This window comes from Infirmifilum sp. NZ, from assembly GCF_022693705.1.
Classification (GTDB): Archaea; Thermoproteota; Thermoprotei; order Thermofilales; family Thermofilaceae; genus Thermofilum.
The window spans coordinates 1,309,766-1,350,353 of the sequence record NZ_CP094288.1 but is presented as its reverse complement, the minus strand read 5'-3'; the positions used below and the strand labels follow the sequence as shown (position 1 = coordinate 1,350,353).

The following is a 40,588-nucleotide window of genomic DNA, read 5'->3' as shown; positions in this document are numbered from 1 at the left end:
CCGTTGCCTCGATGCTCGCAGGCGCCAGCGCTGCAAGGAAGGTCTCCAGAGCGGTTGCCCTTGAGTTCGCCGGGGCAGCCGCCCTGCGGGTTGCCGTGATGACAGCCATGAACTGGGTCTACTTCACCCTGCTTTACCCGAACTTCCTCGACTACGCTGTGAAGATGGCCGGGGGGCTGCTCCTGCTGTACGCTTTCACAGGCCTGTTCAACCTCCTTCACGCCGCGCTCAGCTTCGCAACAGCGTGGGCTGTCTACGTTGAGGTCAAAAGAAGAGTGGGGCAGCTCTAGTCCGCTTGGAGAAGCCAGCTCATCACTGGTCAGTGAGGGGCTCACTCTTCACTAGCTGCAGTGGTACGGGAGACGCTTATTATCCTTATCGCTCCTCCTTCTGCTCACTCTGACCTCCTTAACTCCTCGTCGCCTTTCTACGGCCTCACGGCCGCCACACGAGTGACGTGTCGCCCTAGCGAAACTACTCATTGAGAGGTGCCAGTAGAGGGTTATAAAACTCATACATGCTGCGATCGCCAAAACAGAGGGGTGTGTAGGATTACCCTAACACCCTCCCACAACTTCCCGACGTGCAAGATTATGGGAAAACTGTAGGTCAAGTGCTGGAAGAAGCATGGGAAAAGCTAAAAAGTAGCATTGCCCCGTTTGCTTCTGGCGTTCACTTTGGCTGAGAGGACGATAGACGGGAAGGTTGTATTAGGTAGCATTGCTCTCGTCGTGATAGCATCGGCTCTTTCAGCTTTTTTCGGTGCTAAGCTCTCAGCGACTGAAATCGCCGCCCTGGGGTTTCCCTTTGCCAGGGAAAACACCGCGGAGTCGGCTTTCTTGAATAGCTTGGTTTTCCTGGGTTTGGTGCTAGTTGGCACTCTTTTCATGCTCTTAATCGTGCGAGCAAGAAGGGCTTTCTTCCTCCCGTTCGTCATGGCTTTTGCCGTTTTCTTTTCCTTCTGGGGTATCTTGGAGGTGTTCGCATACGCTGTTGAAATCCCGGGGTGGCTCTATCCTCTCTACGAGCCACTAAGCCTTGCCGTTGCCGCAACAACGGCCGCGCTCATTATTAAGCCTGTAAGCGTGCTTCTTCTAGATGCGCTGCTGCTAATATACGGCACTATGGCTGGTGCTCTGTTCTACTCGGTTCTCCCGCCCTGGAGCGTTGCCACTATAGCTGCCGTGCTTGCGGTCTACGACCTTTACTCGGTGTTTCGAGGCCCGCTGCGCCGCATACTTGAGGGTACCGTCGGGGGAGGGGGCGGGCAACCTAAGGCAACGAGCCATTTGAGAGGAGCGGTTGTCTACGTGGGCGATCTAGCCCTTGGGATGGGTGATATCCTGATATACTCGATGCTGTCTCCTCTTTATTACCTCTACCCGAGCCCGTCGATAGTCAGGTGGGCTCTGTGCGCAGTAGCGCTTGCTGCTGGCTTCTTGCTTACTCTCAGAATGCTTAAAAAGAAAAGATTCATGCCCGCTCTACCTTTGCCTGTCTTCCTCTCGATCGCGACGTACGTCGCATACCTGGCGCTAGTTAACCCTTAGAGAAAAAGAAGGGTCAGGACGCCCATCTTCACTCATCCGTCTTCGTGCACCAACGCGCTCCTCATCCCCAGAATGTTTACCTTGAGGAGGTAATTAAGGTTGAAGTCTTCGTAACGCCGTCCATTTTCCTGATGCTGGTCACCGTCTGGTCGAGGAGCTCGAGGGCTGGAAGATTGAGCTTCACGATGATATCGTATTCACCATAGACTATGTGCGCCTCCTCTACAAAGCTCATGTTGCGAATTGCTTTCAAAACCTCGTCTTCCCTGCCGACGTGGGTGTTTACCAGTATGTAGACGGTTATCTTCTCACTCATCCCGCGAAACCAGTAGTGAGTATTCCTCAGGAGTTATAAAAAATTTGCCTTGAAGCGTTGAATCAAATTCACGGGGTAAGCTCGATCGAGCTGAAAACGAGGGCAACGACGACACTACCATAGTAGCCCTCGGGTACCTCGAGCTCCTCGGTCAGGTACCTGGGAGGCTCTATCTGAAGGTTTTTCTCGCGCCGGATCTCATCCCACATTGCCTCAAGCTGAGAGTGCGTGTGGGACTCCGAGTCGCCGTCGTGGAACTCTACGACGTATCCGTGAGGCCTGCCTCTCGCCCACGAGATCCCTGTGCTGATCTTAGCCGGACCCTTAACTCTCTTCTCGCTCATCACAACGAACACGACAGCCCCTGGGGGGAGCGGGTGGATGGGCTCCTCCTCAACTCCAGGCGGGAGTATCGAGGAAACTGGGACGAGGTTCACGTTGTGTATGCCAGCCTCTCTGAGAGCGTTGTTAAACGCCATTAGAGGCGATACCTTGCTGAGCCCTTTCCCCTTGGTTACGAAGTACTTTCTCGGTATTATCATATCCTTTGGACTGCCTACACCTCGCACTCTAGGATAAAAAGTTTTTCAAATAGGGACACGCCCTTTTCCTGAACAACGTAAACATTTGAGTATAGGTTCTTTAGCTGGAGCACCAGCGCGTTCACGTCCGAGAGAGAGGACGCTACGAGCACAAGCTTTCCCCCTCCCCTCAAAAGACTCCTTGCCGTACGAGCTAGGCTTAGTGTGAACTCTATCCCCCGTGGCCCCCCGCACCAGAGGGGTTCTTCCTCGTACTCACACGGCAGGTAGGGCGGGTTCGATACAACGATCTGGAAGGACGACTCTCTAAAGGGATCCGCTTGATTGGCTACCACCAGGTCCACGTTCTCAACCCCTCCGCTGCGCAGGTAATCCTTTGCCGAGTAGACGGCCTCAACCGAGACGTCTGTCCCGACAACGTACTCCGACCTCGACGCTAGAACTCTCGTGATGTAGCCGGAGCCGACGCCCACTTCCAGTGCAGAGGAGCAGTTGATAGTCTCCTCAACGTAGTCAGCCAAGAAGAAGGTGTCCTCGGCGGGTGTGTAGACTTGCACTACAGCCCTAGAAGCCTCCTTACTTCGGGGTTCATCCTGTCGGGTGTCCATGGCGGGTCGAACACCAGCTCAACCTCTACGTCTTCCACACCCTTCACCTTCTCCTTCACAACGTCCTTAACCATTTCGAGCAGGAAGTAGGACATTGGGCAACCTACAGCCGTCAGCGTCATTTTTATCTTCACTTTTCCGCCATCCACTTGCACATCGTAGATTAGTCCTAGATCCACTACGTTGAAGGGAATTTCCGGGTCGTAAACTTCCTTAAGCGCTTCAAGGACTGCCTCCTTCGTCACCTCGCTCATTATATCCCCCTGTCATATCCCCGTTCGGCCTAAATACTTTTCCATCTGCTGAGAGCTTTTTAGCCGACACGTATATGGTATCCAGTACGTCGAGAATCCTCTGGATCTTCTTAGGCCCCAGGCCCGGGATTCTACGGAGCTCGGCAGCGGATGCAGTGAAGAATCTCCTCGGCGTTTTAAACTCTGAGAGGATTCTCTCGGCTAGCTCGTAGCTGATTCCCGGTAAGGTTGCTATCAGGTTTAGCTGGACTACGGGGATACTCGTGTTCACTTTCAGTACTTTCTTCTTAACGGGTGGTGCGTAGCGGCTATCCTTCTTTTCAGCCCTCTTAGCGGCGATGTATATGAACAGGGCCGTTTCCCGGGGGCTTCCTGTGTGCACGACGGAAACCCCGTTCTCGACGAGGGCGAGCATCGCGCCGTACGCCTGGTTTAGCGAGACCTCTCTGAACCTCGTTTCGGCAGATAGATCTCCCTCTATCAGGATGATTGGAACCTCATATGCCTGCTTTAGGTACCGAGACTGCTCGAAAAGCCGCTTGTCGAGAATGGAGTTAAGGAAGTCGCTAGGGGCCTTCCTCTCTATGCCGTAAACGCCGGCAACATCGTAGTCTGCCACGTCTAGTCTCCTGAACTCAAACCTTGCTCCGAGCCTGGCAAGCTCAGGTATGACCGGTGACCTGCGTTCACGGTCATCGACAACTATGATCATACACTCCTTGCTCTTCTACTTAGCCCTAGATTTATTTCTTGATTTTCTAGACAATCCCTTATGGTAAGTTTTCTTGTTCCCTTCAGGGCCATAAACCTCGGCTACGACTGCTGCTAGCTTTTGGGAGACCGCTTCGATCCTCGATGCGAGGTTCTCATAGTACTCTAGAAAAGTCTCCTTGATCTCAGCCACCACCTCCTCCGCTTCACGGTCCCCCGTGGCTATCTTAGCCAGCTGGGACTCCATCCGACCCCTGACTTCCGGGAGGACGAGACGGGGCTCAACCTCGAGTAGTGAGAGAATAAGCGTCTTACCGAGGGGGGTCGGAATGCACCTTTTCTCGCGGACTACGAAGTACCTCCTCTCTATATTGGTGTGTATGTGGTCCTGCATCGTAGCGTCTGTGCCTATACCGTACCTCTTCATGAGGGCCAGCAGCTCGCTTTCGCTGAGGTAAGGTGGGGGCTGAGTTGACCTTTCCTCCAGCTTCAGGCTCCTCACCTTGAGAATGTCTCCTTCAACCAGGTAGGGCAGAGGTTTCTCCTGGGGGCGAGCGTAGTAGTAGACGTAGTAGAAGCCGGGGTAAACGATCCTTCTACCCTCAGCAGTCAGCTCTAGCTCCCCTAACTTGACCACGACTTTCTGCCTCTCGACCTGAGCTTTCTCGCTCAGCGTGGCGAGGAAGTGGCGGACTACGAGCTCGTACACCCTCCAGGCCTTCTCGCCGAGGGCTTTTACGATGGCGGCCTTTGAGGCCTGCCTCGTTGGGTGTATCGGAGGGTGGGCCTTATCGTCGTCTCGCCCCCTCGTCGGCGTGAAGCCCTTCGTTAGGAGCTTTTCGACGTACCAACCAACGTCCTCCCATGACGTGAACATGGAGGCCAGCTGCGGTAAGTTGAGGGTTGGCGGGTAGATCGTTGTCTCTGTCCTCGGGTACGAGATGTAGCCGTACTGGTAGAGCTTCTCTGCTATCGCTAGAGCCTCCTTCGGCCTAATGTTGAGGAATGTCGACGCACGGCTCTCGAAGTCCACGGTGGCGAGGGGTATCGGGGGATTCACTTCAACGATGCTTGCCTCGGAAAGCACCACAGTCGCGTGGTCCAAGCCTTTAAGGCTGCTGAAAACAGCCTGCGCCTTCTCCTTGTCTTCTCCAAGGCTGGTGGATGCCAAGAACGTACCGCCGTCGGACTCAAGCTCAGCGACGAGAACGTAGTACTTCTTCTTCTTGAACTGCTCCCTCTCGAGCTCGCGCTTAACCACGAGGTAAAGGACTGGCGTCTGGCAGGGGCCGTAGCTGAGGAACCTTCCCAGAGGGAGATGGGATTTCTGCTTTTGAACAGCGAGAGTCAGCAGCCTCGTGAAGGAGGCGCCCACCGTCAAGTCTACAACCATCCTCGCGAAAACCTTCTTCGCCCACAGCTCCTTCGGCTCGCGGAGGTTGTTCATCGCGTCGAGGATGTCCCACTTCGTCACGGCTGAGAACCAGGCGCGTTTAAACTCGAGGCTCGGGTTTACCTGGCTCATCACCTTCATAACTTCGAACGCTATACCCTCTCCTTCGACGTCGGCGTCGAGGGCCAGGATAACATTCGAGGTTTGGAGGGCGAGCTTCCTGAGCGCTCTAACGTACTTGTAGGCTCCTTCCCTTACGACCTGGATGGGAGTTACGAAGAAAAGCTGCTTAGGGTCAATTGAGTTCCACTTGTTGTACTCTTTCGGGAAGTCGAAGTCCAGTATGTGTCCGATGAGCCCTATGGACAGGTAGTTCTCACGCCTGTACTGGAAAACGTAGGCGGGTACGCCTTCCACCAAAACTTTCCTGTACCCCCCTTCTCCCAGAAACTTGGCGAAAGCCAGCGCCACGGCGGGCTTCTCGGCAACAATCACCGCGTCGTAGGGCATCACTTTCTCCTTTTCTCCTCAACCTTCGGTATCTCGGCGTGCCTTCCCCTCACGCCTATTCCAAGCATTCTCCGCATAGCCTCATCCAAGAAGCGGATGTAGGATCCCCCTTTCCCCACGAAGGCGCCGTACTCGTCAGCGTTGACGTGAACCTCTAGCTCAGCCCCCACGAGCTCAGCCTTCACGATGTGCTTCCTAATCCAGCCAACCGGGTGTATCGCCTTCACGACCTCCGAAAGGTCGCTTGTGAGTTCGATGGCCCTAATCTGCACCCCTGCCTCCTCCTGCGCTTTGTTGATCCTCTCGCCTTTCTTGCCTATTAACCTGCTCAGAGCCCTTTCCTTAGACACAACCAGCACGTCGGGTGCGTTCTTGGCACCGTACTTCTCTTTCAGGTCTTTCAGCCACACGACACTGACTATCTCTGCATCGGGCGCATGGGTGAGTATCACGCTCTTGACGCGCTGCTCGTCCTCGGTCAGAGGCCTCCTCCGCAACCGGGTCTCTAAGGCGAGCTTGAAGCCCCTCTTCGAACCCGGCCTCACGATGTCCTCCACGCCCATGTCCACGACCAGAGCTTTCTCCTCGCCGAGGAGGAGCTCTCTCGCGATCACTGCCGTGTTGGTCTGGTTGCCGGCGAGCACCTGAAGCACGGGATCACCTGCCATGACAAGCTTCGAATTCGATCCCACGCGTATTATGACCTCAGGGAGAATTGAGGGCTCCAGGAACTGAATGTCGTCGAGAAAAACCAGGGAGTCGTCGAATGTCCTGCCGGTTAGGAAGCTCGGGTCGATGAACACCAGCTTGCCGCTTGCGATGTACTCCTTTATCGTTCCCTCGTCCACGTAACCTGAAGCTATGTCCATGAGGTAGGAAGAGGCTAATTCGAAGTAGAGGTTCCCCAGCTCAACGGAGTTGTAGATCCTGGACTGGAGTAGGCTCACCAGCGGCCTCGCAATGACGAGCCTGCTGAACTTACCCTCCTTTAGCGCCTTCAAGCCATACAGCAGTACGACGAAGCTTTTCCCGGTGCCGCTCGGCCCAAACACCCCGATTAGCTCCACCTCTTTGTTGTCGAGCGCATTGTAGAGTAGCTTCTGCTTCTGCGTGGCAGGCTGGAACTCCTTCACCGCCTTCACCCCTTCAACGAAATCATTAAGGAAATATAAACCCTGTGAGTTCGTTAACTCGGGTGGTATCGACGGCTCTCTGGCGTCCGCAGGGAGTCTACTTCGGTCCAGCAGGTGTGCCGACGACGGTGAAGAAAGGGGGCGTTGTGGAGGGCATACTGGAGGTGAAGAGGCTTGGCCTCGACGCTATGGAGATAGAGTTCGTCAGGAAGATCTTCCTTGACGCGGAGGGCGCTAGGGAGGTCAAGAGCGTGGCAAGCCAGCTGGGTATCGTGCTCACAGTACACGCCCCCTACTACATAAACCTCAACAGCAGCGAGGGGGACAAGGTCAAGGCTAGCGTCGAGAGGATACTCGAGTCCGCTCGCGTCGGCTACAGCGCTGGAGCGTGGAGCGTGTGCTTCCACGCCGGCTACTACGGGAGCGAAGACCCCCGCAAGGTCCACAGCACCATCAAGTCCAGGGTCAGGGAAATCGTGAGAACGCTGGAGAACGAGGGCATCGAGATTTGGATCAGGCCTGAAACAACAGGTAAACCGTCCCAGTACGGTGCTCTCGAGGAGATCCTCGAACTCAGCTCCGAAATCGACATGGTGTTGCCCGTGGTGGACTTCGCTCACCTCCACGCTAGGGGGGCAGGGGCCCTTAAAAGGTACGATGATTTTGCCAGGGTCCTCAGCTTGATAGAGGAGAAGGTCGGTAGGTATGGCCTTGACAATATGCACATCCACGTGTCGGGTATAGAGTACAGCGAGAAGGGAGAGATTAGACACCTCAACCTCGCCGAGGCTGACTTGGACTACCAGCTCCTCGTGAAAGCCCTTAGAGAGTTCGACATCAAAGGTGTCGTCATCTCGGAGAGCCCCAACCTGGAGGGCGACGCGATGCTGCTGAAGGAGCTCTTCTACGGGCCATCGAGGAGGCGTAGGTCGAAAACAAGGGCATCGCGAAGCGAGTAGCCTTCAACGCTACCGCTTAGCACGTATTTCAACTCTCCGGGGTTCAGGACCGGACCGGGGAAAACCCCTTCATCGTCCAGGGCCAGGCGGGGGCAGGCCGTGTTCACAAAGGCTTCGAACCCTTGGATGTTTTCTAAAAGCTCTCGCGTCACCTCGTTGAACACAGCTATCAGGACTCTTCGACCTCTCTCCTCCAGTGTCCGCTTCACTCTGGTAGCTAGGCTCACCCTGTTTTGGCCTGGCTTTGATGAAACGACTATGAGGAAGCTCCGGGCGTCTATCGCCTTCGAGATGGCGTAAAGTCTCCGGGCAACCACGTTTCTCACCTCGACGCGCGAAACTTTCTCCTGGTACGGGTCGGCGCTCCACGTGGGGCGCTCAGACCACACGGCTGCTCCGAGCGCGTGAAAAAGGCCTCCGGCAACCACCACAACGGCGTCAGCCCGCCGAATAGATGCGTAGTTGCAACCTACTATCAGCCCCTCCACACCTGAGAGAGAGCCTGTTACGGGCTTGAGACCTTCACTTGCTACAGCTTCCTTCAGCATGGGAAGCCACTTAGCGTGCTGGATTGTCGTCACGATAGCCAGCGAGCTCGCTCCAGCGTCTTTGGCTTCGCGTGCGGCTTCGGCGACGAGGCGGGTCGGGTTGAGAGTGGAGAAAGCCGGCACGAACAGAACCATCGGTCTGCTAGGGGGCTTGAACCACACTGGTCCGTGGTGCCCTATGTGAATGATCGCGTCGACTCCGATGCTTCTCGCCTCGTCGTAAGCCACATCGCATCCACCCCAGGCATGGCCCGCCGAAAGGAAAGCGCGCACACCCCTCTCCTCCAGGAGCTCTGAGATAGCGAGCGCGATTTTCTTTAGGCCGTCAGGTGCCTGGATTAGGACCTCCCTCGCGTCGTTGCTCTTCACCCAGGTAAAGATGTCCTCCTCGTTGACCTCGTAGCTATCTATGATCACAAAGCGGTAGTGCCGCTGGTGGGTTATTACGCTTTCCCGAGCGATGGGCGCGGCCTCGGGATGCTAGCTGACTGGCCTCCAGCAAATCCCTAGCTTGTCGGCGTATTCGTATGCCTCCTCCATTTCCTCCCGGGTGGGTCTCCTGGCAATGTCGGGCCACCTATCCGGGTACTTCGCAACTAGGTGCTCGGGCCTGTACTGATCCATGATGTTCACAAGGGCTCTTGGGCAGTTCTCTGAAATCCACTTAAGGACTGGCTTCGTGCAGCACTCAACGTGGTTGGGTAGGACGAGGTGCCTTATTATCACGTCTGCTCCTCTATCGCACACGTACTTGTGGTTCCTCGCCACCACCTCAAAGTAGCGGGGTACTCCAGAGAGCCTCCTCGCGCAGGCGTCATTCCCGTATTTGAAGTCCGGGAGCCATATGTCCACTACGTCGAAAAGCACCTCAAGGAGCTCGCTGCTCATGTACATATTGGTGTTCCACAGCAGCGGAACGTCGACATCCATGTACTTCAGCGACTCCACCACAACGTGGGACTGCTGGTCCGGGTTGCCTCCCACGTAGTTGATGTTCCTAGCGCCTTTGACGTACAGCTCCGTAGCTATCCCCGCGAGGTCCTGTGGTGAAACCTCGACGCCGTTAAGGGGTTTAGTTGATATGTCCCAGTTCTGGCAGAAGACGCACTTGAAGCTACAGCCCGTGAAGAAGATCGTGCCAGAAGGGACGAGCGGCGCCTCCTCACCCATGTGAAGAAAGGCTGAAGCAACCCTCACCCTTGAGTCAAGGCCGCAGACTCCTCTACCCCCTCGGGTTCTGTCGACTCCGCAGCGCCACTCGCAGAGGCTACACTTCGTCAGGATTCTCTTCACGATCTCTATCTTCAAGTCGAGGTAAGATCTCTCAGGAATCCTCATCTTCGCAAGATCAACCCCGCCGCTAACGACGTCGCGGTAGAGGCCCTCGAAAGCCTTTGAGGCTTCACGGTGTGCTTGGAGCAACTCTCCTAGGGACGCATTAGGGTTAAACTCTACCTCGAGGCGTTTCACAACTCGGTACTTCGGTGGCCTGGCCCCCCTGAGGATGAAGTAGTAATGGCTCAGTCTGCTCTTTACCTCCTCGCTCTTCCAGACGCTGATGGCGTCGGGCCTCAAGAGCTCCAGCCAGTTCATCCCTAGGGTACCGTACGTTGAGGGCGTTAATAACGTTTCTTGATACAAATGAGCTTTAGCTATGGCCCACGTGGAAAATTTGTGCGTATCGAGTACCCTATTATTTTGATAAACTTCAAAGCGTACCGAGAAGCGAGCGGAAAGCGGGGCCTTGAGCTGGCTAAAGTCGCCGAGAAGGTCAGCAAGGAGACGGGCGTTACCATCGCTGTGGCCCCCCAGCTTACGGACCTGCACTTCGTAGCAGCTAACGTCGAAATCCCCGTATTCTCGCAACACGTCGACGACGTTGAGCCGGGTAGCCACACAGGCCATGTGACGCTCGAAGCCGTGAAGGACACGGGCGCCGTCGGCACGATGCTTAACCACTCGGAGAAAAGGGTGCGCGCAGACCAGGTAGACGTTATCGTGAAGAAGGCCAGGAGCCTGGGCTTAGTTACAGTTGTGTGCACCAACACCCCCGAGGTCACCGCGGCCATGGCCGCTCTGGGTCCAGACATGGTGGCTATTGAGCCACCCGAGCTCATAGGTACGGGCATTCCGGTCTCCAAGGCCAAACCAGAGGTCGTAACCTCGTCTGTGGACCTAGTCAGGAGGGTAAACCCCTCCGTCAGGGTTCTCTGCGGAGCCGGAATAACGACGGGAGAAGACGTCGCCGCGGCACTACGCCTCGGAACAGTAGGAGTCCTCCTGGCATCCGGCGTCGTGAAGGCAAAAGACTGGGAAAAGGCTATAAGAGATCTAATAGAGCCTATCACAAAATCGCGGTGAGAACACAACACTACTCTTGATTTTTCTCTCTACTGCTCCACTTGGAGGATGACGGCTCTCCACCTAGCCCTGCTCCTCATCCTTCAGAACCCGAGTTTTCGATCATAGCCAGATGTAATGCTCCTCTCCAATATTTAAGGTTACAGCCCTTAAAGGCTTAAGCAACGCTACGGCCGTATGGAGAATAAGAGTAAGGTTACTTCCGCTTTCGCCCAGGCAGCCTGAACTCTATTCGCTCATAGCCAAAGACTTTTTCGCCTTCATCTAGGCGAGCTACTAGAACGTTGGGGGCAATCATCGCAACGTCCCCAGACATCTGGGCACTAAGGACCCGTGACCCAGGAGGGAAGTACCAGTAAGCAGTAATCGGGTACTCTGCCACCTCGTCCTCGTAAAGGTTCTCGTAGTAGTTCACGCCGTCCCGCGGAGACCCCTTAAAGAATATGAAGTACGTGACGAAAACCTCCTCAGGGCTGTCCTTGAACCCTATATCCACGGCCTTGACCGCCGGCTTAACCTTTCTCCCGTTTAGTATGACCTCTTCGGCATCAAGGTACATCTGCATAGCAGAGGCAAGCCTTTCTAGCTCTCTTTCAAGCTCCTCCTCGTTGTCCGCGATCCTCGCATACTCTCCTTCACTGTCAAAGTACTCGAAAACCACCGTCTGGTAGACCTCAAGGTTTCTCGTTACCACGAAGAAGCCTAAGGCGCTGAGAGGCTCAACCCTCGACATTCAGATGACTCATTTTCGCTTGACCTTTAACTTTTTCGGGCGCGAAAAGCAAATAACTCTACTTTCGGAAAACAGAATCGTTGATTGATGATTAAAACCGCCGTGGTTCTTGCTGGTGGCAAGGGGGTTCGCCTTAGGCCTCTGACCCTTACGACCCCGAAGCCCCTGCTGCCAGTGGGCAACAAGCCAATCCTGGACCATATTCTGGGGTTGCTTGTCTCCAAGGGTTTCGAGAAGATCATCGTTGCGGTCAACTACCTGGGCCATAAGATTCTCTCACACCTGTTTGAAAAGTACCTGGACTCGGGGATCGAGATCCTCGCTCCAAGAATATCCCCCGAGGACACAGCTGACGCTGTGAGAAAGCTTTCTCCGTTTATAGACGAAGACTTCATCGTCACAATGGGGGACGTCATCACCAACATGGATCTCCGCGTCTTCGCCGACTTTCACGAGAGAAAGAACGCTCTGGCAAGCATCGCTCTGATCGAGGTTTCCTCGGTCAGGGACTTCGGAGCCGTGATTTTGGACAGCAACGGAAGAGCTATACACTTCGTCGAGAAGCCCCTCCCCTACGAATGGTATACTGCTACAGTAGCTTACGCAACCAGCCGACGCAGGTTCATGCAACCGTACGCGAACTTAGCGAATAGCGGTTTTTACGCCTTCAAGCTCGAAATACTCGATATCCTTCGGGATAACCCCCACCTGATGGACTTCGGCCGCCACGTGTTCCCATGGCTGCTCGAAAACGGCTTAGAGGTTCTGGGTTGGAGTGCCGAGGGGGCCTACTGGATCGACGTGGGTCGACCGGATACGTATCTAACGGCAAACGCGGATCTGCTCGAGGGCTTAGCATACCCCCTCGCTCCATATGGCCGAAACGAGGGCGGTATCTGGCTGGGAGAGAACACAGTTATAAGCGAGAGCAGTGTAGTCAACCCTCCTGTGGCGATCGGAGACGGGGTTAGAGTGCAGGAGAATGCGGTTATAGGTCCATATGCAGTTATAGGTAACTCTGTCGATGTTGGTAAATATTCACGGGTGTATAAGAGCGTAGTAATGGACGCGTGCACCTTGGAGGATCAAACGATAATTATGAATAGCGTTTTGGCGAAAAACATTTTAGTCAGAAAAGGGGCTAGCGTCAAGGACTCGGTTGTCGGTGAAAGCAGTGTGATTGAGGAGGGGTTTGCCGTGGGACCTGGCAGCGTGTTGGCTCCAAAATCGCTATTTGCAGGTAAGGTGGGTGCGAAATGAGGAGGAGCCCTCTTCCCTACTACAATAACAAGATCTATGGCGTTGCGAACTCGCAGTTTACACCTGAGAATGCAGCTGAGCTCGGCGCGGTTTTAGGCACCCTAGTTGGTGAGGGAGCATTAGTCACCGCTGCTCGAGACTACTACCCTCCCTCAAGGATGCTTAAAAGAGCGTTCACCGCTGGCCTCATGTCCACCGGTGCCTCAGTCATAGACTTTCACTCAGCAACCCTACCAGAGGTCTCATTCGCGGTTAAGAGGTTTGGGGCCAAGGCTGGAGTACATTTCTCCGTGACGCCGTTCGGCGATAATGGTATCCAGCTCAGGGTCCTCGACGCAGCAGGAGTAGAGATCTCTTCCGAGAGACTCGAAGACATCCTCTCAATGCTCGAGTCACACCACGCTGTCAGAGCAATTCCCACGAGGATAGGCTGGGTGACCTATGCGGAGTACATACACGACGTGTACGTCTCCTCGGCAAGCGGCTTTGTGGACAGCTCACCGATCTCTGCGAAGGAGCCTCTAGTGCTCGTCGACATGAACTTCGGCCCAGCCAACGAGGTGCTTCCAAACCTGCTGAGCGCTATAGGAGCGAAGTTCATAGCTGTCAACTCTAGCAGGCCTCCACACAACGTTATCCCGCGGCAACTCCCATCCTTGAGGTCTCTGAGGACTCTCGGTGAGCTCTGCCGCGCTACCGGTGCCACATTCGCCGTCGCGCTATCAAGCGATGCATCCCACGCGTACTTCGTCGACGATAAAGGCAGGTTTATCGACCCAGACCGGTTTTTGGCGCTACTAGCTCTAATGCTACCGCAAGGCTCGAGATTAGCTATTACTGACTCAGCCTCACACATAGTCGACTCGATTGCCGAGAAAAACAAGCTCACGCTCATCAGGGTTAAGGGTATTGCGGGAGACATAGCGAGAGGAGTTAGGCGTCTCCGCGTGAACCTCGGCGCAACAGACTCCGGTGAAGTGGTATTCCCCCAGTTCTCCCTAGCACCCGACGGAGTTCTTCTCACTGCGAAGCTACTCGAGATGCTGTCCACCGAGGAGATCCGGCTGTCGACGGCAGTAGACGCGATCCCCGAGCCCCCGTACTACACGCTGGAGCTGGACGCTGAGGCATCGGTCGGCTTAAAGGTACTTGATGCTCTTTTCCTTGAGCAAACCGAGGTCGCGGTGGCCCCCGGGGCGATAAAGTACAGGGTGGGTGACACCTGGGTTAAAGTCTCCCTAGACGCGGACAAGTCGAAGATCTACGTGGGCGCGGAGACCGTTAGCAGGTCGTCAACGGAGATCGTGAAGAGGGAGTTCGATAGGATTCGGGAGCTCGCCGAGAGCTTGGGGTAGAAGTCTCGGAATGCTGTACCCCAACGAGCAACGGGCACGTGAGGTTGGAATCTCTCTCGGTGACCGCTATTTAGTTGAAACCTTTGTAAAAGTTGACCCGCAGTTTAACAGCGTTAAGTCTATTCTGGGGAAGATGGGGTTCCACGAGGGCGCCCTCTACGTGGTTGGTGTCTCCCTAGTCAGCTACATGCTCAGCTTGAGGGGGGAGGTGCACTGGTCTCTCGCCGCCGAGCTCTCTTCCAAACCATACCACCAATCCTTGAAGAGGTTTGTTCAGGAGAGCCCCTCCCTGGTGAGGCTGAGAGAACAGAGGCTGAGGCGTCTTGAGATCTACCTCACGCGCGTTGCTCCGGTTCTGAGGAGGGAGCTCGACGAGGATGTTGTAGATCTCACGAAGGTTTTAAAGGTGCTTGAAAGCCAGCTAAGCACTTCCCCTGGAAGCAAGACTGTAGCCTTCGCCACTAAGATGCTCATGTACGCACTGATAGCTGAGGGGAAGAAGTTCTCTGGGGGCGAGGGAGTTCCCATACCAGTGGACTACCGTGTGTCGCTGGTCACTTTAACTTCGGGAATGCTGGAGGGATGGGTGTGCGGCGATGACGTCAGGAAACTTGCCCATGATGTCCGTGCAAGGTGGAGAAGCACTGTAGTTAGGCTTTGGGAAGCTGCTTCGCGTGCTGCAGGAACACCGCCTATCTTACTAGACAGCGTTGTGTGGGTCTGCGGGCTATGCATTGATGAGAATGTCGAAAAACCCTCCGGAATAGGCGAATGCATAACCAGCAGTTTCAGGCTTGACCTGCCGCTTGTGGGAAAGCTCGAGGTTCTCTGGAGCAGCTTGATCAGATGCAGTCATGCAAGCCCATAGTCTTCCGGCTCAAGGTAGAAAGTGTTACGTCCCGTTTGCCAGTCCCGTATGACCACCTTCGCGGCCTCCTCGACAAGAGGCGTGCCACCCTTCCCTAGGAAACCCCTACGCCTGGCCAGCTTCTCTAAGAAAGTCAGCGGGTCACCCTCCCACTCTACTTCGTACAGTTCCTTGAGTAGGCCGGGATTCTTCTTCGCCACGAGCTCGAGAAAGCGTGTAGCGATCGGAACGGGGTCGTCAAGTGCTTCCGGTCGGAGAGCACTGATCAGGGCTAGCTCGCCGGGTTGCCTGGGTATAACCCCTGGAGTGTCAAGAACCCTAAGCCACTTTGCAGCTCTAACTCTAGTCACGTGCCTGGTGAAACCAGGTATAGGGGATGTGCCAACGCTGTGAGAGCCCTTCAAGTAGTTGATGATTGTCGACTTGCCAACGTTCGGTATTCCGACTACGGCTACGATGACAGGTCTCTTGTTTGTGGATTCCTTTAGGGCTCTCCAAAGGTAGCGTGTCCCGAGCCTCTTTGCCGCACTTATGAATATGGTCTTCCTCTCGCGGCGAAGGATTCTAGCCCACTTCTCGAGAACAGCCTTCGGGACAAGGTCGGCCTTGTTCACTACTATTACGAGTGGTTTCCCAAGCCTATCGGTGAGCCTTTCCACCTCTGAGCTCCTCGTACCCCAAGGATCCCTAGCATCCACAACCTCGACAACAACGTCGGCTCGCCTAATGACTCCCCTGACTTTCCGCCACTCACTCATAAAAGTAAGAAAAAGGGTGTAAGAAATTTAAATCATTTTTACTTTCTCGAGAGGTCTCACGTGGATGACGTCTTTGTTTACGAGTGCAGGCGGCATCTCACCCTTAAGCACGGAGATCAGGTTTCTAGCGGCAAGCTCCGCCATTCTCTGACGAGCCTCGATTGTTGCACTAGCTATGTGCGGGGCTAAGACAACGTTATCAAACTTCGTCAGCGGATGGTCAGGAGGCAGTGGCTCTTGCTCAAATACATCGAGCGCGGCACCTGCTATCCAGCCTTCTCTAAGGGCTTTGACCAACGCGTTTGTGTCGACCACCGGCCCTCTAGCGGTGTTGATTAAGTAGGCGGTCTTCTTCATCCTGCGCAACCTTTCCTCATTGATCAAGTGATATGTATCCTTGGTCAGAGGCACGTGTATAGAGACGATGTCCGAGACGCTGAGCAGCGTGTCCAAGTCCACGTACTCCATGTTCAAAACGCTTTCCACGTCCCACCGTCTCTCCACGTCGTAGTAGACGAGCTTCACGTCGAAGCTCGATAGCCTCTTCGCTGTAGCAACACCTATCCTGCCTAGCCCAACGAGACCCACGGTCTTCCCTTTGAGCTCAGGCCCTGTGAGGAAGTATGGGTTCCATGGCTTGTCCCACTGGCCTGAGCGGATCACCTTGTCAGCCTCCACTATACGCCTCGTAACTGCCAGGATAAGCCCCACGGTGAACTCCGCTACAGCATCTGTTAGGACTCCGGGGGTGTGAGTGACGTATATTCCCCTTTTAGTCGCCTCGGCTATGTCTATGTGGTCGAAGCCGACGCTGTAAGTACTTATCACTTTGAGGTTCGGCGCAGCGTCCATTACCTCGGCGTCGATCTTGTCTGTCAGAAGACATAGCAGGGCATCCTTGTCGCGAACCTTCTCGATGAGCTCCTGCCTTGAGGGAGGCCACTCCTTCGAGTTGTGAACTTCGACGTCGCAGCATTCTTTGAGCATCGAGAGTCCGGGCTCGGGTATTATCCGAGTCACGTAAACTTTAGGCTTTGCCATCAGTTAAATCAAAAAACGTAAATATATAAATTTTACCCCAAAAATACAGTTAGTACTTGAAGTCGCCTGGGTTCGGCCAAACCTGGGGGACCACGCCCGGCGGGTAGGTCTTATGTAGCCACTCGACGAACTCCACTATACGCTGGATCGCCGTTTCCACGACGACTTCTCCCTTCTCGCGGCTCGCCTTGCTCGGGTACCCCACGCTACCCTTCGGGTAGTGGTGTATCTCCATGTACGCGCTGATGTCGTACCACCCGAAGGGCCTGCCGTACACATTGCCGGCTTTGTCAGCCCACTTATCTGGGATAACACCGACCATCTTCTCGGCATCCGACTCTTTGAGCTTACTCGGATCTATCAGCTTGGGGGCAACATACCAGAGCACGCTGGCTTCGAGCTCGTCTGCGTGGATGAACGGTGTTTCCAGGATTACGCCTGGTTTTAACTCTGTCCCCTGCTTTAGGATATCCCTAACCCAGGCCCACCAGCTTGTTACGAGAATGAGCGCCTTAACTCCTTCCTCGATAATGGCCTTGTCCTTGACTATGGGGAGCACGTACTCCTGGCCGTGGCTGTTGAACAGAATGATCTTCTTGAAGCCTGCATTGCTCAGCCACTTGACCACGCTTGTAACGTAGTCGATGTACGCTTCCTTTTTAATCGGGATCGTCCCGGGCATCCCGTAGTGGTGGCTTGGGTGGCTACCATAGAAGATCGGTGGGGCGACAGTTACACCTGTCTCAAACGCCACCCTCTCCGCGATGTACGTCCCTATTAGGGTGTCTTCACCCGTTGCTTGTGCTAGTCCGTGCGACTCGACCGATCCGCAGGGCACGAACACTATGTCGTTCTTCTTCACCCTCTCTAGTAGTTCAGCCATCGTCATCTGATCGAGGTAAATTTTCTCACCAAACTTGTTGTACACGGGGCGCGCGAAACGAGACTCGTATTCGACCATTTCAACCACCATTATATGACCGTGTCATATTAAACCTTTATGGCTTTAACGTAATTTTTCCGTCTATCCTCTGGTGCGCCCGCTCGAAGGCCTTGTGAACCTCGTCGAGCTTGAACCTCGAAGTTATGATCTGCGTCATATCAATCCTGCCTGCGGCCATCAGTCGGATTACGTTTCCGAAGTTTCTGAAACCTGAGTGGCCCTGGCTTCCGAATAGCTGGCCTCTCCTGACCTGGAAAACCTCGATGTATATTGGAACCTCCTTAGGCGCCCTCCCGATCCACGTTATCTTCCCATCTATGGCTATGCTCCTCTGAATTTGCGGAAGGGTGTGCTGAGGAGAGCCTGCCGCCTCCACGTGGAAGTCGGCTCCCTGGCCGTCTGTAATTTCGAGTATTTTCTCCCAAGGCTGCACACCGTTCTTTTCCAAGTCAACTGGGTTAAACACGTAGTCGGCTCCCACTTTTTTGGCTAGTTCCCGCCTGACAGGACTGACCTCGAAGGAGATTATCTTGCCGGCACCCGCAGCCTTCGCGAGGGCAATGGCTGCGAGGCCTATTGGTCCAGCCCCCCAGACGACGACATAGCTCCCAGGCTTAAAGCCCCCAGCTCTAGTAAACATAGCGTGGTAGGCGACCGAGGTGGGCTCGACCAGGCTCCCGGCCTCGAAGGCCTTGTCTTCGCTGCCGTATCTCTCCAGTAGCGAGTTTATTTTCCACGCGTACTTGGCTTTCACGACCACGTAGTCGGCCATTGCGCCATCGTGGGTAAAGCCCAGTTCTCCGAACTCGAGGTCGGCAGGATCGTTCAGCCTAACACAATGGTTGAAGTCTATACCCCTGCAGGCGTCGCACTCCCCACACCAGAACATCTCCTCGCTTGTGACCATGTCACCCGGCTTCAAGTCCCTCACATTAGCGCCGACCTTCTCGACGACTCCGCTGAACTCATGACCTATCACGACGGGAAACTTCGTGAGGCCGGGGTAGATTATGTACCCTTCTTCATCTGTCTCGAGGAAGTGTATGTCGCTACCGCATATTCCGACAGCTTTCACCCTGATAAGTATCTCATCCGGCTTAGGCTCAGGAACCGGGTAGTCTGTTCTAAGGACGAGCTTCGGATTCTTCCACACTTTGTTGCCTTCCCGAACTTTGTGCGTGCGAAGCTCGTCAGGGGTGATCTTGTACCCAGGCCTTGGGGAAAAATCAGCGTAAACGAGCGCAGCTCTCATCGTTGTCATATCCTCTTTCACCGTGATCCCTCTGCAACTATCACTTCTTATAAGCAATCTGGGAAATGCATATAAATCGAGGCGTTGCCCATCAAAAAAGAGCGTTAATTCGACAAGAAGTTTAATAACGCGTCATCGTTAGAAGTTCTGCGGTACTTGTGTTCAAAATCTCGATCGCTTATACCCCCCAGAGGGCGAAGTTCGAGGCAGTTGCCACAGGGACGCCTGAGGCTGTTATACCCCTTTTGGCCGAGCTGGGCTACGATGGTGTCGAACTATCTTTACTGGACCCATCCGACCTCCCCGGCCTAGTCACCTTGGCCCGTGACCATGGCCTCGAAGTGCCTGCAGTTGGTACGGGGCTTAACTACCTTCACTTGGGTTTAGACCTCACAAGCCCGGATGAGAATGTAAGGAAGAGGGCCCGCGAGAGGCTCCTCGAGTTCGTAGAAAACGCCGGCAGATCCGAGGTCGCGGGGGTTATAGTTGGCCTAATTAGGGGGCGGGGTGACGGCTACAGCAAGACCAGCGAAGCCCTCAAGGTGCTGGAGGAGCAGCTGAGAGTGATTTGTAGAGGCGCCTTGGACTACGGGGTGAAGATTCTCTTGGAGCCACTTAACAGGTATGAGAGCCTGCTACTCAACACTGTCGCGGAAGCTCTAGAATTCATCTCACGGCTTGATTGCGAGAAAGCATACCTCCTCCTCGATACCTTCCACATGAACATTGAGGAGCCTGTGATCGAAGACTCGATACGGATGGCTGGAGGGAGGATAGGCCATTTTCACATAGCAGACAGCAACAGGTACGCTCCAGGAATGGGCCACCTGGATTTCTCCTCAATACTCAGCGCGCTGCACGATACGGGTTACAGGGGATTTATCTCGGCTGAGGTCATTGTCAAGCCTGATTTTGAGACCGTGGCTAAGCTGACCCTGAGCACACTCAAAATAGCAATGTCAGGGTTAACTCGCGAAGGATAACGATATTTAAGTATTTGTGAGTGTAGGGAATGCTTGCGGAGATATGTCCAAGGAAGGAGTGAAGCTTTATTTTCTCGGGACAGCTGGTAGCACTTTCACGGGAGATAACTTCCCCCCTTGCATCTTCATTGAAGGTTATCTCCTTGACTGCCCCGCTCAGTGCCCTCAAGCGCTTGTAAAATACAACCTTTTAGACCCCCTTCACACAGTTCTGCTGACGCACCTACACATGGACCACTCGCTCGGCTTATACGACTTGGCGTGGCACTTAGGCACGGTACTTTCACAGAAGAGGCTGAGGCTCTACCTCCCAGCAGGGGGGAAAGGGAATATCGTGAAAGCTTTCGAGATACTAGGTGGTAATCTAGCTGAGAAGCTGCTGGAGTTCTTCGAGGTTGAAGAGGTCAATCAGGGTCAAGTAAGTAGCAACCTCAGCGTTGTTAGAGCCCGGCACTCCGTGCCTGCTGTGGGCTACAGGCTGACCCTCGGCAGGGTGTCTGTCTGTTATACTGGAGACACTGCTCCATCAGAAGAGATCACTGAGGCCTTTAAAGGCTGCGACGTCCTCATACACGACTCCACTTACCCTCCCGGCAGGGAGGAGCAGGCTGTCCTGGACGGCCACTCCACACCGCTTCAGGCCGCTGAGGTCGCTGAGCGCGTTGGCGCGAGGGTTCTCGTGCTGATTCACCTTCCTTACGCTCGCTTCGGGAGAGGTGTGAGAGAAATCTACCTTAAGGTCGCGAAGGAGATATTCCCAAACGTGATAGCCCCTGAGCCCGGCGAAGTGCTTGAGTTAAGGTGATGCAAAGTGGAAGTTGAGATACGCGCTGTGAGGCCTGAAGACCTCTTCTACATCATTGAGATGGAGGAGAGGATCTTCGGCGCGGACGCTTTCAGCTTTAACTACCTTTTCTACCTCTACGAAAATTGCAGGGAGTTCTTCCTCATAGCCGACTACAAAGGCGTGCTTGTGGGGTACGTCGTCTCGTGCAGGGAGTCGGAGGAGCTCCACGTTCACAGCATAGCTGTCGCCGAGTGGTTTAGAGGTAAGGGCGTTGGAAGAAGGCTTATGGAGGAGACACTGAGGCTTGCAAGGCTACGTGGCTTGAAAAGGGTGAGGCTGGAGGTGAAGACCGAGAACACAGTAGCTATATCCCTTTACGAGAAGCTGGGCTTCGAGCGAAAAGCGTACTTGAAGAGCTACTACGCGGATGGAAGTGACGCTTACGTCTATGTATTAAATCTTCAGTAGCTCTTAGCCACGTAGACCACCTGCCTGGCTGGCCTCCCGCACCACGCACACTTTCCGTAGTCGCCTTCCTGGAAATCGATCTCCGTACCCCTAACTTTTCCGCCGTCCGTGCTCTCCTTCAAATCCATAGCGCACTCCTCTCTCCCGCAGAAAGGCATTTTGACGATGTAGCCGGACCGCAGTGCGGTTGCAACCTCTTCGCGTGTTTTAGCCTCTTTGATTCGTGAGCGGAAGAACTCATCGGCCCTTCTCTTTAGGTTTTCAAGTATCTCAACTTCAAGTCTCTGTACTGTCGGTATAAGGTCGTCCTCGGGAACGCGGAGGCGCTCCCCAGTGTCTCTCCTGAACAGCGTGAGCGTCCTGCTCTCGACCTCTCTACGCCCGATCTCTATCCTCACAGGCACGCCCTTAAGCTCCCAGTCATTGAACTTCCACCCAGGGGTGTACTCTTCGCGGTCGTCAACGCGGACGCGGTAGCCTTTCCCCGATAGCCTTTCCGCGGCCTCCCGAGCCTTGGCAAGAACGAGCTCTCTATCATTCTCCCGGTAGTAGATGGGTATGATGACTACCTGGATCGGAGCTACGGAGAAGGGAAGCACAAGCCCCTTGTCGTCGCCGTGCACGGCTATTAAAGCCGCCGCGATTCGCCACACCCCGGGGCCGTAGCAGGTCTGCCAGACGTACTTTCTCTGACCGTTCTTGTCGAGAAAAGTGACGTTGAAGGCTTTCGCGAATCTCTGCCCGAGGTCATGCGTGGAAGAGATCTGGAGCACTCTCCCGTCGGGAAGCAGCGTGTCTGCGGCGTACGTGTCTTCAGCCCCCGCGAACTTGTCCCATGGTGGTCGCCTCAGGAAAAGGAAGGGTATTCCCAGCTTCTCCCAGATGACCTTCCGCGAGTTCTCCATGTCTTCGCGAACCTGCCTCAGGGCTTCCTCGTGCGTGGCAAAGGCGTCGTGTGCCTCTATCCAAAGGAACTCCCTGCCGCGGATAAGTGGACGCGTGTTGCTCTCGTTCCTGTAAACGCTGACGCTTTGGTAAAGCTTGAGCGGAAGGTCCCTGTAGCTTTCGATCCAGTAGGAGTACATGTAGTAGAACGCTGTCTCGGAGGTGGGCCTCAGAGCCAGCCTTCTTTCAAGTTTCTCATCGCCCGCCTCTGTTACCCAGAACACCTCTGGCTTGAAGCCCTCCACATGCTCCTTCTCCTTCTCAAAGTTCTCCTCGGGTATGACTAGCGGGAAAAGGACCGGCTCGTGGCCCGTCTTCTCCAGCTCTTCCTCGAAGAACCTGTAGATAGCCTTGATTATTCGCATGAGCCAGGGCCTGTGAACAATGAAGCCCTGTACGTTGTACCTGAGATCCACTAAGCCCGCTTTCACCAGCACCTGCGAGTACCACTCAGAGAAGTCTTCGCTTTTCTTCACTGTGATACCTAGTGTTGACATGCCAGCACATCACGGTATTAAAGGGAAAAATACTTTTCGCGCTTAGAGCCCCGGCCGGGGTTTGAACCCGGGACCCCCGCCTCTCTGCACCTAAGGGCTAGGTTTACCAGAGCGGTGCTCTACCTAGCTGAGCTACCGGGGCTCAGATCTCTCCTCTTATGGCCGTACCTACTTATCTCCTCTACGCGCCGCGCGAAAGCCGTTTGAGGCTCCGCGGAGGCGGAAACCGCGCCTCCCGGCTCTACTTGTCTAATGGTGGTTTATCAACTTTTCGCTTCAACGATCACTCCTCTTTCAGAGACCCCGCTCACGAGCACTCTCGGGCTGGCTCTCTCCAGCTCCTGAACAACTGTCGTTTCCTCACCTTTCTTGCAAAGTGCCACAATAAAGCCTCCCCCGCCCGCTCCGGTCAGCTTCGCTCCGAGAGCTCCAGCCCTTCGGGCGCTGTATACTAGGTTCTCTAACTCAAGGGTCGATACCCCTATTGCTGAGAGCAGCCCGTGGTTTACGTTCATTAGGGAGCCTACTGCCTCCCAGTCTCCCCGCTCCATAAGCTTGGCTGCCTCCACCGCGAGTCTTCCAGCAGCGTAGTAGAGTGGTTCGAACACGCTTGGGAAAGCTGCCTTGAGGGTTAGCACTCGTTTCACAAGCTCTCCCGTGTTCCTGGGCTTGCCGGTATCGGCTAACACAAGAACAAGGTCGCTGAAATCCACGTTTAGCTTTACGAAGCCTTCGCTCTTCCTGTAGGCTATCGCACCGCCGAAGGTGGCGATCGTGTTGTCTATACCGCTGGGCTTCCCGTGAACAATTTTCTCGGATTCGAGAGCCAGCTTGGAGACCTCATCGAGGGATAGCTCGAGGCCCAGAGCGCCCGCAGTGGCGGCAACCGTGGCTACCGCAACGGCCGCCGACGAACCCATCCCTGCGCCTGGAGGTATTTCTGAGTCGACTTCAATGTTTACGCCTCGAGTTTCCCCGGCCTTATTCATGGCTAGATAGGCGGCGTAGGCAACAGGATACAGCGGGTCTTTTTCTTCAGCAGGAGGGATAGAGTATTTCCCTGTGGCTTTCAAGTTCCTGCTTGACACCCTTATCACGCTGTCTCCGGTAAGCTCGGCTCTCACACGGGCCCTCAGCGAGATAGCTACAGCCACTGCGGGCTGGTCCTCCACCACGAAATGCTCGCCGAAAAGGATGACCTTCCCGGGCGCAGAAGCCAGAGCTCTCACGGGAAGCTATTAGCGAAGACAGCTAATAAAAACATCGCCACGGCTCCCCTCCCCCTAGCAGCGAGGCCTAGTTTACTCCTTCACTCTTATCTACACTACGTTGAGGCCCGTTAGGCGAGGTGGAGCTGTTCGAGGCGCCTTTTCAGCCTCTCAATGGACTCGTTGACCTTCTCCTTGGGATACTCGTATGCGGGTAGCTTTCCCTCGAAATACTCTGAGTAGGCCGCTAAGTCCAGCAGGCCATGGCCGCTCAGGTTAAACAGTATGACTCTCTCCTCGTTCTTCCTGCGAGCTTCTAGCGCTAGGTCTATGGCAGCTCTTATGGCGTGAGCGCTCTCAGGTGCGGGGACTATGCCTTCGGTCCGCGCAAACATCACAGCAGCGTCGAACACGGATACTTGGTCGTAGGCCGTGCTTTCGAAAAGCCCGTGTTTCTTGAGGAGGCTGAGGGTAGGAGCAGCGCCGTGGTACCTTAGTCCTCCGGCGTGGATTGGAGGAGGCACGTAGTCGTGGCCCAGCGTGTACATTTTCAGGAGGGGGGTTAGCCCCGCGGTGTCCCCGAAGTCGTACATGTACTCTCCCTTTGTGAGAGACGGCGCCGCTGTAGGCTCGACTGCTATGAACCTGACGTCCTTCGGGGCTTTCTTGTCGCGCACAAGCATGTAGAAGGGGTAAGCTAAGCCCGCGAAGTTGCTCCCCCCTCCCACGCACCCTACGACGAAGTCGGGGAAGTCGTCGGCCTGTTTCATCTGCTCGATGGCTTCGAGCCCGATCACAGTCTGGTGCATGAGGACATGGTTCAATACGCTTCCGAGACTGTACTTGGTGTTTTCGTGCGTCAAGGCATCCTCTATGGCCTCGCTTATCGCTATCCCCAGCGAGCCAGGATGGGAAGGCTCTCTTTCAAGTATCTCTCTGCCAAACCTAGTCCTGTTGCTGGGACTCGGCACAACCTCAGCCCCCCAGGTCCGCATCAGAACCGCGCGGTAAGGCTTCTGCTCGTAGCTCGCCCTGACCATGTACACCGTCAGCTTGAGGCCGAAGAGGTTTGTACCGAAGGCGAGCGCGCTCCCCCACTGCCCAGCACCCGTTTCCGTGGTGAGCCTCTCGACACCTTCCCTTGCATTGTAGAAAGCCTGCGCCACTGCCGTGTTAGGCTTGTGGCTCCCCGGAGGACTCACACCTTCGTATTTGAAGTAGATCCTTGCGGGCGTTTTGAGAGCCTTCTCGAGGCGCGTAGCCCTCACTAAAGGAGTGGGCCTCCAGATCAGGTAAACTTCGCGAACCTCCTCCGGTATCGGCACGAACCTCTCCGTTGAAACCTCCTGCCTCACGATCTCTTTCGGGAAAATAGCTTCAAGCTCCTCCGGCTTAACGGGTTCACCCGTTGCCGGGCTGCGGGGCGGAGGAAGAGGCTCAGGAAGATCGGGCAGGATGTTGTACCACGCGCGCGGCAACAGGTTTTCATCAATAGTGTACTTTTTTGTCATTTTTTGTTCACAGATTCACATGTTTATACTTCTTAGTATAAAAATGTTTCGCTTCAGGAGAGAGGTAACTAATAAAGGTAAGTTAGCGGGATTCCTAGATGTGGGTAGCAGTCTGCTCAGTAGATTCGAGGAAGCCGTGAAGGGCCACGAGAAGAAGCTAGAGGTGCTTAAGGTTCTGCTCAAGTACGGGTTAAGCGTGCGCGACGGCATGATCTACGTAGGAGAAAAGATAAAAGTCCCGTACAAATCCGTAGCCCAGGAGGCTGGAGTAGACAGGAGGACTGTCCTTGAGACTGTGCGGCTTATACTCAGCGATGAGTTCCTCAGAGAGTTTTACTCCGGGCTCAGACCAGCTGGTCCATCGCTGGTCAACGTCGCCAAGCTGCTTGGCTACAGGTGTCTGATCATTGAAACGCACGAGGACAGGCCCGGCATACTCGCTTGGGTTGCCTCAGCCTTAGCGGAGAAGGGGATTAACATTTTGCAGGTGGTGGCTGAGGATCCTACCCTCTACGAGGAGCCGAAACTCTACGTGATTGTATCCTCAGGTGTACCCGGCGAAGTAATCGATAAGATACTCCAACACCCGGCTATAAAGCGCGTTTCGATAAGCTAGCCTCAAGCTCACCGATGATCCTGTCTAGGACTTTGTCGGCTAACCCTGCTGGCAAGCGGATAGACGCGGCATGCGGGTGGCCCCCGCCAGACCCACCCCACTCTCTAGCCACTTTCGCGAACACCCCAAGGAGGTCTACGCCCACCTCCTCAGGAGCCCTCCCAGTGATCACGACGGAGTCTGAGCCGATCCTGAACATCAGCAGCACGGTCTTGCCCTCCACCTTTGCCTGATGCGAGGCTATTCTGCCCGCGAAACCGTATACGCGTGTCTCGCGCAGGTCTATCACGCGCAGTAGGGGCGAGTCGTACACTACTCGATTCGTTGCCTCCTCGTAGAGCCTCCGGGCTTTTTCTTCCGCGGCCTCAAACCTCTCCACGGCCTCCTCTGGTACAAGAACGCGCTTTTTTACCCAGTACCCTATCAAGAGGCGCTTGAAATCCTCGTCTTGAGGCTCGAGGGCTAAAGAGCCTGACAGCACTTCTACTGCGGAGGCGAGTTCCGCGTCATCAGGAGCTGCCGGAGCATCAGAGATCTCCGCCAGTCGCACCAGCTTCTCGTAGAAAACAGGATCCTCTGTCTCGTTGACTATTTCCCTGAGGAGCGTGGCCGTAGCGGGTGCCTGCTCGGCCGTAACCTTTACCCCTATTGCTTCAAGATCGGCTCTCTTGGATATCGTCGAGGGATGGTGGTCAACCCACACGACTTCAAGCCGCTTTGAGAGCTCTGACAGCACCTGCGATACCGTGATCCAGTGTTCAACGTCTACGGCTATATCAAGGATGTATAGTTTCTGCAGGGCCTGAAGGTCAACTCGGCCCAGCGTAAGGTGCAGGGAGAAGGGCTGAGAGAAGTAGACCCTGTACTTAAGATGTGGGTTAATGTGCATGAGGTGGGCTACCACAATAGCGGCAGATGCTAGGCCATCGAGGTCCCCATGCGTAATTATAGCCGTGAAAGCCTTAGAGCTAAGCATTGCACCATCGACTCTTGGCATCCGCGTTGTTTTAAGCATTACCTACTGGCCCACTCACCCGCTTGGGACGGTTGCTTGGCTTCATGAATATACAGATAAACTGGAGACGCCGTTGGCAAGTAGGTGGGAGATTACTTCAGGGCGCCTCGTTCACGCAACTTGAGAGCGCACTCTCTGATAAAGGCCTTGATTTTAGCTTCCGGGATCTTAAGCTCGTTCGCGACCTCCTGCAAAGTGCGGCCTAGTGCTAGCTTAGCCAGCACCGCGCGCTGTTCTCGTGTTTCAGCCAGCCCATGTGCCAGTGCGAGGCGCGCCACTAGAGAATAATCGGTAGCGCTTAGGGTCTCGAGCTCTCCCGCTTTTATGGGAGACGAGTACCTCGTGATGTTGTCGAGCGAGATTATGGTCACCCAGTCGTCGTCGTTCAAGTCGGGATATATCTCCCGTAAAGCATCTAGTAGATCCTTCTTGCTACTGAAGCCGTCTTTCTTTGCGTCCTCGTCGGTAAGCTCGGATACGCGTGTGAACCTCAAGGATTTGACTTGGGCCTCGCCGTATATCTGGCCGTTACTCTCGAGGAAAACTTCTTGGTGAAGCGGCTGGACTATGCCCTTTCTAATCGTCGTTGTCTTCTCCCCGGAGAGAAGCCTCTGTAGGTAGCTCAGCCTGAAGCTCAGCACTTTCCCCAACTTTCTCACAGTCCTTTGGCTGGCCACCACGCAAACAACCTTCCCACGGGCTTTAAGTTCTTTGCTTAGCCGATTCTTCTTCCGAGTAACCGGCCCGCGAGCAGCGAAGGATCTGAGTAGGCTGGGAAGACCGTTGGGTATATCTTCAGGGGGCCGCGAAACTGGATGTAGCCCTCGTCGCTTAAGCGCTGCAGGGCCTCATCCTGCTCGCGTTGCGAGAGAGGCTTTATGCCGAGGTTTTCGCATATCAGCGCGACGTGCTTCTGTATGTCCCTTAGAGTTACGAAGTTCTGGTTCAGCTGGCGCGACGCGAAGAGCAAAGCCAAGAGCACTATTTTCTCGGCCGTCCCAAGCTGCTCGATGCTCTGGGAGAACAAAAACTTTTCGCGCATGCTCTGGGCAACGGCTTTGTTAACGTGCTCTAGGGAGATTGCCTCAGCGCCCTCGGACTCGGCGATCTGCCCGGCCAGCAGTAGGAGGTCCAGCGCCCGCCTGACGTCCGACTCAAACATCGCCTCGGTGACTTCTGCCAGGTATTCTGCAACAGCCTCGGGTAGGGCGCCAGGAGCGCACGCTTCACCGGCGCGAAAAAGTATGATATCCACGAGCTGGTCGCGCGTGTACGCAGGGTATTTGACCGCAAGGGCCCCTAGGGAGGATTGTTCTTCAGGGGCCAGGTGGTAGGCCCACCCTTCCTCTCGCGAGATGAAGATCACACCGCTCACGTTCTCGACGCCAAACTCTGGTAGACGTGCAAGGTTGTAGACTATACGACCCCCGTGCAGAGAGCGGTATCCGGTAAGCTGGTCTGCCTCGTCTATTGTTATCACGTATATGCGGTCCGCGTACCTTTGTAGGTGCGAGATGAATTTCTCGAAAACCTCGCCAGCACTAAGGCTCCGCGAAACCTTACCCCCCACCCTTGATAGTAGCTGGGAATAGACGAGCCACGGAGACGGGTCGGAGAGGGCTCTGAGGTTCAAGTACACGTGGGTCAGCCTAGGCGACATGGAGCCTAATAAGCGTAGAAGGAGGTGGGTCGACGTTGTCTTCCCAGTCCCCTTAGGGCCGATGAGCTGCACCACCTTGAAGTACGGTGACTCGGACTGAATATCCCGGAAAAACGAGTGGAGCATGGAGAGCTGGGCCTCCCGGTGCGGCATCCTCGCAGGTATGTGCTGTCTAGAGAGAGCCCTGGGGTTGACGAAGATGGGCATTTTATCTTCACTATAAACCTTCGTTTAGCGTTAATAAGGTTGCAGTGAATATGAAAACTTTGAAAGTTATCTCAAACTCAGTGTGATTTCCTTTCTTTCTGCGTAGCCGCGGGGTAAAAGGAAAGGAAATCAGATCGTCGCGAGGCTGTCATCTACCCCTCCATGCAACTGGGACGGCGTCATCATCGCGAGGAGAAATGTTAACCGGTTATATAAACTCTAGCACAGTGCTCGAAGTGCGGGGTGCGAGGGACCCTAAAATGTGCCAGTCACAAGCATAGTAGATGTGAAAGAGGAGGTAAAGTTTAGCGCCCAAGCGCACATGGGTTCAGAAAAAGTTATCGACCCTCGCGAGAGAGCTAGAGCCGAGAGCTGATCCTGCGCAAAATAGAAAACATGGCATGACAGCTACAGGAGAAGGACGGCAAGCAGCCGCCCAACTGCGGCACTACCAGTATTTAAGGTGATCGGTGTTGCTCAGGGATATTGCTAAGTGGTGGAGTAGGCTACCAGTTGCAGCAAAGAGGTATATAGTGTTCCAGGCTCTTACTGTACCAGTGCTCTTCGCGTGGATATTAGTGCCTTACCTCATGCTAGCAACTGGTTTAAGTGTAGCCGAAGCGGGTATCGTGTTGACGGCTGCCTCAGCTATAGCAACTGTAGTGAACGCCATCGTTGGCAGGGTTCTTGATAGAGCCGAGCCAGTAGTATTCATAGCAGTTATATCCCTTGTTGAGGGTGTAGCGTACTTTATCTACATGTACGGGTTCTTGGCAAACATACTACTATTAATTGTTGTGGCAGCTGTTGTTGAGAGGCTGGCGAGAGGCTTCTACCCCGTATTTAAGGTCTACGAGTACGATGTCTACCCGCAGGAGTTTAGGGAGAAGGCTTTCGCCCTCCACAACCTGATCCCATATCTGGCACAGCTCGCGACGTACCCCTTGATAGGGTATGTGCTTGCAGTCTTGTCGGACAGCCTGTATGCTCAGATAACCTCTCTGGGTATGTTTGCCCTCGCGTCTACGGCGTTAGGGTTTCTCGCTCTCGCATGGCTTCCGAGAATCGGTGTGAGAAGGATAAAGGTCTCTCAACTGCTACTTAGAAGGATACCGGAAGCATTTATAAAAATGAGTCTAGCGATAATGGTCTTCGGTGTAGCTTTCGAGCTCTGCCAGCCCCTAGTGGTGGCCAACCTCTTCGTAGAAATAGCCGGAAACCCCCTTCTAGGTCTCGCCTACTACGAGGCCTTTGCGGCGCTACCAGCCGTAATAGTCTTACCGTTAATACTACGTGATAATAGAAGGTACGGGGTGCTGTTGCTTGTATCGGGTATGGGCCTTATAGCCCTAGCAGATCTCCTACTCGGCTTCTCCTACAAGGTTGAAATAGCCCTTCTAGCGGCTATGGCGGCCTCCGCCGGCTACGCGCTCGTGGACCCCTTCTTCACGGACGTGTTATTCTCCACGATACCAAAGGAGTATAGGGGGTCACTGCTAGGCTCTCTCGCGGCTGTAAGGGGGCTTATAGGGATAGCAATGCCAGCTATAGCGGGATTTATAGCCGAGATAAACGCCCACTTACCCTTCATACTAGCCGCCATTATAGTTACATTCGCTGCGGGCTTAACACTGAGTGTTGCAAAACCATACTATAGATCTTTCAACATTGCAGATATTGAGCTAGCCAAGCCCTGACAGGTGCCTTCTATCAACTATCTTCGTGAATTAGCTCCTTAGCTTTTACGTGACCATAAAATGTGCTAGACTCAAGTTTTCCCGAAAAGCATATTCTCTTCAAGATCCCAGCTAGCGCGTGGAACTTGCTGGGCGGAAGCCGCCTTCGCCCATCACTTTTCTCTCGTGGTAGATTAACTCCTCCCCCCTTCCATAGCCTTAGGATCCCATTCTCGCGGATTGACAGAAAAAGCGCATATCCGGACAAGGCAACCGCCCGCTATGAGTAAGCCGTGATCACCTGCTAGAGGGTTCTCAGACAGGTAAAGAGGGGTGTGCTGGACACGACCCTAGAGGATGAAAAAACCCATATTTACCAGCTAGGTGTCTGGGTGAAAGTATGAATGGCAAGTTCATGGTTGTAGCGGCTATCTCCGCCATAGCGATAGTTCTTTACTGGTCCCCTTTGCCTATAACCGTTGGCGAGTATATTATCGGCGGTTACCCGTGGCTCGCGCCCGAGGAGTCGAGGCCGGCAATGATGCTCCTAGGCGCTCTCCTCGCAGCGATCTTCCTAGGCCTCACGGCTTTCATGTGGTTCGTAACGAAAAAGCTTGAGGAGATGCAGGGCGAGGAGTACGCGGACGTGGGAGGGGGCTCCTCCTCCGGGGCTGAGTGGTAGTTATCATGAAGATCTGGGTCGAGGCCTTAACCCCTAAGCAGGTTCTCCTGTTTTCATACCTTCAGAAAGAGCTGAGCGGTGCAGAGGTTTTCCTAACAACACGGGATTACGACTTAAACGCTGCACTAGCATCGAGGCTGTGGAGTAAGTACTACATCGTGGGGCGCTATGGTGGTAGCACACCTCTTGCTAAGCTATATGAAAGCGTGAGCCGACAGAGGGCTCTTGCAAGGATAGTGTCGCACGAGAGGCCGGACGTGCACGTAACGTTCGTTTCGCCAGACTCAACTAGGGTGGCATTTGCCCTCGGAATAAAAGCCATAACGTCCAGCGACTCCCCTCACTCGGACGCCGTCTCCAGGCTCGCGATCCCTCTCTCAAATAAGTTGGTCGTCCCGGAATTCCTCGCCAAGAGCTTCGAAGGATACAAAGCCCTCGTAGAGGTAGTCACGTTCAAAGGGCTTTTCGAGCTCGCGTGGCTACTCCGAGAGCAACCGGATCCAAAGGTGCCTTTAGAGCTCGGCCTTGAACCCTTCAACTACGTTGTCGTGCGCCCCGGCGAGCACAAAGCCTACTACTACCCCGACCCCGGTAGGGCTTTAACTACCCCACTGGCAGTATGCAAGTATGTACTCGAGCGTACGGACCTTGACGTCGTGGTGTACCCTCGCTACCCTGACCAGGCGAGCTTGTTCAGAAGGGCATTACGCCGGTGGGAAAACAGGGTAAAGATCCTCGATGGGCCTGCTCATTTCGTAAGCCTCGAGTTTTATGCAAGGCTGGTCGTCAGCGGTGGGGGCACGATGGCCACTGAGGCGGCGCTAATGGGGACGCCTGCGCTGTCAACGTACCCCGGTGAGCTTGAAGTCCACGAGTACATAAAAACCAGAGGGTTCCCAATATTCAAAGCCCCTCTCAACTCCAGGATCCTAAACTTTATACTCTCAAGAGGAGGGTCTGAGGCCGAGAGGAGAGCTTATCTAGAGAAAACTCGATCGACCATGGAAGACCCCGTGAAAGTCTACGCTCGTGAGATACTGAAAACTATGCGCTAATACTCGCCAGCTCATCCCCGGTTTTAGACGAAAGCTTTAAGTAGTGTGTTTGTAAAAGCAAGATTCGCGGTGGAACGAATGGAGTATGTATACGCGAGTCTGATCCTCTACCACGCAGGCCGGGAGATCACGGAAGAGAACGTCAGAAAAATCCTAGAAGCTGCAGGTGTGCAAGTTGACGAGGTGAGGTTGAAGGCGCTCGTAGCCTCCCTCAAGGAGGTCAACATAGAGGAGGCCATTAAGACAGCTGCTATGCCTGTAGTGGCAGCTCCAGCCACAACCGCCGCCACTGCGGCTCCAGCCCCAAGCACGGAGGGGAAGAAGGAGGAAGAGAAGAAGGAGGAGAAGAAGGAGGAGGCCCCAGAGGAGAGCATAGAAGAAGGCCTATCAAGCCTCTTCGGCTTTTAGTGAAGGGAGCGTTTTTGCCGTACATTTTACCCCTCGCTGACCTACTTCGAGAGCTTTTTGTGGTTTCAACTCTCGCCGTTGCAGGTTACACCGATTACAAAAAAAGGGAGGTTGACGACAGGGTCTGGGTCGTCGGTTCCTTAGCCACAGCCCCCCTTCTCGCATTCACCGTGGCATCCCTAAGGCTGGACTTATACCTGGTTTCTCTCACGCTAGCCGTTTCCCTGGCGCTCTTCGTGTGGAGGTTTAAGCTCATGGGAGAGGCTGACGCCATAGCCCTGGCCTTCGTGGGACTGGCGGAGCCCCCTTCCGCCACGAGCATTTTAACGCTCATCCCGCTGGCAACAATCGTTACGCTAGCGGGGCTAGCTTCACTACTCTATGCTCTCTACAATGTTGCTCTGAACATTGCGAAGAAGCCGCGCTTTGGTGGAGAAACCTCGCCTTTGAGGATTCTAGTGATGCTGGCGACTATGCGCTACATAAACCTTGAGGAGTACCGCCGGAGAAGTTACATGTACGTACCGGTTCAGGGCCTGGAGGCATCCACGCTCATTCATGTACCCGAGGGGGAGGCTCAGCCCCCGAGCGAGGAATTCTGGGCGGTTGTAGGGCTCCCCTACGTAACCCTACTTGCGGTAGGCTATCTTCTCTACCTTGCTCTAAAGCACGGCTCCGCACTTACCGGCGTTTAAGGCATCACTTTTAATTACCAGAGGCCGCTGTTTCCGCAATGTGTACGCTTTCGAGAAGGCTGCAGTGAACTTTGCGGCGGGGATAGCGCTCGGCATCCCACTGGGCTTGATCGCGCATAAGCTGAAGTACCTCGATAAAAGAGCAACAGTGGTCAGCATTCTGTTCTCAGGGCTATACTTCGCGGGCGGGGTTGGCCTCTACCTGCCGTCTCTAGCGTTCTTCTTCTCCTCCTCGCTAGCCACACGCCTCGCTTATGCCTCGAAAAAGAGTAAAGGAGCGGCGGAGAGAGAGGAAGGTAGGTCGGCGAGCCAGGTCATCGGCGCTGGCCTAGTGGCGGCGGTTCTGGCAGCTATGTACGGCATCCTCGCAGACCACCGAGATAAGCTACTGGTGCCCGCCCTGGCTGTGCTTGCATCCTCCAACGCCGACACGTGGGCGGCGGAGGTGGGTGCACTCTACCGCGGGAAGCCGAGACTGATCACGAGACCCGGCATCGAGGTGGAGCCGGGGACATCAGGTGGCGTGACGCCTCTCGGCACTCTTGGGGCGGTTTCCGGCTCAGCGGTGGTGGGTCTTGTGGCGCTGTTAGAGAGCGCATTGGGGATTCTGCCCTTGAGCGCCGCGCTTATACCGCAGATTGTTCTGCTGGGCTGGCTCGGGGAGGTCCTCGACAGCGTAATAGGTGCCACTTTACAAGTGAAGTACTACTGTCCCCGGTGCCGGACCCTTACGGATAAACCCGTGCACCTTTGCGGCGAGAAAACAGTAAGAGTCGGTGGGCTGTCGTGGGTAACGAACGAGATCACGAATCTGCTGGCAACCGGGATCGTCGCATTACTCGGATTATTCCTACAAACTTTATTATAGCCTTTTGAGGAGATCATACGGCGATGACGCGCGCTCGCCTAGCACTTTCAGTCCTGGCGGTTATTCTCCTCACGCTTCCGTGCCTCAGCGCCCAGCCTGCAAGCGTGGTGGTAGTCGAAGTTTACGGGAAAATCGATGAGGGCAAAGTGTATCTCCTGAGAAAGGCGGCCTACCGAGCCGAGGGCGGAGCGCTGCTGGTCGTGATCAACAGCTATGGCGGCTACCTCAAGTCAATGGACGAAATGATCTCCATTGTTAAAGGCTGCAACTGCAGAGTTATAGCATGGGTGCCTCCGGGCGCTAAAGCGGTTTCCGCGGCAACTGGAGTTGCTTTGGCAGCGGGCAAGCTGTACTTGGGAGATGGGGCTGTAATAGGGGCGTGTAAACCCGTCCCGGCCGACGAGAAGGTAGAGTCCTACATGGTTTCTAGGATTAAGAGCCTGCTAGAGGAGAAGGGCGTAGCCGGATCGGCAGATATTGCTGAGAAACTCGTACTGGAGAGCAAGGCCCTCACGACCAACGAGGCTGTAGCGGCAGGTATAGCTAATGGTGTAGCCAACCTGTTAACAGAGGTTCTGAGGCGGGAGGGGCTAGAGCACGCTGCTCTCGAGTACGTTGGTGGAGACGTCGTTAGCGACGCCCTCTCGCTCGTAATGGATCCCGGGGTCGCTATCCTCTTTATGATACTCGGTGTGCTTCTTATAGCTCTCGAGTTTCATGTCACGGGATTCCAGGGGTGGGGTGTGCTGGGGGCCGTACTGGTGCTCCTAGCCCTTTACACTTTCGGCGTTGTCGGAGTGAACCTACTGGTATTCGTCTTAGCAGTCACGGGTACGGCCCTCATACTGGTAGAGCTCCTTAAACCGGGAGTGCAGCTTTTCGGTATCAGCGGCGCCGCTCTTGTAATGCTCGCCTTGCTCATTGAGTACTACGCACAGCCCTACGTAGCACTCACTGCATCGACGATAGCAATTGTAGCAATCCTCGGTGCCTCCATAGCTTTCGTCGGGTTCATAATACTCAAGGCCTCCGAGGCGCTAAGAGTGAAAACACTAAGTGTGGAGGAGAGGCTTCTCGGTAAAGTTGGAGTCGCTAAAACGGAGATTAAACCCGGCAGAAGGGGGGTCGTGCTCGTGGAGAGCGAGGAATGGACCGCTGAGAGCGAGGAAGAGATACACGCCGGTGAGAAAGTTACCGTTGTAGGTCTCGAGGGGCTGGTAGTGAAGGTCCAGCGCGTGAAAAGTTAATAGGAAACCCCGCGGTGTAAATCAATGATTTAGAAATGGATCCCGTAACCCTGTTCCTAATATTCATAGCGCTCCTCGTCTTCGCCAGCGTGATAGCTAGCAGCGTAAGAGTCGTCCCGGAGTACCAGCGGATTGTCGTGTTGAGGCTCGGGCGCGTGGTGAAGGTAGCGGGGCCTGGGATAGTGCTCTTGATACCCTTCATCGACAAGGGAGTAGTTGTAGACCTCAGAGAGCAGTACATTGAGGTCACGAAGCAGACGTGTATAACAAAGGATAACGCTCCGGTCGACATAGACTTCCTGATATACTTCCGGGTTATCGACCCTAAGAAGAGTGTAGTGGAAGTCTCGGATTTCAGGGGCGCGGCCATAGGAATTGCGACGACAACCCTCAGAGCTGTGGTGGGAGATATTGACCTTGACCAGGTGCTCGCGAAGCGCGAGTACATCAACGAGGTCCTGAGGGAGAAGCTCGACGAGGTAACGGCAAGGTGGGGTGTTAAGGTCACTGCGGTAGAGATTAGGGAGATCATTCCACCCCGAGAAGTCCAGGAGGCTATGATCAAGCAGATGAGCGCAGAGAGGAACAGGCGGGCGATGGTGACGGAGGCGGAGGGCAAGCGGGAAGCCGCAGTGAGAGTGGCTCAGGGTGAGAAGGAGGCGCTGATACTCAAGGCCGAGGGTGAAAAGCAGGCCGCAATTCTGAGAGCCGAGGGCCAAGCTCTCGCCCTCAGGTATGTGGACGAGGAGGCGAGGAAGCTGGATCCGAAGACCATGCTACTCCAGTACCTGACGGCTCTGCAGTCCATAGCCTCATCGCCGTCCACCAAAATAGTTCTACCCATGGAGCTCTTCAGGCTTCTAAGCCCACTTAAAGAGTTTGTAGATGAGTACTTGCAAAAGAAAGAGTAGAAAATACTTTATTCTTCTTTTACTACTTCACCCAGAACGCTACCTTCTACACTAGCTTTACCGCGCATCCTCACCCTTTTCGCGTTGATAACACCACGAACAACGACATCCTCGAGGGTTACTTCCTGAGCGTTGATCTCACTAACCTCTAGCACGCGTGTAGTTCTACGTAACCTGAGCAGGTTGAGTAAAGACAGCTCACGCTCGGCTCCACCTTTAACCTCGACCACGCCAGCCTTGATCACCCTAGCCCTCGAGTCATCGGAGAGCCTGAGGCTCACTTCATCCCCCGCGATGTCGTCCTGGACGTTGAAAGACCCGCTGATTCGCACGCGTTTACCCGCTACTCCTAGCGCTTTGAGCGCACCCGCGACTTTCACTTCCTCCGCGTCAATCCTCCCTTCAACCCTAACAGCACCAGCCGCGTGGAATAAAACCGACTTCACGTTGCCGCGGACTTTTACGGCGCCGGCGAACTTCACCTCCCGAGCTGCTATACCTCCGTTGAAGGCGGCAGACCCCGATGCTTTCACGGTGTCTGCTTCGATGTCTCCCTCTACTCTGCCAGCACCGCTTATGGTGACTTCCCTATAATAGCCTCCACTCGCCACACCGGCGCCTCTCACTCTCAGCCGCTTACCACCTTTCTTGGATCTAAGCTCAGCCTCGTAGAGGTCTAGCAAGTCGCTCATCTAGGTAACACCTGCCTGCTTGAAAATCGTCTTTATCTCCTCTAAGAGGGACCTGATCTCCTTGAGCCTCTTCAGGAGCATTTCTTCCACTTCCTCGTCGCTAGCCTCCGCGTACTTGAGCTTCTCCCCGCTCAAACCCCCATCCCCTCCTTCAGAATGTCCCTTATCTCCTCCAACTCCTTTTTAATCGCGTCCAGCTCTTCTAGCATAGCCCTCTGCCTAGCACGGTAGACGGTCAGCCTCTCCTCTATCTCTCTGAGCCTAAGAGCGTAAGATGTTTCACCGCGTTCCTCGCTCTCCGCGAAGGGTAGAACTACAGTGAAAACCAGGGCGAAGAACCCCAGCGCCGCGCCCGCAATAACGCTCACGACGGCAACGACGCCTCCGAAGATCGGGTCCAGAGATTTGGCCGATACCCCCTCCACTATCTTGAGCGGAACGTAGAAGCCAAGCAGGGCGGCGAGCAACAGGGATAATACCATTGCGAAGACTCCGCTAGCCTTCAAGCTCCTCACCTATCTCCCTCAGAGAATCGGGCGAGACCTCAATCCTGAAGTCGGTGAGCCTGTACACTTTCTTCGGACGAGGGCCGGGGACGACCTCCCCTTTTATCAAGCCAGCTCTCTCGAGGGCGGTGACGTGCAGGTGAGTCAAGGGGTAGGAGAGTCCAAGAACCTTCGAGAGCTCGTATGCGTGTCTAGGCTTCACAGCTATTAGCGCTAGCATCTTGAGGCGGATAGGGTTTGCTAGCACGTGCAACACCTCTGTAAGCTCTTCAATTCGCTTTTTACTTTCCATGCCATCGATTCTCCGTAACCTGCATCTTACATATAAGCTTTACTTTACATAACCGGGTCCTCCTTTAACCCTAGTTCCTCCATAACCTCGCTGGCCGGAGCACCTCTGTGGATTACGCTCATAAGCGCTTTCACGACGAGGCCAGGAGAGCTGTGCTGGAATATATTCCTCCCAATGGCGGCTCCTGCGGCGCCGGCCCTAACCGCGTTCTCCACTCTCCTCAAAACCTCGAGGAGGGGTGCCTTCGACGCGCCCAGAACAACGACGGGGACTGGGGTTTTGCGGACGACCTCGGAGAAGTTTTCAGTGTAGATTGTTTTGACTATGTCGGCTCCCAGCTCGGCCGCGATCCTCGCGCCGTAGGCTACGACGTCACTGTCCACGCTAGGGAAGCCCGGCTGCTTAGGCACGACCTCAGCCATAACAGGTACTCCTAGTAACTCGGCCTGCTCGACCACGGTTGCCAGCTTCTCCCATAGGGCCGACTCGTTACGGGAGCCTGGATACACCATGATGCTCACGGCGTCAGCCCCAAGCCTTACCGCGCGTTCCACGCTTGAGATGAGCCTGTCGTCGGTCTCGTCGAGGCTCCTGACTGTTCCTGTGCCATCGATCCTGGCCACGATGAAGGTGCCAGGAAGCATCTCCCAGTACTTCTCTATCAGCGCGGGGGTCATCATAACCGCGTCTGGCGAGCCCTCGAGAACCATCCTAAGCGTTGCCCGCATGTCCTCAATTCCTTTTATGGGCCCGTGCCTCCTCCCGTGGTCCAGTGCAACAATAAGGGCTTTGCCGTCTCTGAAGAGCCTCGCTAGCCTCAGCTTCTTCCCGGAGCTCAAGGCTCCCACTCAACTCTCACTTTCTCGCCGCTCTTCACAGCCTTCAGGCGGTCTGGATCGCCCACAACCCTCCCAAATACGTTGACTGGGCTCGCGGGCCTGATCTCACCCGGCTTACTCACGGGAGTTGGCCCGAAGAAGAGGCAAATAGCGTTTCCGGGAGGCCAGTAGGCAACGTCGCCTCTCTCGACGATCTCCGAGCCTACCTCCTGGCCCACCCTAACGGGTGTGGAGAAGTAGATTTCCTGCCCCCAAAGGTTAACCCTGCTCTCGAAGGGCGCAGCCTTGATGATAGCCTCTGCGGTCTTGGGGTTCCGCCCGGTCAGCTCCACCTCAACTACCCCTATGCTTTCGGGGAAGATTATCTTTAGCTTACTCACGCTCCACCACCCGAGCGAAAGCCGTGTAGAGCACACCTTTCGCGGCCTCAACCACCTCCCTCCAGTGCTGACCCTCCTCGGGTTTAACCTCGAAGCCGACGGCTCCGCTGTACCCGATTTCAGCGAGAACCCTCAACAGCTCTTCAACGTCTTCGACCCCGTTGACAGCCCCTGGCCTGTAGAAGCCTGGGTGCCAGTCGACCATCCTGCCGTCGGGTAGCTTCTTAGAGCACCCGATGTGGATGTGAGAGAGGTAGTCTTTCGCGCGGAATAGGGCGGCCGGCTTCTCGTTCAGCATGGGCGCGTGGCTGAGGTCCCACAGTAGCCCGATGTTGCTGTACTCCTGCCTGACTTCTCGGACAACTTCAACCGCTTCATCTATAGGCCCTATCAGCTGCCTCTTATCCCACTCTCTGTCGAAAGTCTCTAGGATTAGGCTTACGCCGAGCCTCGAGCCGAGGCTAGCAAGTTCCTTAAGGCTTTTGACGAGCGAGTCCTTTGCCGCCTCCCGGTTTTCGGGGCCGGGGTCAGCCCCGCTCGAGAAGCCTACCTTCTTTACCCCCCTTGCGGCCGCGATCTTTATTGCTTGCGAGAGAGCCTCGACAGCCTTCCTTCTCTCGTCCTCATTAACAGATGAGGGGTTCAGGCCTTGAGCTGTAGTCATCGGCTGAAGCCCAACAGCGACGTCCACTCCACTGCTTTGGAGAATCGGCGCTACGGTTTCCCAAGCCTCATCGCTCATGAGGTTAACCTCTATGACATCGAAGAAGGGGTCTTTGGCTAGAACCGTTATTGTTTCGACAGCCGCCTGAACGTCGCTTTTCATTAGAGGAGGGTTCGCCATGAATGCGACGATGCTGATCTTCCACGGGAAGGGGACCAAGTGGGCGTTCCTCCCCTTTTTAACTGAAACGGCAAGCATCAAGCTGAAAGCTGTGAATAGAGTTAAAAGCTTTGCTAAGTAACAGCTTTTGTGCTAGAAATCGTTCTAAGTATTTACACGCCCATAGTGATCGGGGTTTTACTCGGAGCCGGCCTGAGCCCCGGGGAAAGGGAGCTCTACTTCTTTTCGAGGGTGGTCCTTTACGTCTTTCTGCCAGCACTCCTGTTCACGTCCACGTACAGCCGTGTTTTCCAGGCAACAGATCTGCGACCATTCGCCCTCACCGCTCTAAGCGCTCTGAGCGTCGTTTTAACGTTCTTGCTAACAAGGTCTCTGAAAGAGGAAGCTGAAGTCGTCTTAACTTCAATGTACGCAAACGCGGGGTACTTGCCTGTCGGAATCGCCCAGTCCTTGTGGGGCACAGAGGGCGTCGCGAGTGTGGGCTTTTACATTTTCGGTAAC

At 54.9% G+C, this 40,588-nt stretch carries 46 protein-coding genes, 1 tRNA gene and 1 pseudogene (1 of these 48 only partly in view); 20 read left to right on the top strand and 28 right to left on the bottom strand.

Features of this window, described 5'->3' with window-relative positions; all coding sequences use genetic code 11:
- Positions 1–290, top strand: a pseudogene (locus tag MOV14_RS07375) (hypothetical protein); the annotation flags it as partial.
- A gap of 387 nt (positions 291–677) precedes the next feature.
- Positions 678–1,550, top strand: coding sequence for a hypothetical protein (locus tag MOV14_RS07370; protein ID WP_318536683.1), 873 nt, complete (start codon positions 678–680; stop codon positions 1,548–1,550).
- 76 nt (positions 1,551–1,626) lie between these two features.
- Here MOV14_RS07370 and MOV14_RS07365 read toward each other — a convergent pair whose 3' ends face one another.
- From MOV14_RS07365 to MOV14_RS07335, 7 genes are all read right to left on the bottom strand, one after another.
- Complete coding sequence (locus MOV14_RS07365) at positions 1,627–1,866, bottom strand: Lrp/AsnC ligand binding domain-containing protein (RefSeq protein WP_318536682.1); 240 nt, start codon at positions 1,864–1,866, stop codon at positions 1,627–1,629.
- A 68-nt stretch (positions 1,867–1,934) separates the two neighbouring features.
- Positions 1,935–2,408 carry a pyruvoyl-dependent arginine decarboxylase gene (locus MOV14_RS07360; protein WP_318536681.1) on the bottom strand — a complete coding sequence of 158 codons (474 nt, stop codon included), beginning with the start codon at positions 2,406–2,408 and terminating at the stop codon, positions 1,935–1,937.
- A 14-nt stretch (positions 2,409–2,422) separates the two neighbouring features.
- Positions 2,423–2,965 (bottom strand): methyltransferase, encoded by a 543-nt coding sequence (locus MOV14_RS07355; protein ID WP_318536680.1) that lies wholly within the window; start codon positions 2,963–2,965, stop codon positions 2,423–2,425.
- Entirely contained in the window at positions 2,965–3,270 is a 306-nt protein-coding gene (locus MOV14_RS07350) for a metal-sulfur cluster assembly factor (RefSeq protein ID WP_318536679.1), read from the bottom strand. The genes MOV14_RS07355 and MOV14_RS07350 overlap by 1 nt, the downstream gene beginning before the upstream one ends.
- Positions 3,239–3,982, bottom strand: a complete 744-nt coding sequence (locus tag MOV14_RS07345; protein WP_318536678.1) for an ERCC4 domain-containing protein — start codon at positions 3,980–3,982, stop codon at positions 3,239–3,241. Before MOV14_RS07345 ends, MOV14_RS07350 begins: the two co-directional genes overlap by 32 nt.
- Before the next feature lie 15 nt (positions 3,983–3,997).
- Positions 3,998–5,884: a DNA topoisomerase gene (locus MOV14_RS07340; protein ID WP_318536677.1), complete on the bottom strand. Its 1,887-nt coding sequence runs from the start codon at positions 5,882–5,884 to the stop codon at positions 3,998–4,000.
- Positions 5,884–7,017, bottom strand: a complete 1,134-nt coding sequence (locus tag MOV14_RS07335) for a PhoH family protein (protein ID WP_318536676.1) — start codon at positions 7,015–7,017, stop codon at positions 5,884–5,886. Before MOV14_RS07335 ends, MOV14_RS07340 begins: the two co-directional genes overlap by 1 nt.
- 62 nt (positions 7,018–7,079) lie before the next feature.
- Here MOV14_RS07335 and MOV14_RS07330 point away from each other — a divergent pair, with 62 nt between their 5' ends.
- Positions 7,080–7,976 (top strand): TIM barrel protein, encoded by an 897-nt coding sequence (locus MOV14_RS07330; protein WP_318536675.1) that lies wholly within the window; start codon positions 7,080–7,082, stop codon positions 7,974–7,976.
- Here the strand turns inward: MOV14_RS07330 and dph2 are convergent.
- Together dph2 and MOV14_RS07320 are read right to left on the bottom strand one after the other, a co-directional pair.
- Positions 7,922–8,941, bottom strand: coding sequence for a diphthamide biosynthesis enzyme Dph2 (gene dph2 / locus MOV14_RS07325; protein ID WP_318536674.1), 1,020 nt, complete (start codon positions 8,939–8,941; stop codon positions 7,922–7,924). The genes MOV14_RS07330 and dph2 overlap by 55 nt on opposite strands.
- A gap of 63 nt (positions 8,942–9,004) precedes the next feature.
- Positions 9,005–10,117 (bottom strand): radical SAM protein, encoded by a 1,113-nt coding sequence (locus MOV14_RS07320; RefSeq protein WP_318536673.1) that lies wholly within the window; start codon positions 10,115–10,117, stop codon positions 9,005–9,007.
- Between the two features lie 81 nt (positions 10,118–10,198).
- On the opposite strand from MOV14_RS07320, the gene tpiA reads away from it, so the two are divergent.
- Positions 10,199–10,885, top strand: coding sequence for a triose-phosphate isomerase (gene tpiA / locus MOV14_RS07315; protein ID WP_318536672.1), 687 nt, complete (start codon positions 10,199–10,201; stop codon positions 10,883–10,885).
- Between the two features lie 196 nt (positions 10,886–11,081).
- Here the strand turns inward: tpiA and MOV14_RS07310 are convergent, their stop codons facing one another.
- A complete protein-coding gene (locus MOV14_RS07310; RefSeq protein WP_318536671.1) occupies positions 11,082–11,618 on the bottom strand; it encodes a hypothetical protein in 537 nt (178 codons plus the stop codon).
- An 87-nt stretch (positions 11,619–11,705) separates the two neighbouring features.
- Between MOV14_RS07310 and MOV14_RS07305 the strand changes: the two genes are divergently transcribed.
- From MOV14_RS07305 to MOV14_RS07295, 3 genes are read left to right on the top strand one after another with little or no spacing between them, the layout of a single operon-like run.
- Positions 11,706–12,878, top strand: a complete 1,173-nt coding sequence (locus tag MOV14_RS07305) for a nucleotidyltransferase family protein (protein ID WP_318536670.1) — start codon at positions 11,706–11,708, stop codon at positions 12,876–12,878.
- On the top strand, positions 12,875–14,233 hold the full coding sequence (locus tag MOV14_RS07300) for a hypothetical protein (RefSeq protein ID WP_318536669.1): 1,359 nt from the start codon (positions 12,875–12,877) through the stop codon (positions 14,231–14,233). Before MOV14_RS07305 ends, MOV14_RS07300 begins: the two co-directional genes overlap by 4 nt.
- 10 nt (positions 14,234–14,243) lie before the next feature.
- On the top strand, positions 14,244–15,101 hold the full coding sequence (locus tag MOV14_RS07295; protein ID WP_326403633.1) for an N-glycosylase/DNA lyase: 858 nt from the start codon (positions 14,244–14,246) through the stop codon (positions 15,099–15,101).
- Here the strand turns inward: MOV14_RS07295 and MOV14_RS07290 are convergent.
- Genes MOV14_RS07290 through iolM form a run of 4 tightly spaced genes read right to left on the bottom strand, consistent with a single transcriptional unit; the run spans position 15,086 to position 19,116 of the window.
- Complete coding sequence (locus tag MOV14_RS07290) at positions 15,086–15,859, bottom strand: GTPase (protein ID WP_318536667.1); 774 nt, start codon at positions 15,857–15,859, stop codon at positions 15,086–15,088. The genes MOV14_RS07295 and MOV14_RS07290 overlap by 16 nt on opposite strands.
- Before the next feature lie 27 nt (positions 15,860–15,886).
- On the bottom strand, positions 15,887–16,900 hold the full coding sequence (gyaR, locus tag MOV14_RS07285) for a glyoxylate reductase (RefSeq protein WP_318536666.1): 1,014 nt from the start codon (positions 16,898–16,900) through the stop codon (positions 15,887–15,889).
- Between the two features lie 49 nt (positions 16,901–16,949).
- Positions 16,950–17,861: a 3-dehydro-scyllo-inosose hydrolase gene (gene iolN / locus MOV14_RS07280; RefSeq protein WP_318536665.1), complete on the bottom strand. Its 912-nt coding sequence runs from the start codon at positions 17,859–17,861 to the stop codon at positions 16,950–16,952.
- 37 nt (positions 17,862–17,898) lie between these two features.
- On the bottom strand, positions 17,899–19,116 hold the full coding sequence (gene iolM, locus MOV14_RS07275; protein ID WP_318536664.1) for a scyllo-inosose 3-dehydrogenase: 1,218 nt from the start codon (positions 19,114–19,116) through the stop codon (positions 17,899–17,901).
- 137 nt (positions 19,117–19,253) lie between these two features.
- Between iolM and MOV14_RS07270 the strand changes: the two genes are divergently transcribed.
- The 3 genes from MOV14_RS07270 to rimI are packed head-to-tail and all read left to right on the top strand — an operon-like array spanning position 19,254 to position 21,333.
- The gene (locus MOV14_RS07270) at positions 19,254–20,078 is read left to right on the top strand and encodes a sugar phosphate isomerase/epimerase family protein (protein WP_318536663.1); all 825 of its coding nucleotides are present in this window, start codon (positions 19,254–19,256) and stop codon (positions 20,076–20,078) included.
- A gap of 43 nt (positions 20,079–20,121) precedes the next feature.
- On the top strand, positions 20,122–20,883 hold the full coding sequence (locus MOV14_RS07265) for an MBL fold metallo-hydrolase (protein WP_318536662.1): 762 nt from the start codon (positions 20,122–20,124) through the stop codon (positions 20,881–20,883).
- 6 nt (positions 20,884–20,889) lie between these two features.
- A complete protein-coding gene (gene rimI / locus MOV14_RS07260) occupies positions 20,890–21,333 on the top strand; it encodes a ribosomal protein S18-alanine N-acetyltransferase (RefSeq protein ID WP_318536661.1) in 444 nt (147 codons plus the stop codon).
- On the opposite strand, the gene proS is transcribed toward rimI, so the two are convergent.
- From proS to MOV14_RS07240, 4 genes are all read right to left on the bottom strand, one after another.
- Complete coding sequence (proS, locus tag MOV14_RS07255) at positions 21,327–22,775, bottom strand: proline--tRNA ligase (protein ID WP_318536660.1); 1,449 nt, start codon at positions 22,773–22,775, stop codon at positions 21,327–21,329. The two genes, rimI and proS, sit on opposite strands and share 7 nt — an antisense overlap.
- Before the next feature lie 46 nt (positions 22,776–22,821).
- Positions 22,822–22,917 (bottom strand) — tRNA-Thr (locus tag MOV14_RS07250).
- 121 nt (positions 22,918–23,038) lie between these two features.
- A complete protein-coding gene (mvk, locus tag MOV14_RS07245; protein WP_318536659.1) occupies positions 23,039–24,004 on the bottom strand; it encodes a mevalonate kinase in 966 nt (321 codons plus the stop codon).
- 110 nt (positions 24,005–24,114) lie between these two features.
- A complete protein-coding gene (locus tag MOV14_RS07240) occupies positions 24,115–25,494 on the bottom strand; it encodes a TrpB-like pyridoxal phosphate-dependent enzyme (protein ID WP_318536658.1) in 1,380 nt (459 codons plus the stop codon).
- A gap of 100 nt (positions 25,495–25,594) precedes the next feature.
- On the opposite strand from MOV14_RS07240, the gene MOV14_RS07235 reads away from it, so the two are divergent.
- Positions 25,595–26,110: a hypothetical protein gene (locus MOV14_RS07235; RefSeq protein WP_318536657.1), complete on the top strand. Its 516-nt coding sequence runs from the start codon at positions 25,595–25,597 to the stop codon at positions 26,108–26,110.
- Here the strand turns inward: MOV14_RS07235 and MOV14_RS07230 are convergent.
- From MOV14_RS07230 to MOV14_RS07220, 3 genes are all read right to left on the bottom strand, one after another.
- On the bottom strand, positions 26,085–27,086 hold the full coding sequence (locus tag MOV14_RS07230; RefSeq protein ID WP_318536656.1) for a DHHA1 domain-containing protein: 1,002 nt from the start codon (positions 27,084–27,086) through the stop codon (positions 26,085–26,087). The two genes, MOV14_RS07235 and MOV14_RS07230, sit on opposite strands and share 26 nt — an antisense overlap.
- Positions 27,087–27,217: 131 nt before the next feature.
- A complete protein-coding gene (locus MOV14_RS07225; RefSeq protein WP_318536655.1) occupies positions 27,218–27,802 on the bottom strand; it encodes an ASCH domain-containing protein in 585 nt (194 codons plus the stop codon).
- Between the two features lie 38 nt (positions 27,803–27,840).
- The gene (locus MOV14_RS07220; RefSeq protein ID WP_318536654.1) at positions 27,841–28,992 is read right to left on the bottom strand and encodes a Cdc6/Cdc18 family protein; all 1,152 of its coding nucleotides are present in this window, start codon (positions 28,990–28,992) and stop codon (positions 27,841–27,843) included.
- Positions 28,993–29,465: 473 nt separating this feature from the next.
- Here MOV14_RS07220 and MOV14_RS07215 point away from each other — a divergent pair, with 473 nt between their 5' ends.
- The 8 genes from MOV14_RS07215 to MOV14_RS07180 all read left to right on the top strand — a co-directional run bounded on the left by MOV14_RS07215 (position 29,466) and on the right by MOV14_RS07180 (position 36,534).
- Positions 29,466–30,689 (top strand): MFS transporter, encoded by a 1,224-nt coding sequence (locus MOV14_RS07215; protein ID WP_318536653.1) that lies wholly within the window; start codon positions 29,466–29,468, stop codon positions 30,687–30,689.
- Between the two features lie 379 nt (positions 30,690–31,068).
- Complete coding sequence (locus MOV14_RS07210; RefSeq protein WP_318536652.1) at positions 31,069–31,350, top strand: hypothetical protein; 282 nt, start codon at positions 31,069–31,071, stop codon at positions 31,348–31,350.
- 5 nt (positions 31,351–31,355) lie between these two features.
- Positions 31,356–32,405: a DUF354 domain-containing protein gene (locus MOV14_RS07205; protein WP_318536651.1), complete on the top strand. Its 1,050-nt coding sequence runs from the start codon at positions 31,356–31,358 to the stop codon at positions 32,403–32,405.
- Positions 32,406–32,483: 78 nt separating this feature from the next.
- Entirely contained in the window at positions 32,484–32,813 is a 330-nt protein-coding gene (rpl12p, locus tag MOV14_RS07200) for a 50S ribosomal protein P1 (RefSeq protein WP_318536650.1), read from the top strand.
- 59 nt (positions 32,814–32,872) lie between these two features.
- Positions 32,873–33,508, top strand: coding sequence for a prepilin peptidase (locus tag MOV14_RS07195; protein WP_318536649.1), 636 nt, complete (start codon positions 32,873–32,875; stop codon positions 33,506–33,508).
- A 40-nt stretch (positions 33,509–33,548) separates the two neighbouring features.
- On the top strand, positions 33,549–34,376 hold the full coding sequence (locus tag MOV14_RS07190) for a DUF92 domain-containing protein (protein ID WP_318536648.1): 828 nt from the start codon (positions 33,549–33,551) through the stop codon (positions 34,374–34,376).
- A gap of 23 nt (positions 34,377–34,399) precedes the next feature.
- Positions 34,400–35,623, top strand: coding sequence for an NfeD family protein (locus MOV14_RS07185; protein WP_318536647.1), 1,224 nt, complete (start codon positions 34,400–34,402; stop codon positions 35,621–35,623).
- A 35-nt stretch (positions 35,624–35,658) separates the two neighbouring features.
- The gene (locus MOV14_RS07180) at positions 35,659–36,534 is read left to right on the top strand and encodes an SPFH domain-containing protein (protein WP_318536646.1); all 876 of its coding nucleotides are present in this window, start codon (positions 35,659–35,661) and stop codon (positions 36,532–36,534) included.
- Between the two features lie 8 nt (positions 36,535–36,542).
- Here the strand turns inward: MOV14_RS07180 and MOV14_RS07175 are convergent, their stop codons facing one another.
- The 7 genes from MOV14_RS07175 to MOV14_RS07150 are packed head-to-tail and all read right to left on the bottom strand — an operon-like array spanning position 36,543 to position 40,165.
- A complete protein-coding gene (locus tag MOV14_RS07175) occupies positions 36,543–37,226 on the bottom strand; it encodes a hypothetical protein (RefSeq protein WP_318536645.1) in 684 nt (227 codons plus the stop codon).
- Positions 37,227–37,361 (bottom strand): hypothetical protein, encoded by a 135-nt coding sequence (locus MOV14_RS09965; RefSeq protein WP_326403627.1) that lies wholly within the window; start codon positions 37,359–37,361, stop codon positions 37,227–37,229.
- Complete coding sequence (locus MOV14_RS07170; protein ID WP_318536644.1) at positions 37,358–37,732, bottom strand: hypothetical protein; 375 nt, start codon at positions 37,730–37,732, stop codon at positions 37,358–37,360. Before MOV14_RS07170 ends, MOV14_RS09965 begins: the two co-directional genes overlap by 4 nt.
- Positions 37,722–38,024 carry an ArsR/SmtB family transcription factor gene (locus MOV14_RS07165; protein ID WP_318536643.1) on the bottom strand — a complete coding sequence of 101 codons (303 nt, stop codon included), beginning with the start codon at positions 38,022–38,024 and terminating at the stop codon, positions 37,722–37,724. The genes MOV14_RS07170 and MOV14_RS07165 overlap by 11 nt, the downstream gene beginning before the upstream one ends.
- Before the next feature lie 44 nt (positions 38,025–38,068).
- Entirely contained in the window at positions 38,069–38,863 is a 795-nt protein-coding gene (locus tag MOV14_RS07160; RefSeq protein WP_318536642.1) for a class I fructose-bisphosphate aldolase, read from the bottom strand.
- Positions 38,860–39,243 (bottom strand): cyclophilin-like fold protein, encoded by a 384-nt coding sequence (locus MOV14_RS07155; protein ID WP_318536641.1) that lies wholly within the window; start codon positions 39,241–39,243, stop codon positions 38,860–38,862. The genes MOV14_RS07160 and MOV14_RS07155 overlap by 4 nt, the downstream gene beginning before the upstream one ends.
- Entirely contained in the window at positions 39,236–40,165 is a 930-nt protein-coding gene (locus MOV14_RS07150) for a sugar phosphate isomerase/epimerase family protein (protein WP_318536640.1), read from the bottom strand. The genes MOV14_RS07155 and MOV14_RS07150 overlap by 8 nt, the downstream gene beginning before the upstream one ends.
- Before the next feature lie 51 nt (positions 40,166–40,216).
- Between MOV14_RS07150 and MOV14_RS07145 the strand changes: the two genes are divergently transcribed.
- Positions 40,217–40,588 carry the 5' portion of an AEC family transporter gene (locus tag MOV14_RS07145; protein ID WP_318536639.1) on the top strand. Its footprint extends 504 nt past the window's final position, so the window shows 372 of its 876 coding nt (coding positions 1–372); it begins with the start codon at positions 40,217–40,219; the stop codon falls past the right edge of the window.

What these genes read in the sequence shown, in the direction of transcription:
- MOV14_RS07365 (WP_318536682.1), bottom strand. Translation starts at nt 1,866, where the DNA reads ATGAGTGAGAAGATAACCGTCTACATACTGGTAAACACCCACGTCGGC.
- MOV14_RS07360 (WP_318536681.1), bottom strand. Translation starts at nt 2,408, where the DNA reads ATGATAATACCGAGAAAGTACTTCGTAACCAAGGGGAAAGGGCTCAGC.
- MOV14_RS07350 (WP_318536679.1), bottom strand. Translation starts at nt 3,270, where the DNA reads ATGAGCGAGGTGACGAAGGAGGCAGTCCTTGAAGCGCTTAAGGAAGTT.
- MOV14_RS07345 (WP_318536678.1), bottom strand. Translation starts at nt 3,982, where the DNA reads ATGATCATAGTTGTCGATGACCGTGAACGCAGGTCACCGGTCATACCT.
- MOV14_RS07340 (WP_318536677.1), bottom strand. Translation starts at nt 5,884, where the DNA reads ATGCCCTACGACGCGGTGATTGTTGCCGAGAAGCCCGCCGTGGCGCTG.
- MOV14_RS07320 (WP_318536673.1), bottom strand. Translation starts at nt 10,117, where the DNA reads ATGAACTGGCTGGAGCTCTTGAGGCCCGACGCCATCAGCGTCTGGAAG.
- MOV14_RS07310 (WP_318536671.1), bottom strand. Translation starts at nt 11,618, where the DNA reads ATGTCGAGGGTTGAGCCTCTCAGCGCCTTAGGCTTCTTCGTGGTAACG.
- MOV14_RS07305 (WP_318536670.1), top strand. Translation starts at nt 11,706, where the DNA reads ATGATTAAAACCGCCGTGGTTCTTGCTGGTGGCAAGGGGGTTCGCCTT.
- MOV14_RS07300 (WP_318536669.1), top strand. Translation starts at nt 12,875, where the DNA reads ATGAGGAGGAGCCCTCTTCCCTACTACAATAACAAGATCTATGGCGTT.
- MOV14_RS07295 (WP_326403633.1), top strand. Translation starts at nt 14,244, where the DNA reads ATGCTGTACCCCAACGAGCAACGGGCACGTGAGGTTGGAATCTCTCTC.
- MOV14_RS07290 (WP_318536667.1), bottom strand. Translation starts at nt 15,859, where the DNA reads ATGAGTGAGTGGCGGAAAGTCAGGGGAGTCATTAGGCGAGCCGACGTT.
- gyaR (WP_318536666.1), bottom strand. Translation starts at nt 16,900, where the DNA reads ATGGCAAAGCCTAAAGTTTACGTGACTCGGATAATACCCGAGCCCGGA.
- iolN (WP_318536665.1), bottom strand. Translation starts at nt 17,861, where the DNA reads ATGGTCGAATACGAGTCTCGTTTCGCGCGCCCCGTGTACAACAAGTTT.
- MOV14_RS07265 (WP_318536662.1), top strand. Translation starts at nt 20,122, where the DNA reads ATGTCCAAGGAAGGAGTGAAGCTTTATTTTCTCGGGACAGCTGGTAGC.
- proS (WP_318536660.1), bottom strand. Translation starts at nt 22,775, where the DNA reads ATGTCAACACTAGGTATCACAGTGAAGAAAAGCGAAGACTTCTCTGAG.
- MOV14_RS07240 (WP_318536658.1), bottom strand. Translation starts at nt 25,494, where the DNA reads ATGACAAAAAAGTACACTATTGATGAAAACCTGTTGCCGCGCGCGTGG.
- MOV14_RS07230 (WP_318536656.1), bottom strand. Translation starts at nt 27,086, where the DNA reads ATGCTTAGCTCTAAGGCTTTCACGGCTATAATTACGCATGGGGACCTC.
- MOV14_RS07220 (WP_318536654.1), bottom strand. Translation starts at nt 28,992, where the DNA reads ATGCCCATCTTCGTCAACCCCAGGGCTCTCTCTAGACAGCACATACCT.
- MOV14_RS07210 (WP_318536652.1), top strand. Translation starts at nt 31,069, where the DNA reads ATGAATGGCAAGTTCATGGTTGTAGCGGCTATCTCCGCCATAGCGATA.
- MOV14_RS07205 (WP_318536651.1), top strand. Translation starts at nt 31,356, where the DNA reads ATGAAGATCTGGGTCGAGGCCTTAACCCCTAAGCAGGTTCTCCTGTTT.
- rpl12p (WP_318536650.1), top strand. Translation starts at nt 32,484, where the DNA reads ATGGAGTATGTATACGCGAGTCTGATCCTCTACCACGCAGGCCGGGAG.
- MOV14_RS07185 (WP_318536647.1), top strand. Translation starts at nt 34,400, where the DNA reads ATGACGCGCGCTCGCCTAGCACTTTCAGTCCTGGCGGTTATTCTCCTC.
- MOV14_RS07180 (WP_318536646.1), top strand. Translation starts at nt 35,659, where the DNA reads ATGGATCCCGTAACCCTGTTCCTAATATTCATAGCGCTCCTCGTCTTC.
- MOV14_RS07175 (WP_318536645.1), bottom strand. Translation starts at nt 37,226, where the DNA reads ATGAGCGACTTGCTAGACCTCTACGAGGCTGAGCTTAGATCCAAGAAA.
- MOV14_RS07165 (WP_318536643.1), bottom strand. Translation starts at nt 38,024, where the DNA reads ATGGAAAGTAAAAAGCGAATTGAAGAGCTTACAGAGGTGTTGCACGTG.
- MOV14_RS07150 (WP_318536640.1), bottom strand. Translation starts at nt 40,165, where the DNA reads ATGCTTGCCGTTTCAGTTAAAAAGGGGAGGAACGCCCACTTGGTCCCC.